Source organism: Porphyromonas sp. COT-052 OH4946 (assembly GCF_000765965.1).
GTDB classification, from domain to species: Bacteria; Bacteroidota; Bacteroidia; order Bacteroidales; family Porphyromonadaceae; genus Porphyromonas; species Porphyromonas gulae.
In genome coordinates, this window is sequence record NZ_JQZY01000009.1 from 288,358 (window position 1) to 346,028 (window position 57,671).

The 57,671-nt window shown below is 48.0% G+C and carries 48 protein-coding genes, 2 tRNA genes and 1 pseudogene (2 of these 51 only partly in view); 19 read left to right on the top strand and 32 right to left on the bottom strand.

Annotation, left to right across the window (positions count from 1 at the left end):
• Nucleotides 1–1,600, top strand: partial view of an ABC transporter ATP-binding protein gene (locus tag HQ50_RS03565; protein ID WP_039428302.1) — the 3' portion only. 107 nt of this gene lie to the left of the window's left edge; the window shows 1,600 of its 1,707 coding nt (coding positions 108–1,707); its start codon lies beyond the left edge, outside the window; its stop codon occupies nt 1,598–1,600.
• 40 nt (nt 1,601–1,640) lie between these two features.
• On the opposite strand, the gene HQ50_RS03570 is transcribed toward HQ50_RS03565, so the two are convergent.
• The 5 genes from HQ50_RS03570 to HQ50_RS03590 all read right to left on the bottom strand — a co-directional run bounded on the left by HQ50_RS03570 (nt 1,641) and on the right by HQ50_RS03590 (nt 6,015).
• Nucleotides 1,641–2,279: a LysE family translocator gene (locus HQ50_RS03570; protein WP_018965376.1), complete on the bottom strand. Its 639-nt coding sequence runs from the start codon at nt 2,277–2,279 to the stop codon at nt 1,641–1,643.
• A 202-nt stretch (nt 2,280–2,481) separates the two neighbouring features.
• Nucleotides 2,482–3,531, bottom strand: a complete 1,050-nt coding sequence (locus tag HQ50_RS03575; RefSeq protein ID WP_039421041.1) for a porin — start codon at nt 3,529–3,531, stop codon at nt 2,482–2,484.
• Nucleotides 3,532–3,581: 50 nt separating this feature from the next.
• A complete protein-coding gene (locus tag HQ50_RS03580; protein ID WP_039421043.1) occupies nt 3,582–4,331 on the bottom strand; it encodes an ABC transporter permease in 750 nt (249 codons plus the stop codon).
• Nucleotides 4,328–5,026, bottom strand: a complete 699-nt coding sequence (locus HQ50_RS03585) for an ABC transporter ATP-binding protein (RefSeq protein WP_039421045.1) — start codon at nt 5,024–5,026, stop codon at nt 4,328–4,330. Before HQ50_RS03585 ends, HQ50_RS03580 begins: the two co-directional genes overlap by 4 nt.
• A gap of 50 nt (nt 5,027–5,076) precedes the next feature.
• Nucleotides 5,077–6,015: an ABC transporter substrate-binding protein gene (locus HQ50_RS03590; protein WP_039419112.1), complete on the bottom strand. Its 939-nt coding sequence runs from the start codon at nt 6,013–6,015 to the stop codon at nt 5,077–5,079.
• A 125-nt stretch (nt 6,016–6,140) separates the two neighbouring features.
• Here HQ50_RS03590 and mutY point away from each other — a divergent pair, with 125 nt between their 5' ends.
• The 4 genes from mutY (at nt 6,141) to HQ50_RS03615 (ending at nt 11,279) form a co-directional block, all read left to right on the top strand.
• Nucleotides 6,141–7,292: an A/G-specific adenine glycosylase gene (gene mutY / locus HQ50_RS03595; RefSeq protein WP_081960039.1), complete on the top strand. Its 1,152-nt coding sequence runs from the start codon at nt 6,141–6,143 to the stop codon at nt 7,290–7,292.
• Between the two features lie 1,180 nt (nt 7,293–8,472).
• Nucleotides 8,473–9,759, top strand: coding sequence for a T9SS type A sorting domain-containing protein (locus HQ50_RS03600; RefSeq protein WP_039423866.1), 1,287 nt, complete (start codon nt 8,473–8,475; stop codon nt 9,757–9,759).
• A 375-nt stretch (nt 9,760–10,134) separates the two neighbouring features.
• Nucleotides 10,135–10,713, top strand: a complete 579-nt coding sequence (locus HQ50_RS03605; protein ID WP_039420417.1) for a 30S ribosomal protein S16 — start codon at nt 10,135–10,137, stop codon at nt 10,711–10,713.
• A 495-nt stretch (nt 10,714–11,208) separates the two neighbouring features.
• Nucleotides 11,209–11,279, top strand: a tRNA-Gln gene (locus HQ50_RS03615).
• Nucleotides 11,280–11,526: 247 nt separating this feature from the next.
• Here HQ50_RS03615 and trxA read toward each other — a convergent pair.
• Nucleotides 11,527–11,841: a thioredoxin gene (gene trxA / locus HQ50_RS03620; RefSeq protein ID WP_004583434.1), complete on the bottom strand. Its 315-nt coding sequence runs from the start codon at nt 11,839–11,841 to the stop codon at nt 11,527–11,529.
• A 49-nt stretch (nt 11,842–11,890) separates the two neighbouring features.
• A complete protein-coding gene (dnaE, locus tag HQ50_RS03625) occupies nt 11,891–15,577 on the bottom strand; it encodes a DNA polymerase III subunit alpha (RefSeq protein WP_039428306.1) in 3,687 nt (1,228 codons plus the stop codon).
• Nucleotides 15,578–15,614: 37 nt separating this feature from the next.
• Here dnaE and HQ50_RS12365 point away from each other — a divergent pair, with 37 nt between their 5' ends.
• Nucleotides 15,615–15,749: a hypothetical protein gene (locus tag HQ50_RS12365; RefSeq protein ID WP_018965386.1), complete on the top strand. Its 135-nt coding sequence runs from the start codon at nt 15,615–15,617 to the stop codon at nt 15,747–15,749.
• Here HQ50_RS12365 and xpt read toward each other — a convergent pair whose 3' ends face one another.
• Both xpt and HQ50_RS03635 read right to left on the bottom strand, forming a co-directional pair.
• Nucleotides 15,750–16,325, bottom strand: coding sequence for a xanthine phosphoribosyltransferase (gene xpt / locus HQ50_RS03630; RefSeq protein ID WP_018965387.1), 576 nt, complete (start codon nt 16,323–16,325; stop codon nt 15,750–15,752). It abuts the gene before it with no gap.
• A gap of 36 nt (nt 16,326–16,361) precedes the next feature.
• A complete protein-coding gene (locus HQ50_RS03635) occupies nt 16,362–17,699 on the bottom strand; it encodes a nucleobase:cation symporter-2 family protein (protein ID WP_039420414.1) in 1,338 nt (445 codons plus the stop codon).
• A gap of 309 nt (nt 17,700–18,008) precedes the next feature.
• Between HQ50_RS03635 and HQ50_RS10635 the strand changes: the two genes are divergently transcribed.
• The 8 genes from HQ50_RS10635 (at nt 18,009) to HQ50_RS03670 (ending at nt 29,592) form a co-directional block, all read left to right on the top strand.
• Entirely contained in the window at nt 18,009–18,206 is a 198-nt protein-coding gene (locus HQ50_RS10635) for a DUF1661 domain-containing protein (protein ID WP_230587865.1), read from the top strand.
• Nucleotides 18,207–18,349: 143 nt separating this feature from the next.
• A complete protein-coding gene (locus HQ50_RS03640; protein WP_039428639.1) occupies nt 18,350–19,690 on the top strand; it encodes a T9SS type A sorting domain-containing protein in 1,341 nt (446 codons plus the stop codon).
• 244 nt (nt 19,691–19,934) lie between these two features.
• Nucleotides 19,935–20,681, top strand: coding sequence for an ABC transporter permease (locus HQ50_RS03645; RefSeq protein WP_018965389.1), 747 nt, complete (start codon nt 19,935–19,937; stop codon nt 20,679–20,681).
• An 18-nt stretch (nt 20,682–20,699) separates the two neighbouring features.
• Nucleotides 20,700–21,434, top strand: a complete 735-nt coding sequence (locus tag HQ50_RS03650; RefSeq protein WP_018965390.1) for an ABC transporter ATP-binding protein — start codon at nt 20,700–20,702, stop codon at nt 21,432–21,434.
• Between the two features lie 108 nt (nt 21,435–21,542).
• The gene (locus tag HQ50_RS03655) at nt 21,543–22,916 is read left to right on the top strand and encodes a gliding motility-associated C-terminal domain-containing protein (protein WP_039428308.1); all 1,374 of its coding nucleotides are present in this window, start codon (nt 21,543–21,545) and stop codon (nt 22,914–22,916) included.
• A 70-nt stretch (nt 22,917–22,986) separates the two neighbouring features.
• Nucleotides 22,987–25,890 carry an excinuclease ABC subunit UvrA gene (gene uvrA, locus HQ50_RS03660; RefSeq protein ID WP_039428311.1) on the top strand — a complete coding sequence of 968 codons (2,904 nt, stop codon included), beginning with the start codon at nt 22,987–22,989 and terminating at the stop codon, nt 25,888–25,890.
• 25 nt (nt 25,891–25,915) lie between these two features.
• Nucleotides 25,916–27,295 carry an SWIM zinc finger family protein gene (locus HQ50_RS03665; RefSeq protein ID WP_018965393.1) on the top strand — a complete coding sequence of 460 codons (1,380 nt, stop codon included), beginning with the start codon at nt 25,916–25,918 and terminating at the stop codon, nt 27,293–27,295.
• Nucleotides 27,295–29,592, top strand: coding sequence for an ATP-dependent helicase (locus tag HQ50_RS03670; protein ID WP_039428314.1), 2,298 nt, complete (start codon nt 27,295–27,297; stop codon nt 29,590–29,592). The genes HQ50_RS03665 and HQ50_RS03670 overlap by 1 nt, the downstream gene beginning before the upstream one ends.
• 740 nt (nt 29,593–30,332) lie before the next feature.
• Here the strand turns inward: HQ50_RS03670 and HQ50_RS12515 are convergent.
• From HQ50_RS12515 to lepA, 11 genes and pseudogenes are all read right to left on the bottom strand, one after another.
• Nucleotides 30,333–31,811, bottom strand: coding sequence for an MBL fold metallo-hydrolase (locus HQ50_RS12515; RefSeq protein WP_039428316.1), 1,479 nt, complete (start codon nt 31,809–31,811; stop codon nt 30,333–30,335).
• A 27-nt stretch (nt 31,812–31,838) separates the two neighbouring features.
• The gene (gene murB / locus HQ50_RS03680) at nt 31,839–32,855 is read right to left on the bottom strand and encodes a UDP-N-acetylmuramate dehydrogenase (RefSeq protein ID WP_018965396.1); all 1,017 of its coding nucleotides are present in this window, start codon (nt 32,853–32,855) and stop codon (nt 31,839–31,841) included.
• A complete protein-coding gene (locus HQ50_RS03685; protein WP_026292259.1) occupies nt 32,855–33,325 on the bottom strand; it encodes an SPOR domain-containing protein in 471 nt (156 codons plus the stop codon). Before HQ50_RS03685 ends, murB begins: the two co-directional genes overlap by 1 nt.
• Before the next feature lie 152 nt (nt 33,326–33,477).
• Nucleotides 33,478–33,777 carry a hypothetical protein gene (locus tag HQ50_RS03690; RefSeq protein WP_039428318.1) on the bottom strand — a complete coding sequence of 100 codons (300 nt, stop codon included), beginning with the start codon at nt 33,775–33,777 and terminating at the stop codon, nt 33,478–33,480.
• Between the two features lie 32 nt (nt 33,778–33,809).
• A pseudogene (locus tag HQ50_RS03695) lies at nt 33,810–34,026 on the bottom strand (helix-turn-helix domain-containing protein).
• Between the two features lie 120 nt (nt 34,027–34,146).
• Nucleotides 34,147–34,866 carry a hypothetical protein gene (locus HQ50_RS03700; RefSeq protein WP_039428322.1) on the bottom strand — a complete coding sequence of 240 codons (720 nt, stop codon included), beginning with the start codon at nt 34,864–34,866 and terminating at the stop codon, nt 34,147–34,149.
• A 137-nt stretch (nt 34,867–35,003) separates the two neighbouring features.
• A complete protein-coding gene (locus tag HQ50_RS03705) occupies nt 35,004–36,017 on the bottom strand; it encodes an IS5 family transposase (protein WP_152566859.1) in 1,014 nt (337 codons plus the stop codon).
• 390 nt (nt 36,018–36,407) lie between these two features.
• Entirely contained in the window at nt 36,408–38,327 is a 1,920-nt protein-coding gene (gene dnaK, locus HQ50_RS03710; RefSeq protein ID WP_026292344.1) for a molecular chaperone DnaK, read from the bottom strand.
• A 620-nt stretch (nt 38,328–38,947) separates the two neighbouring features.
• Nucleotides 38,948–40,828, bottom strand: a complete 1,881-nt coding sequence (locus tag HQ50_RS03715; protein ID WP_039428325.1) for a DUF349 domain-containing protein — start codon at nt 40,826–40,828, stop codon at nt 38,948–38,950.
• A gap of 1,072 nt (nt 40,829–41,900) precedes the next feature.
• Nucleotides 41,901–43,487 (bottom strand): replicative DNA helicase, encoded by a 1,587-nt coding sequence (gene dnaB / locus HQ50_RS03720; RefSeq protein WP_018965890.1) that lies wholly within the window; start codon nt 43,485–43,487, stop codon nt 41,901–41,903.
• A gap of 33 nt (nt 43,488–43,520) precedes the next feature.
• A complete protein-coding gene (gene lepA, locus HQ50_RS03725; protein WP_039428328.1) occupies nt 43,521–45,308 on the bottom strand; it encodes a translation elongation factor 4 in 1,788 nt (595 codons plus the stop codon).
• 280 nt (nt 45,309–45,588) lie between these two features.
• Here lepA and HQ50_RS03730 point away from each other — a divergent pair.
• The 4 genes from HQ50_RS03730 (at nt 45,589) to HQ50_RS03745 (ending at nt 48,073) form a co-directional block, all read left to right on the top strand.
• A tRNA-Gln gene (locus HQ50_RS03730) sits at nt 45,589–45,659 on the top strand.
• Between the two features lie 218 nt (nt 45,660–45,877).
• Nucleotides 45,878–46,513: a TetR/AcrR family transcriptional regulator gene (locus tag HQ50_RS03735; protein WP_018965888.1), complete on the top strand. Its 636-nt coding sequence runs from the start codon at nt 45,878–45,880 to the stop codon at nt 46,511–46,513.
• Between the two features lie 83 nt (nt 46,514–46,596).
• Nucleotides 46,597–47,343 carry a 3-oxoacyl-[acyl-carrier-protein] reductase gene (gene fabG, locus HQ50_RS03740; RefSeq protein ID WP_039428330.1) on the top strand — a complete coding sequence of 249 codons (747 nt, stop codon included), beginning with the start codon at nt 46,597–46,599 and terminating at the stop codon, nt 47,341–47,343.
• Between the two features lie 43 nt (nt 47,344–47,386).
• Nucleotides 47,387–48,073, top strand: a complete 687-nt coding sequence (locus HQ50_RS03745) for an RluA family pseudouridine synthase (protein WP_039428334.1) — start codon at nt 47,387–47,389, stop codon at nt 48,071–48,073.
• A 17-nt stretch (nt 48,074–48,090) separates the two neighbouring features.
• Here the strand turns inward: HQ50_RS03745 and HQ50_RS03750 are convergent, their stop codons facing one another.
• Both HQ50_RS03750 and HQ50_RS03755 read right to left on the bottom strand, forming a co-directional pair.
• Nucleotides 48,091–48,690, bottom strand: coding sequence for a response regulator transcription factor (locus tag HQ50_RS03750; protein WP_039428336.1), 600 nt, complete (start codon nt 48,688–48,690; stop codon nt 48,091–48,093).
• The gene (locus tag HQ50_RS03755; RefSeq protein WP_018965884.1) at nt 48,687–49,397 is read right to left on the bottom strand and encodes a hemerythrin domain-containing protein; all 711 of its coding nucleotides are present in this window, start codon (nt 49,395–49,397) and stop codon (nt 48,687–48,689) included. The genes HQ50_RS03750 and HQ50_RS03755 overlap by 4 nt, the downstream gene beginning before the upstream one ends.
• A gap of 315 nt (nt 49,398–49,712) precedes the next feature.
• On the opposite strand from HQ50_RS03755, the gene HQ50_RS03760 reads away from it, so the two are divergent.
• On the top strand, nt 49,713–50,669 hold the full coding sequence (locus HQ50_RS03760; RefSeq protein ID WP_039428339.1) for an NAD-dependent epimerase/dehydratase family protein: 957 nt from the start codon (nt 49,713–49,715) through the stop codon (nt 50,667–50,669).
• Between the two features lie 190 nt (nt 50,670–50,859).
• Here the strand turns inward: HQ50_RS03760 and HQ50_RS03765 are convergent, their stop codons facing one another.
• From HQ50_RS03765 to HQ50_RS03810, 10 genes are all read right to left on the bottom strand, one after another.
• Nucleotides 50,860–51,429: a C40 family peptidase gene (locus HQ50_RS03765; protein WP_039428341.1), complete on the bottom strand. Its 570-nt coding sequence runs from the start codon at nt 51,427–51,429 to the stop codon at nt 50,860–50,862.
• Nucleotides 51,404–52,318, bottom strand: coding sequence for a ribonuclease Z (locus tag HQ50_RS03770; RefSeq protein ID WP_039428344.1), 915 nt, complete (start codon nt 52,316–52,318; stop codon nt 51,404–51,406). The genes HQ50_RS03765 and HQ50_RS03770 overlap by 26 nt, the downstream gene beginning before the upstream one ends.
• A gap of 32 nt (nt 52,319–52,350) precedes the next feature.
• Nucleotides 52,351–52,803: a nucleoside deaminase gene (locus HQ50_RS03775; protein ID WP_018965879.1), complete on the bottom strand. Its 453-nt coding sequence runs from the start codon at nt 52,801–52,803 to the stop codon at nt 52,351–52,353.
• A complete protein-coding gene (locus HQ50_RS03780; RefSeq protein ID WP_018965878.1) occupies nt 52,800–53,027 on the bottom strand; it encodes a hypothetical protein in 228 nt (75 codons plus the stop codon). The genes HQ50_RS03775 and HQ50_RS03780 overlap by 4 nt, the downstream gene beginning before the upstream one ends.
• Before the next feature lie 25 nt (nt 53,028–53,052).
• Nucleotides 53,053–53,658 carry a ribonuclease HII gene (locus HQ50_RS03785; RefSeq protein ID WP_039428346.1) on the bottom strand — a complete coding sequence of 202 codons (606 nt, stop codon included), beginning with the start codon at nt 53,656–53,658 and terminating at the stop codon, nt 53,053–53,055.
• 10 nt (nt 53,659–53,668) lie between these two features.
• The gene (locus HQ50_RS03790; protein ID WP_039428348.1) at nt 53,669–54,883 is read right to left on the bottom strand and encodes an aminotransferase class V-fold PLP-dependent enzyme; all 1,215 of its coding nucleotides are present in this window, start codon (nt 54,881–54,883) and stop codon (nt 53,669–53,671) included.
• Nucleotides 54,884–54,942: 59 nt separating this feature from the next.
• On the bottom strand, nt 54,943–55,494 hold the full coding sequence (locus HQ50_RS03795; protein WP_039428351.1) for a nitroreductase family protein: 552 nt from the start codon (nt 55,492–55,494) through the stop codon (nt 54,943–54,945).
• Nucleotides 55,491–56,093, bottom strand: coding sequence for a riboflavin synthase (locus HQ50_RS03800; RefSeq protein ID WP_039417789.1), 603 nt, complete (start codon nt 56,091–56,093; stop codon nt 55,491–55,493). The genes HQ50_RS03795 and HQ50_RS03800 overlap by 4 nt, the downstream gene beginning before the upstream one ends.
• A 306-nt stretch (nt 56,094–56,399) precedes the next feature.
• Nucleotides 56,400–56,864 carry a transcriptional regulator gene (locus tag HQ50_RS03805; protein WP_018964926.1) on the bottom strand — a complete coding sequence of 155 codons (465 nt, stop codon included), beginning with the start codon at nt 56,862–56,864 and terminating at the stop codon, nt 56,400–56,402.
• A gap of 20 nt (nt 56,865–56,884) precedes the next feature.
• Nucleotides 56,885–57,671, bottom strand: partial view of a calcium/sodium antiporter gene (locus HQ50_RS03810; protein ID WP_039428354.1) — the 3' portion only. It continues 167 nt past the right edge of the window; 787 of the gene's 954 nt are visible here — the last part of the coding sequence; its start codon lies beyond the right edge, outside the window; the stop codon is at nt 56,885–56,887.

Consider the following 57,671-nt stretch of genomic DNA (forward strand, 5'->3'; position numbering starts at 1 on the left):
TGCCATATTCACTTTTCTTTTCCTCGAAGACTATCTGCAAGGATCCACCAGACATGGCATTGGGTATTATATAGCCATGGGAGCGGCTTTTATGGCGGTGCTCTTCGTCATAGCTCTCTTCCAATACACGAGCCTGTATACTAAGATATATGCCGAGAGTGCGAACCGCCGTATCACCTTGGCTGAAAAGCTACGCAAACTGCCGCTGGCTTTCTTCGGAGAGAAGAATCTTTCCGACCTGACTTCCACCATGATGGAGGATAGTACAGTGATGGAGACGGTATTCTCTCACAGCATCCCTCAGCTCTTTGCATCGTTGGTCAGTCTCTTTTTGATCGGTATTGGACTCTTTTGCTATAATTGGCAGCTGTCACTGGCTCTCTTTTGGGTTGTGCCTTTAGCGGCCTTGGCTATTATCTGTTCCAAAAAGATGCTGGACCAATCATTCCGCTCGAACTACCATATCAAACGAGAGGTCACCGAGCACATACAGGAAGGGATCGAGCACATACAGGAGATAAAATCATACAATGGCGAAGAAGAGTTTGCCCAGCGTTTCGATGCCAAGCTCCATGCCTATGAGAAGAGCCTGATTCGAGGTGAACTTGTCGTAGGTACCTTCCTTAATGCTTCCCATATTATCCTCAAGCTGGGACTGGCCTCTGTGATTATAGCAGGAGCTTATCTCTTGTCGGAGGGGGCTATCGATCTCTTTACCTATTTGGTCTTTCTGCTTATCGGATCGAGCATATATAATCCTATTGGTGAAGTGTTCAGCAATTTGCTTCTCTTACAATACCTCGACGTACGCATTGATCGGATAAGAGAAATGAATGCTATGCCGATGCAGGAGGGCAAAACGGATTGTGCGGTACAAAACTTCGATATCATATTCCAAAATGTAGACTTCTCTTATGAAGAAGGGAAGCAAGTATTGCGCAATGTATCGTTTACAGCCAAACAGGGCGAAGTGACAGCCCTCGTAGGCCCTTCGGGCGGAGGAAAGAGCACTTCGGCCAAGTTGGCAGCACGCTTTTGGGATATAGACGGGGGAAAGATCTTTTTGGGTGGGGAAGACATTTCACAAATCGAACCCGAAACCCTGCTACGTCATTATGCCATCGTCTTCCAAGATGTACTGCTCTTCAATGCATCGGTGGCCGATAATATCCGTATAGGTAAGCCCGATGCCACGGATGAAGAGCTGAAACGCGTAGCTCGGCTGGCAAGATGCGACGAATTTGTAGATCGTCTGCCGAATGGATACGACACTTTGATCGGTGAAAATGGTGAGAACCTTTCAGGAGGCGAACGTCAGCGCATCTCTATTGCCAGAGCCTTGCTCAAGGATGCTCCGATTGTGCTCCTTGACGAAGCCACGGCAAGTCTGGATGTCGAAAATGAAACCAAGATACAGGCCGGTATATCCGAGCTGATCAAGAACAAGACAGTCCTCATTATCGCTCATCGTATGCGCACTGTAGCCAATGCGCACAAGATCGTTGTCCTCAAAGATGGCACAGTGGCCGAATGTGGCAGTCCGACCGAATTGATGGTGATGAACGGTGAGTTTGCCCGAATGGTAGCGGCTCAAAAGTAAGAAACGGAAAGAGAGCTTTAGCCCCGTAGGGGCGAGTGTGCTAATTCAAGATGTCGGACAAACCGGCAAACAATCCGAAAACGGATATAACCATAAAAATGACGGCTACGATGCGGTTGAACCACCGTATGCCAACGACATTGATCCGATTGCGTAGCAGGCTGAAGAGATAAGTGATAAGAGACCACCAGCCGATCGCCCCCAAAGCGATACCCAACATGCCGGAGGTGTAACCGACTAACATCTTCCCGGGAATATCGGTGACGAAGTTGAAACGGGAATAAAGGGCGATAAAAAAGAAGATGATGAAAGGGTTGGATAGCGTAAGACCGAAAGAGCTTAGTACGGTATGCCATACGGAAAAGTTGTTGTCCTTGTCGTCCACCTTGAAAGAAGGGGCTGTCCGATACAGATATATGCCGAATAGAAACATGACCACACTGCCGAGAAGCTGTAGCCAAGCTTCATTGCTGTCGATGAAGTTCATTACCAAACCTATCCCCAGATAGGTGGCAGTGGCATAGAAGAGATCGCTAAGCATGGCACCGATACCGGTGTAGAACCCATCGCGTCGTCCTCGGTGCAGAGTCCTTCGGATACAGAGAACCCCGATCGGCCCCATAGGAGCCGACACGAGAATGCCGATGAGAATACCGTATAGAATTGAAGAGGCAACCATGCCGTAGAAAGGGAAAAAAACTCCTTATTGTCCCGCTATGTGGGATTGCAAAGATAAACATTCTACCCCGTTATATCCTAATCCGTTTTTTGCCGGTTTTCTTGAAAAGAAAAAGTCCGGAACGAGGAGGCAACCTCCTGATCCGGACTTTCGCATCAAAAAACAGCTTGATAATCGGCTTTCCTATTGCTCCGATCTACTGTCAGAACGCTACCTGCACCTGTGTTAGCAGGGCGTGTGTGCTGTTGTGCTCACCTTTCGGATTACTCAATACATACTGTGCCTGCAAGCGACACTTCGGGAAGAACCAGTACTGAAGGCCGGCTGTAATATTATGAACGTGTTGTCTTGCGTACAGATTCATAAAGTCATACGAGCCGATGATATCGAGGTTTTTGAACAGTCGGCCTACTCCGGTGGTGTAAAATCCTTTGGTAATCAAGTCATTGTCCTTTCCTTCAAGATATTCGGTACGCAGGTCGAAGTACTTCGAGCGAAACATTCCTCCTACACTCCAGCGAGATCTGTCGTATAAATCTCCGTCCATAATTTGCATGCCATCGATTGGGGCCGGAAGTTTTCCCAAAGCCACAGTCTTACCGCTTATGAAGCTGCCGGTAAAGGAAAGACATTCGAGTGGTCGGAGCGTAAGGCTGCCCTCCACGGTTTTATGCTTGGATCCATCGAGCGTATTCATGCCTTGGCCGTTGAGTACTCCAAGGCGATAGCCGAGCATGTCGTTGAAGAGATCGCCATAGATTTCCAAACCGATGTCGCGTCCGCTTTGAGCACCCATAAGAGGATCGGAACCATTTCCTGCTGCGAGGAAGTTGGAAATCATCGATCCGCATGAGATAGTTTCGATAATAGATGGAGATAGTTGGTTTTCGATCGAAAAAGCTGTTTTGAACTGTCCCAATCGTATTCCGAAACCCGAACAGGCGCGAAAAGATGTGTAAAGTTCCAAATTGGTGTATCCTTTCGCGAAATCAGGAATGAAGGTTACAGACCATTTGTTCGTGATGGCAATATCGGCACGAAGGGCGATGCGTTTCACGTCGAACGTGTTGTAGTTCTCCTCATCGGAATCCATCGCAGGGAGCCACAAGGAGGAAAATCCTGCCTGTGCATAACCGGCGAGGCTAACCCGTTCTTTGATTGCATTGAAAATACTGTTTGCGGGCTTTTGGGCGCAAATACTCCCTGCCCCCAGCATCACCAAGGATGCAGCTAATAGATGTTTTACTTTCATTTCTTGAGCGTTATTGTTTTGTTGAATGATAATTTTCTTTGTTTATGTGGCTAACTGTTCCTCCATCTGCACAGTGCGGTCTCAAGACCATCCACAAGCAAAAAAAGGAAAAAACCTGCCATCCCTAAAACCACGATGCCTACGTACATCTCCGTATAGCTGATACGCATCCATGCATCGACAATGAAGAATCCCATGCCCTTGTTCGTCCCGTATGTCTCTGTCACGAAGAGTACCGATATGGCTGTCCCGATGGCTACTCGTAGTGTAGAGAGTGCTTCGGGAGTAATGGCCGGCAGGATCAGATGGCGCATGAGCTGAGCATGAGTGGCACCCAATGAGGTAAGGACAAGGAAGCTCTCTTGGGGAATGTTGCGAAGACTGTCGCGCAGATTGACGATGATTTGGAAGATGATGATCAGTACGATCATAATTATTTTGGTCACATCGCCCAGTCCTGCCAAGAGCATGATGATCGGTAGGAGTGCTAATTTGGGGATAGGATAGCAGAAATAGACGAACGAATCCATCACACGGCCGAAGCTCTTGTAACGGAACATGGAGAGCGCGACAATGAGTCCCAAGACGAGGGCTATCGAAATGCCGATGACGATTCGTCGCAAGCTCGCCAACAGATGTGCGGACATGGACTGCTGCCATACCGTTCCTATTTTGGAGTAAACAGTAAGGGGATCCACCAGCACAGGGGTATTGAGGAGCAGTGCAGCCAGATGCCACAGGAGATTGAGCAGTAGAGCACCCACGAGCACTCGCCCCAGAAATCCTTTTGTCTTTCTCATACTTCGATCCGGTTCAGCATTCTACGGATGGTATCGGTATCCGGACGTTCGCACAAGCCTCTGATTCGTCCGGGCATGCCCCCTATGACGGCTACCCGGCTACTCATTGCTACGGCTTCTTCCACATTATGCGTTACCATAACGGTGGTGACCCGATGTTTATCCCAAAGTCCAAGGAAGAGTTGCCTGCTTTTCTCGGCTGTGAGCATATCGAGAGCTGCGAATGCTTCGTCAAGCAGGAGCAACTGTGGACGTTGGAGAAAGACTCGTGCCAGTGCCACGCGCTGACGTTGTCCTCCGCTTAGTTCCCTCGGATACCGATGCAATATGTCCGACAAGCCGAGGATGCGTACAATGCTCTCAAACTCCGGCATCTCTATGGCTTCCTTTCGCAGGGTATATGGAAGTACGATATTCTCACGTACTCGTTTCCATGGCAGAAGTCCATATTGCTGGGGAACTATCCCTATGGAAAATGATTTCGGATTCAGAGGTTTCCCATCGAATAGCACTTCTCCCTCATACTCTGTCAGCACGCCTGCCAAAACGTGCAGGAATGTCGATTTGCCACAGCCCGAAGGTCCCGTTACGGCAAAAATCTCTCCTTCGGGAATATTCAGTGAAAGACCGTCCAATGCTTTCACTTCCGTACTCCTGTGGCGATATGTAACGGCCAGATTGCGAATAGAGATCATTTGCCTAATGGAAGAATCTGCGTTTCGTCTGTCTCTTGATTATACCGGATTTAGCGGATCAGATCCTTGCCGGTATAGTCGCTCGGTACCAATTTCTTGGCGTGTAGCCAGTCGATAGTTTGTTGCAGATCTTCCATCGTGGGCTTCTGTCCATGTGTATAATCGGGCAGAATCACATCGTCTACCAAGGGTTCGGGTACACCGACATCTTCGATCAGGATATTTCGGATGGCATTTCTATCGTGTGAATGGATGTAGTCCACGGCCAGATCGTATCCTCGAAGCAGTATATCGATGGCTTCTTGCTTCTCTCTGATGACACTGCCGGCAAACATCGCTCCGGTTACGAATATGCCCAGATCCTGTGTGGAGACAAAGGACATCATTCCATCTGCCATCGCAATGGTAATGAATGGATCCGGTAGGACGGCTGCATCGATCTGTCCGCTGCGAAGCATTTCCAAGCGCAAAGGGATCTTATTGACCTCGGTCTTGGTTATGTCGCTTTCGGCCAGTCCTGCGGTATTGATGATTCGGTCGGTGGTGTACTCAATGACCGTATTGCGCGATATACCCAGATTCTTTCCTTTGAGGGTTTCCAAGCTCTCACCCGTATAATCTTTGGACATTACCAGCCGGAAGTATCCGTCGAGACGCATCACCAGTTGCAGATCGATGCCTCCGGCTTGCTGCATGGCTGCTCCCGTATAGTCGATGACAGTACCCTCCACATTGCCCGAATGGAAAGCCGCATCACGTTCATTGGGTGAATAAAACTTGACAATCTCCAGTTTCAGCCCGAGTGAATCGTAAATGCCGGTTTTCTGTGCTACAACGAAAGGCAGATAGTCCATGGAAGGCATGGCTCCGAGAGAGAGGGTATAAGGCTCTTTTTGTTTGTCTGCAGAGCTTTTCCTATTACCACATGAAGAGAGGGTGATGCTCAAAACAGCCAGAGCAAGGAGGGTAAAAAAAGAAAAATTTTTCATCGCGTTCTCTGATTGTGAAAGACTATGGTCGCATTCCAAGTATCGAAATGAGTTACAAAGATGCAAAGAATTACATACATCAGTTTATATCTTTGCACAAACAACATTTCCTATTCCAATCCTGCATGACAAATTCCTCTTCCCGAACGAGAAGTCTACCGTCGGAAAGCAAGATCGATCCTCTTCCTTATTTCCCTGAATTGCGAAGGCTACTGGCCGAATGGTACGATGCCAATAAGCGGGATTTGCCGTGGAGGCAAACGGACGATCCCTATTGTATCTGGATATCCGAGATTATACTGCAGCAGACGCGAGTGGAGCAGGGGAGGGACTATTATCATCGCTTTATCGAACGCTTCCCCGATGTCCGCTCCTTGTCTCTTGCATCTGAAGATGAGGTGCTGAAGCAGTGGGAGGGCTTGGGCTATTACTCCCGGGCGCGCAATCTGCATCGGGCAGCCCGTATGATAGTCTCTGACTTCGGAGGTAGCATACCTCGTACGAGGCAGGAGATACTGCGACTACCGGGTGTCGGGGATTATACGGCTGCAGCTGTTCTCTCCTTTGCCTATGATCTGCCTTTTGCGGCAGTGGACGGAAATATCTTTCGTGTCATCAGCCGACTGATGAATCTTGATACGCCGATAGATACCCCTGCCGGCAAGAAGCTTTTTTCTTCCTGGGCCGATGCTTTGCTCGACAGGGAAGCTCCGGCAAGGCACAATCAGGCCATTATGGAGTTTGGGGCACTTCATTGTACACCCACGTCTCCTTCTTGCCTGCTATGCCCGGTACGCCATTTTTGCATGGCCGATACAGCCGGTTGTGTCGATGCTTTGCCGGTCAAGAAAGGTGGACTTAGGATTACGAATCGCTATCTCTATTTCATTTATATACGGGTTATCACCCCCACCGGCGTCTACACTTATATTCGAAGGCGTCCGAGTGGAGATATATGGCAGGGTTTGTACGAGTTTCCCTGTGTCGAGCTATCCGATCATGCAGTTTTAGAGACCTTATTGCTGTCTCCCGAATTGGGTGGTTTGCTACGATCCGTTTCCGGTAGTATGGATAGCTTACCATTCAAAACATTCAAGCACCAGCTTACGCATCGCAACTTGTGGATTCATGGCTATAGGCTTACAGCCCGTCTCGATGAAGCTCCCGAACTGGATGGCTACCGCTGCATCCGAGAGGAACAGCTTGACGATTTTGCCTTTCCCCGTGCCCTCAATTTGCTGCTTGAGGCACTGCCTCTTTCTGATAATGATAGATGAATAGTGCATGTCTAAGTGAAAAATTTTTCTATCTCGAACATTGACAATATCGACGAATATTTGTTCGGAAACTATGAATTTTATACTCAAGTCTTTTTGTTATATTTGCAGCTGATAAAACACTTTTGTTCGATATTAATGATCGCTATTGAAAGTGCTTTTCGATTGAATAGAATTGCTTGCTAAATGACTGAATGATAAAAATATGCGCACTGAATTTCTCCACTTCTATAGCCGTTTTGGCTTATCCGTTTTTGTGTATTTATATACTTCTTGTCCCAAGGAGTCGATAGATTTCCATCGTGATTATGAGGTGTAAACCGGAATAACTCTCACTGATAGTGCAAACATAGATAAGGCACGCAACAAATTCGCTGAAGAATTTGTTGCGTGCCTCTTTTATATCACCTTCTTAAAAGGCTTTTTATGTCATGCATTTTATATATAAATAGAATTCGATTTATATATTTATCGGGATCAATTTATATATAAATCGAAAACGATCTATATACAAATCGAAAATGATTTATATACAAATCGTTTTCTTGTCTCCCCAAAGTCATGTTTCGATCTGAAAAAGTCCATTCTCCGAACTTTCAAACTTCAAAATTCGCTTCTTCTTAACCTCTTATTTGGAATCATTCCAAACTCGTCTTCGTTGTTGAAAACTTTTTTGGCACGTGTTTTTTCCCTACAAGATGATACAAAACAGGGAAGCCTCTTTTCCTTTTACGTGAGGCTCCCTTATTGTTTGGACGAGTGAGACTTCATGGAGATAACAGACAGTATGCGAATGGCTTCTGCCGCCATACGGCTTTCGAGATTGGAATCTTTCGAGCCGAAAAAATGCTCTCACAAGCGGAATTTTCGACATTTGCTTACGTCGAATCCAGGTCAGGCCGGTAGTGCCGGAATGTGCAACAGCTGACAAATTGCTTCCGGATATTTAGCATTAATCGGAGGAATACTATATTTGCGACCGAAAACAAGAGATCGCTCACAAAACGACTACTCTATCCGCCGATCAGGATTGCTAATCTTGCAATTGTCGATATTCTTTGTGCCGATGGAGTCGATCGACATTCTGTATTAGAAAGATTTCGCATTCGTTTTGCCGGTTCTCTTGAAGCTGTTAGAATCGAATCCGTGGTAAGACCACAAATAGAAAACCAATACTAATATGAAATTTTCATCCAAGAAAATCTTCGCAATCTTTGCATTGCTGATGATGGGGCATACTGTGCAGGCACAGTTTGTTCCGGCTCCGACCACAGGAGTACGTATGTCCGTAACGACGAACAAGGCAGTAGGGGAAAAGATCCGATTGCTGGTTCATTCCGTAGAGAAGAAAGGGATATGGATAGATCTCAATGGAGATGCTACCTATCAAAGCGGAGAGGAAATAACCCTTTTCGATGAGGAATACCACGAATATACACTGGGGGCGCAGACCATAACCGTATATGGCAATACGACCAGATTGGGGTGTAAAGAAACAGGTGCAACGGCTGTCGACGTAACGAAAAACCCGAACTTGACCTATCTGTCATGTACCAACAACAAACTGAAATCGCTGGACTTGACCCAAAACAAAAAGCTGTTGCGGGTCTGGTGTGATTCCAACGAAATAGAGAGTTTGGACCTGAGTGGCAATCCGGCTTTGATCATCCTCGGCTGTGACAGGAATAAGCTGACTGAGCTGAAGACCGACAAAAACCCCAAGTTGGCTAATCTATGGTGTTCCGATAATGAGCTGAAAGAACTGAATCTGACGGCCAATCCCCGACTCAATGACCTTTGGTGCTTTGGCAACCGGATCACGAAACTTGATCTGAGTGCCAATCCTCTACTGATAACACTTTGGTGTAGCGACAATGAGCTTTCGACCTTGGATCTTTCCAAGAATCCGGATGTTGCTTACGTTTGGTGCTCATCGAACAAACTTACATCCTTGAATCTGTCGGGGGTGAGGGGGCTGAGCGTTTTGGATTGTCATTCCAATCTGATCGCAGGTGAAGAAATGACAAAGGTAGTAGATGCTCTGCCCACACTCTCTCCCGGTGTGGGTGCTCAGAGCAAGTTCGTCGTTGTAGACCTCAAAGACACTGATGAGAAGAATATCTGTACCGTAAAGGATGTGGAAAAGGCTAAAAGTAAGAACTGGCGGGTATTCGACTTCAATGGTGATGCTGACAATATGCTTCCATACGAAGGAAGTCCGACATCGAGCTTGGCAGTAGATGCTCCCTCTATCAGGATATATCCCAATCCGGTAAGAGGATATGCGCTCGTCGAGATCCCCGAATTTCTTTTGGGGCAGGAAGCTGCTTTATACGATATAAATGGGGTAAAAGTCTATAGTTTCGCAGTAGAGACTCTCCGTCAGAACATTGACCTGACGCATCTTCCTGACGGCACTTATTTCTTCCGTCTCGATAACTATACCACTAAGCTCATCAAACAGTAAGCGAATCCTGCCATAGGCAACGAATAAGAGTAAGAGGGTATCTCTTGATAAATTGGAACTGCCAATTGACAAGAGATACCCTCTTTTTTTAAGATTTTACCTCGTTAAAGTCCGGCTTGCTTGCCTGTCCATGCCTATAAATCCGCTTGTGTATGTTTTAGGATGCAGACAAAAATGGTAGCATATAGTTAGTTCAACCATGATCAATCCGATCAAACTCCCCCCCCCTCAGAAAAATATCTTACGTGTAAACTATGCATGAGAATCGAATGTGTAATGCCCCCAAAGCAAAAAATCACTTTGTATGTTCCATTTTAATAGTCTATCTTTGCGGCTGCTAATACAATAGCGAACGCAAATAATAAATTCAAAAGAATGGCAACAAAAATCAGATTGCAACGACACGGTCGCAAAGGTTATGCCTTTTACAAGATCGTTGTCGCAGACAGCAGGGCGCCACGAGATGGCAAGTTTATTGAAAGGATCGGTTCATACAATCCGAACACGAATCCTGCTACAATAGATTTGAATTTCGAGCGCGCTTTGTATTGGATCGGTGTAGGTGCACAGCCTACCGACACGGCACGTAATATCTTGTCACGTGAGGGTGTACTCATGATGAAGCATCTCCTCGGTGGTGTTAAGAAGGGTGCTTTTGATCAAGCTGCAGCAGAAAGCAAGTTCGAAGCTTGGTTGAAGGGTAAAAAAGACGCCCTTAACAACATGAAGATTAAGGTGAAAGAAGCTGCCGTAGCAGACAACAAGGTTAAGCTCGAAGCAGAGAAGGCCGTAAACAAGGCTCGCGCAGAAGCTGTGGCAGAGAAGAAAGCTGCTGAGGCCAAAGCTAAGGCTGAAGCAGAAGCCGCTGCCGCTGCCGAAGAGACTGCCCAGACGGAAGAGGCTCCGGTAGAAGCCGCTGCTGAAGAAGCTCCTGCGGCTGAGAGCGCAGAATAATTACCGACGAATTTTTCCAAATGACAGAGGGTGTTTCGCTTGCGATACACCCTCTGCTGTTTTTATACGACAGACTTTTTCCTTTTACCATTGCAATCAAAGATCAAGCAACGGAACGGCGAGATTATTTTCAGAGAGTGATAGAGAAAATAGAGGCTGTCTTTTCAAGGTGGGACAAATCCCCTTCGGGAGCAAAGCCAACTTGGCTATTATGATCGAAGAACAAAGGGAGGCCGCCAAGGACAAATCGTTCAACGGTACGGGTATCGACCTCGAAAAATCCTTCGCTCAAACGGGGAAGAGACGGCAGCGTATCTCTTGGGATTCGACGGACTCGATGTGTGAAACATGGAGGCATTGGCCTGATTTCTCGTATCTGATAAGAGCCTCTGAAGAATATTTTCTGTCAGATAACAGGAAAACAGTTGTGTATTTGCCGAAAATACATATCTTTGCAGCGCAATTGAGAGGAATCTTCTCCGTTGCTATGAGGATTGTCTCATGGTGTAATGGTAGCACAACAGGTTTTGGTTCTGTTTGTCAAGGTTCGAATCCTTGTGAGACAACGATAGAGAAAGGGTTGCATCGGATAAGCGTAAACTTCCGGACTGCAACCCTTTCTCTTTGTTGGTGTCGCCTCTTAAATCACCGTATTTGCCTCCCAAGTGTTCAGCAGCCATGAACTTCTGCAACGACGCTTACTAAATGCTCTCCCGCTCTGCCCTGAGAACGAAAAACAAAAAGTCCTGTCTGACGATGCAAAAGATAGCATGTCAGACAGGACTTTTCTTTGGAATGCCAATACCGACTTAATTAAAACAAGGCATCCAATTCTTTCTTGAATACGTCTTTGGACTGAGCGCCCACAAGCTTCTTTACCACTTCGCCGTTCTTGATGAACAGGATGGTAGGGATATTACGTACGCCGTACTTCATGGGCAATTCCGTATTTGCATCCACATCCACCTTTCCTATGATAGCTCGTCCTTCATATTCCGCTGCCAGTTCGTCGATGATCGGACCTACCATGCGGCAAGGACCGCACCATGTAGCCCAGAAATCCACTACCATCGGCTTGCCTTCTGCTACCAAGCCGTCAAATGTTGCATCTGTAATTTGCAGTGCCATAACTTTGTTCGTTTTTAATTGGTTATTATTCTTGTTTATAATGATTGGTCTATTCAAGTGCAAAATTAATCTCGCAAGCCTTCAATCGATTCACCAGTTCGGGGGATACTTTGATCAGCGATTTATGTTGTGCCAGCTCGACGTCGAAAGTTTCCGTATGGTCGTACACTTTGATAAATAACATCGTTTTTCCCGAATTGTTTGTCAATTCGTCCGATAGCGTTTCGATCAGTTCATTGTCGATCTTCGATGCCGGCAGCAAGATGGTCATCTTTTTGATCAAAGTATCGGCCACTTGCGGAAGCAGTTCTATCGTGTTTACAGTCAATTCCAACTCACCTTGTTTCCACTTATGAGGCTGGACGGATGCCCGAATGAGGAGATAGAGGCCTTCCTTGCAATAATTGCCGAAATTCACATGCGACTGTCCGAAAAGAGGTATTTCGCCGGTACCGGACAAATCCTCCAGCGTAATCTTCGAATATGGATTGTTCGAGCGGGATATGCCCTGAAATGCCTTGGTTACGATACCGGCCATAATCAGATTTTTCCCTACCAGGGACTCCAGATCGGCCAAGTCTGTTGCATGCGTATTGCAATAGTGGTCGAGGATCACTTGATACTGAGCCATAGGATTGGAGCTAAGGTAGAGCCCCACAAGTTCACGTTCTTTATTGAGTCTCTCCAAGTCGTTCCACGGTTCTGTGGGAGACGGTTGTGGACGAGGGATCATCATATCTTCTTCCTCTCCAAAGAGAGAATTACTCTGGCTGTGCTTTTCCTCCTGCACCACGGAGCCATAGCGCATCAGTGCTTGTATGTACGACTCCTCCTTACCCGTCAGAGGAGGAGCCATATATTCCTCTCGCGACAGACCGAAGCTGTCGAAAGCACCAGCCAACGCCAAGCTCTCCATCGTCTTACGGTTGCAAGCGGAGAGATTGATCCGCTCCACAAAATCGAAGATATCCTTATAAAATCCGTTGGCTTCACGCTCGGCAATGATCTGCTCCACGGCTCCTGATCCTACACCTTTCACAGCACTGAGACCGAATCGGATGTCTCCATCGGCATTCACCGAGAATTTCATTTCGGACTCGTTCACGTCAGGCACCAATACGCCGATCTTCATGGATTTGCACTCATCCATGAGTTTAGTGATTTCTGTGATGTTGTTCAAGTTGCGACTCAAGGCCCCGGCCATGTATTCAGCCGGATAGTTCGCTTTCAGATAGGCCGTTTGATAGGCTACCCAACTGTAGCAGGTGGCATGACTCTTGTTGAAAGCGTAGCTGGCAAACTTCTCCCAGTCCGCCCAAATCTTCTCCAGCACATCTTTGGGATGTCCATTTCGGGCTCCCCCTTCGAGGAACTTCACCTTGAGGACGTTCATCTTCTCGATGAGCTTTTTACCCATAGCCTTTCGAAGCTCATCGCTCTGGCCTCGGGTAAAATCGGCGAGCTTACGACTCAGAAGCATGACCTGCTCCTGGTACACCGTCACGCCGTATGTCTCTTTGAGATACTGCTCCATCTCCGGCAGGTCGTAATAGATAGGTTCACGCCCATGCTTACGCGCGATAAACGATGGGATATAGTCCATCGGTCCGGGACGATAGAGCGCGTTCATCGCTATCAAGTCCTCGAATGCAGAGGGCTGCAGCTCCCGAAGATACTTTTGCATCCCACCGGATTCGAATTGGAAAGTACCTATGGTACGTCCATCGCTGTATAGCTTATACGTAAGGGGATCGTCGAGCGGGATCGTGTCTATATTCAAGTTGATGCCATGGCGTCGCTTGATGTTGGCCAGAGCTTCCTTGATGATGGAGAGCGTTTTCAGCCCTAGGAAGTCCATTTTGATCAGCCCCGTCTGCTCGATGACAGAACCTTCGTATTGGGTGACCAGCAGTTCCTCCTTCGTGTCTTTGTCCGGAGCCGTACTGACCGGAACGATATCGCTGATGTCTGTTTTCCCGATGATGATGCCGCAGGCATGCACACCCGTATTGCGCACATTTCCTTCCAGCATTTGGGCGTATTTCAGGGTGTCGCGCATTACCTTGTCGGAGCTTAGCGATGCTTGCTTGAGTTCGGGAACAAATTCTATTGCTTTTTTCAGATTGACTTTCTTCTCTCCGGGAATCTTGTCCGGTACGAGCTTAGCCAAACGATTGCTTTCGGGCAAGGGCAACCTCTGTACGCGAGCCACATCCTTAATGGAACTCTTTGTGGCCATTGTACCATAGGTGATGATATGGGCCACACGTTCTTTGCCGTATTTTTCCGTCACCCAACGAAGTATTTCGGCACGCCCGTCATCATCGAAGTCGACATCGATATCAGGCATGGAGATACGATCGGGATTGAGGAAACGCTCGAAAAGCAGATGGTATTTGATCGGATCAATGTCCGTGATGCCCAGACAGTAGGCTACAGCCGATCCCGCAGCTGATCCTCGGCCGGGTCCGACAGAGACGCCCATACCGCGCGCGGCAGCGATGAAATCCTGTACGATGAGGAAATAGCCGGGGAACCCCATTCCTTTGATCGTTTCCAACTCAAAGTCGATACGCTCTTTTATCTCGTTGGAAAGATCCTCTCCATACTTGCGTCTGGCTCCCTCGTAGGTAAGGAAGCGCAGGTAGTCGTCATCATCCTTAAACTCGGGCGGAATCGGAAAGTCCGGCATCAGGGCCTTGTTGTCAATGCTGTAGAACTCTACCTTGTCAAGAATTTCCAACGTATTGGACAGCGTCTCCGGCAGATCCTCGAAAATGGTATTCATTTCTGCCGTTGTCTTCATCCATTCCTGCTTGGTATAACGCATCCTGTTCGGATCGTCCAGATCCTTACCCGTACTCAGGCAGATCAGACGATCGTGCGCCTCAGCATCTTCTTCATTGCAGAAATGGACATCGTTAGTGGCAATTACCTTGACGCCCAACTTCTTGGCAAGCTCGAGTATCACGCGGTTTACGCGCTGCTGCTGGGGGAAAACATCCTGATTGCCGAGCGGATTGTGCGTCTCGTGCCGCTGAATCTCCAAGTAGTAATCATCCCCAAAAATCTCCTTGAACCAAAGAATAGACTCCTCGGCTTTGCCGATCTCTCCGGCCATGATATGTTGCGGGATCTCTCCGCCCAGACAGGCCGAAGACACGATGATACCTTCATGGTACTTCTGCAACAACTCCTTGTCGATACGCGGACGATAATACTGCCCTTCGGTCCATGAATAGCTGACCATTTTGATCAGATTCTTATACCCCTGCAAGTTCTTCGCCAGCAGGATCAAGTGCCAACCGCTGGCATCGATGGAACGTCTGGGATGGTACGGGTCAGGAATTTGGCTGTCCTTGTCGAAGCGTGTACGTCGAGCGCAATAAGCCTCACAGCCGAGTATGGGTTTGAAGAGGAGCCTTTTCGTCTCCTCTATTTTCTGTTGTAGCTTGACGATGCGATCGCGCTCTTCGTCGGTCAGCAGATCTGCACTCTTCGAGTCGTTCAACTGATCCAGTTCACGCCTGCAGTCCTTCAGCGTAGCATTGTGCCCGCTATTCTTCTTCTCCACATAGTTGTAAAACTCCTTGATGCCGAACATGGCTCCATGATCGGTCAGAGCAATACCGGGCATACCGTCAGCAATGGCTTTGTCCACCAAGTCATTGATAGCGGCCTGTCCGTCAAGCAGAGAGAATTGGGAGTGTACGTGCAGATGTACGAAGGGTTCCATCCTTGTAGTTTGTCTTTCGGGCAAAAGTACTCATAATATGCCTACAAAAGATGAGATTTCCGACCGAGAAATGGAAAACGGCACGCCTTTTATCGGGAGAAAAGAGAAGGGAAAAGCAACATCCCACCCGCTGAGTGCCGGCAGACGGGATGTGTATGGGATTGACGTGTAGTTAGTCTTCGTTTGCGATGGTTATACAGCAGTTGTCGAGGCTTTGGATGATCGCGAGCGACTCCACTCTTATGCCTCTTTCTTGCAGGGCTGCTCTCCCATTCTGAAAGGCTTTTTCTATGATAAAGCCCATACCGACAATCTTAGCACTTGTCTGTTCGGCCAAGTCGATGATCCCTTGAGCTGCATTGCCATAGGCAAGAAAGTCGTCAATGAACAGAATGCGATCGTCGGCAGTCAGAAAGTCGTGACTGATACAAACGGTGTAGTCCCGACTTTTGGTAAAGGAATGCACCGTAGTAGTCAGCATATTGTCCATCGTCTTGGGCTGTTTTTTCTTCACGAAGACCACGGGCAGATTCATAATATAACCTACCATGATAGCCGGGGCTATACCGCTGGCTTCGATGGTAACGATCTTGTTGACTCCGCTGTCGGCAAATAGTCGTGCAAACTCTTCGGCCACCTGGTACATCAGCTTCGAGTCCATCTGGTGATTGATGAAGCTATCGACTTTCAATATACCGCCCGGATAGCACTTGCCATCCTGCAAAATCCTCTGTTTGAGCAATTCCATAAGACAATGATTGGGTTTTCTACCTGTCCGCCCATTTTATTTGCCGCGGATAAGTATATTAGAGATAATAGCTGCAAGACCACCGGTGGTGATTCCCGAAGAGAAGATCCCTCTCAGATCAGGAGATATGTTGCGCAAGATGTCCGGCATCAACTCGACACCTAAGCCCAGCGACAGACTAATGGCCAAGACCATCGTGGCTTTGCGGTCTATCTCCTGAGCTGCAATGATGCGTATCCCCGCTGCTGCTACCGTCCCGAACATCAAGAGCGTGGCTCCTCCCAATACGGGATCGGGCATCAGAGAAAAGATAAGACCGATACCCGGAAACAAGCCAAGCACGATGAGCATAGCGGCAATGTAATAGCCCACGCGACGACTGGCCACGCCCGTGAGCTGAATCAACCCGTTGTTTTGGGCGAAAATAGAATTGGGAAAAGAATTGAATACACCGGCAAGGAGGGAATTGAACCCATCGGCCAATACCCCACCCGATACACGTTTGATGTATTTATCGCCCTCCACCGGTTCGCCCGAAATCATCGAATTGGCAGTAATATCCCCCGTCGCTTCGATGGCTGTAATAAGATAGATGAGCCCTATGGCGATAAAGGACGAGATGTTCAGGCTAAGGCCGTATTTGAATGGGACAGGGATATTCAACAGCGCAATCTTCGTCGTCTCCATACCGGAGAGATCCACACGACCGAGGATGTAAGCTAAAGCATAACCGACGAGCAGACCGAGAACGATAGAACTCATACGAATGTATTTGTTCTTGCTCTTATTGAAGAAGAGGACGCTCACCAGGACGAGAGCAGCGATACTGAGATTTTGCCAGTTGCCGAAAGTCCCATCGCTCATAGCCGCATTGCCACCTCCACATGAGATAATCCCCACTTTGATCAGACTCAGACCGATCAGCAAGACTACGATTCCTGAAACGAGGGGCGTAATGATCCGCTTGAGATAACGGAAGCTGCGGCTGACGATCATCTCCACCGGAGCTGCTGCTATCGTACAGCCGAATATAAGCGGCAGACCGCCGGCCAAGCCGGCACTGATAATAGGGCCGATAAAAGAAAAACTCGTACCCTGCACGCACAGCAGTCCGGCACCCAAAGGCCCCACCCTTCGACATTGGATAAAGGTGGATACCCCCGAAGCGAACAGAGCCATGGAGACGAGGAAAGAAGTAGTCTCCAAATCCAGATTAAGTGCTCCTGCAATGATAAGCGGGGGGGTAATGATAGCCACAAAGATGGCAAGGAGGTGTTGGAAAGCTGCAAAGACAGCATCTTTGAAAGAAGGCTTGTCTTCGATCTTGTAGATCAGATCTATCTGAGGGGTAGCTTGATTCGGTGCGATGGCCATAGTACAATGAGTGTTTGTCCGATATTCCTTATTCTTCATCGTGAAGAGAGGCACAAAAATAATAATCAAAACGTACCCGATCACTTTACTGAACAAGAAATACGCATTTGCACATTGCCTTCTCATCGGTGCAGCCCTCTGATCATGAAGGAACAGCCTACGGCATCGCAACTTTCACAGCATACCTAACTAAAACATAAAACGCAGGCAAAACCTCGCGGAGAGTGAATTTTATTTCAGCACACGTCACACAACCGAAAAAACGGTGATTTGCCACCCCCAAAAACGTGGCGCGTAAAAGTTTTTCTTTTGGCTCGGGAAAAGAAAAAATCTCGAGCCAAAACGAAAAAAATCTCACTCCACTTTTCTCGAAAATACGAGCCACAATCGCAGCATTTGAGGTGCGGAAATATTTCTACCACGTTCAGACAGCTGGCGGATGATATCCGACCCCGGTTGTATTGTTCCCGTCTTATTTCTTTTGTGATTTTGTTGTTTTTGATATAATTATTACCTTTCGGCATGTGTCATATGATGATGTATTTCAGAGATTTGTTCTGTGTATTCATGGATTGTAAATGGAAAGGAAATCTGTAGCCGAAAGATGCGGATGAAATAAAATGATAAATAAACTAATAATCGAAAAGGAAATGAAAACAACAGTTCAACAAATTATTCTGTGTCTGGCTTTAATGATGTTAGGAGTATTGGGTGGAAATGCACAGAGCTTTTGGGAAGAAATAGTTCCTCCTTTTATCAGTAATGAGCCTAACGTTAAGTATATAATTCCCAGTATGGGGATTGATTCAAAGGGAACAGTCTATGTAACCGTGACAAAAAGGACTCAGCAGGGAGCAAATTATACTTCTGAGCAATTAGGTATATACTATCGTCCATTAGGAGATAATGCACAATGGTGGGAACATGATCCGTATTTTGATGACAAGTTAGTTACGGATATTCAGACAGATGCATACGGCAGAGTTTATGTATGTACGACTTCTTCTCGGGATCAAGAGTATCAACTGTATATAAACGAGCAGAACGAATGGAGATGTATATTCAAAACACCCGTGGCTACAGATGAACATGGTATGACCGTCTTCCGCTCTTCGACAGGGGTGACTTATATAGGTACTACACATCACATCTTTGCATCAGGTGTAAATGATTTCGAGTTCAACTCTATCTATGAAGACTCTACTCCTATGAGCTGTCGCTTTGCAGAGGCTACGAATAGTGGCACCATCTATCTGGCATTGATGCATGAAACCACAATGTCTACGACTATCTTTACTTATCAGAACGGTGAGTTCGTCGATATATCGGAAAGTGAATTGAGTAACTCGATTATTGCATCCATGTGCTCGAATAAAGAAGGTGATATAATAGCTCTTGTTACTTCATATACAGAACTTATGAGTGGAACCCTTGCGATCAGAAAAGCAGCTGAAGGAAAATGGCAACCTGTTGGCGGAGATATACAGAATGCGATCGTTCAAAATATATGCATGATGGACGATAACAAGATTGCTTGTGAAGTCTTTGGGTCTCCTATTGGGGTAGATGGTCGGACAAGAGTCTGTGTCTCTGATGCATCTGTCTTTGACTTTGAGTGGTATGAAGATGAAATATACGGAGGCCTGATATTTGACACTTTCTTCTATAGCCCTTGGGACAAACTTCTTTATGCGAAAGTTGGTGGAATAATGCTCAGGAGCAAAGAATCTCTTATAACCTCTTTCATTTCTCCGACAGTTGTACAGGGAGTGGATGTCTATACTTTGGCCGGGAAGATAAGGATCGAAAGTGAAACTCCGGTGTCTGAGGTATTGCTTTTCGACTTGGCTGGCAGGATGGTACTTCGGCAAACCGTTGATAATAAAATCTATTCGGATATAAATATTAACGGACTAAAGCGAAATGGTATTTATATAGTCTCGGTGCGACTCTCTTCCGGACAGGTATTCAGTCATAAGGTGCAGATATAGCCGATCTGTTGTAGCGTGATCACTTGACCTTGTCTCTAAAAAGCCTCTTGGGATATGTCTTTTGACCTCTTTACCAAGGGGCTTGTTCTATTTTACATGAATGCAGCTGTCAGCAGAAAGATACATGGTTAAGGGGTTGTCTTTCATGCTTGATAGATGGTAATTGTCATGTGGCTGACTTTGCTTTCGGAGTGTTTTGTCCGAAACCTCGTATATTTGTCAGGACTAATCCAAAGCAAAGCGAATGAACAATAAAACTCTGCAACAGATAGGAGAGTATACAAAATTGATGCAGCGGACATTTTCTCTGCCTAACAGGTGGAGGATGTCATTCAGGGAATTGATTAAGGAGATAGATAAGCTCGGAGTCGATTCGGTATGGATCGTAATTATCATTTCGTTCTTCATCGGAGCCGTTATCACCATCCAGCTTTCTCTGAATATGACCTCTCCACTCATTCCGCGCTTTACGATCGGTTATTCTACACGTGAGATCATTCTGTTGGAGTTTTCTTCCACGGTTATGTGTCTCATTTTGGCCGGTAAGGTGGGATCAAGTATTGCCTCCGAATTGGGAACCATGCGTGTGACAGAGCAGATCGATGCTATGGAAGTGATGGGTGTGAACTCGGCCAATTATCTGATCCTGCCTAAAATCATCGGATTCATGCTCTTCGTTCCGGTTCTAAGTATAATCAGTATGGCCACGGGTATTGTCGGTGGTTATCTGGCCTGTTCGCTGGTGCCGAATCTGCCTCGGAGCGACTTTGAGTATGGTTTGCAGCTTTTCTTTTCCCCTTACAATGTGTTTTACTCCATTATCAAGTCGGTGGCTTATGCTTTCATCATATCGAGCGTGGCCGGTTACTACGGTTATACAGTGAAGGGTGGAGCATTGCAGGTGGGGAAAGCAAGTACCAATGCCGTGGTTCAGTGCAGTATATTGGTGCTTGTGGCGGATTTGCTCCTCACTAATTTATTGCTTGCGTAAATGTTATACTAACGTATTATGATCGAAGTCAGAGAAGTCAGTAAGCAGTTCGAAGATAAGAAAGTACTCAACAATATCTCGGCGACATTCGAGACGGGCAAAACCAATCTGATCATCGGACGCAGTGGAGCGGGTAAGACCGTCCTGCTGAAGTGTATCATTGGGCTTATCGCTCCCACATCGGGAGAGGTATTGTATGATGGTCGAGATATTACGGTTATGAGTGAGAGTGAGCTGAAAATCCTGCGTCGTGAGGTCGGTATGCTCTTTCAGGGCTCTGCGCTCTTCGACAGTATGACGGTCATGGAGAACGTTATGTTTCCGATGAATATGTTTTCGAGCGATAAGCCGGCAGTCCGTCGCGAGAGGGCTAAGCACCTACTGCATCGGGTGGGGCTCTCCGATGCCAGACATAAGTATCCCAGCGAAATTAGTGGCGGTATGATGAAACGGGCTGCCATCGCCCGTGCGATTGCTTTGGGGCCGAAGTATCTCTTTTGTGACGAGCCTAACTCCGGTTTGGATCCGAAGACTTCGCTCGTCATAGACGATCTTATACATACTCTTACACAAGAGCATGGTATTACCACAGTAGTCAATACTCATGATATGAACTCCGTGAAGACAATCGGAGACAAGATTATCTACATCCGTCATGGCAGTAAGGAGTGGGAAGGATCGAGTGCAACGCTGAACTCTTCGGATTGTACGTCGCTCAAGAACTTTGTCTTTGCCAAGACAATGGAATACTGATGCTCTGTCAGCCGAGTATCTCTCGTCCTTTTCCTTCTTTCCATTCGCTCTCACGAAGCAAAATCGTTGACGAAAATTATTGACCGGATAAAAAAGAAAAACAATCGGATGAAAGGAAATAATCAGTTGTGCACACTCCTAAAGCTGTGTTTGCTCTCCATGTTGGCTTTCGGCACAGCAAAGGCACAGATACAGATAGTCGGTGCACCGAGTATGAAAGCTCTGGACGATTCTCCCAATCGCTTGCAGGTTTTTATGCTGCATACACTGAATCCCGCATCTGTCACCCTGCGTTTTGCCGGAACGAGTACAGGAAAGTTGTATCGCTATACGACCAAAGCCATCGAAGCGGAAGAGGTGACTACAGCTACCTATTCGGATGGTATGTGGACGCTTACGGCTCCTCAACTCAACTGTGGTTATTTCATCTCCGGTGATGGGAGACTGCCTCAGTACTATTGGATAAGCAACTATGCAGACTATTCTCTGACCGTTTCTGCTGTTACGGGGAAACCTTCTGAGACGTCTCCCTGTATCTCGATGGACTTAGCTGTGGATGCAGCCATCCCGCCTATTCCTTATAATCAGCCTAACGGTGTGCCCCGCCGCTTGGATCGGGGGGTGCGGATTTCTTATTCGGATATGGAATGGGATGCCGAAGCTCGTTTGTTTCGGCCTTCCATGAAGGAAGTTGAGGTTGAAGCATCGGATGACGAACGAACTCTTGTGGTGTCGGCATCGTTGGCAGACGCTGTCTATACGATTCATGGCGATCGCTTTACCAAGGAGCTGTCGCTGCCTTTCACTGCTATTGCCACGGATGAACTTCTGACACCGAAAGTGGAGGTGTATGCTTTCGTGGACAAGCTGGAGGATGGGAGCGCAATAGGAGATAATACGCCCGAAGAGGGAGATGCTTCTCTCGTGTCCGCTCCTTTCTCTGTAACGCTTGCTGCATACGGCAACGAGCCTTCGGCCGCAAACTTTGTCTGGCGTATCTATCGGACAGAGGAAGGGGCAGAAAACAGCATTCTTGTTTATAATGGAACCACTACGGACTTTACATTCCGCCAGGCCGGCGTGTATAGTATCCTCTTACAGGCGACGAATCGGACGGGAACTTGTACCGATGAGGTTTTGTTGGAAAACTATTACAAAGTAGCAGAGTCCAGTCTGACTATACCTAACGCTTTCAGCCCATACGGTAGTCCGGGTGTGAACGATGTATTCAGGGTAAAGCATTCTTCACTCGTTCGTTTTGACGGACGCATATTCGATAGTTGGGGAAAACAGATTTTTCGCTGGACCAATCCTGATGAAGGTTGGGACGGTAAATATAGAGGTAAGATGATGCCTACGGGCGTATACTATTACGTAATTGAAGCGGAAGGGGCTGACGGAATCAAATACAAACGAAAAGGGGATATCAATATCCTCCGACCTGCACACGAAACACCCTTGGAGGGAAACCTTCCACGATAGCAAAAAACGAATCGACCTTTCCAATTGTTCTAATACCATGAGCAATGTATGAGGAAGTGGTCGGAAATATATGCGCGATACAGTTATAAACGTAAAAGACAAGATAGCTCTACACGATGCTGTGGAAGTCTATGGAGCACGGGTGCACAACCTGAAGAATATCGATGTGTGCATTCCGCGTCATAGCCTTACTGTCATCACGGGAATGAGCGGCAGTGGAAAATCTTCACTGGCTTTCGATACGCTTTTTGCCGAAGGACAGCGACGGTACATAGAAACTTTTTCGGCTTATGCCCGGAATTTCCTCGGTGGTGGCATGGAACGCCCCGATGTGGATGAGATAAAGGGGCTGAGTCCGGTCATTTCCATAGAACAGAAGACGACCAATCGGAATCCGAGGTCGACCGTTGGTACCGTTACGGAGGTGTACGACTTCTTTCGTTTGCTTTTTGCCCGTGCTGCGGAGGCTTATTCTTATGCCGGAGGTAAGAAGATGGTGAAGTACACCGAAGAGCAAATCTTCCACCTCATTTTGGAAAAGTACGATGGGCGAAAGATAGCTTTGTTAGCTCCGGTGGTTCGCTCGCGTAAGGGGCATTATAAGGAGCTGTTCGAAAGGCTTCGTAAGAAAGGCTATCTCCATGTACGCGTGGATGGTGAGATTCGTGAGATTTTGCACGGGATGAAGCTTGATCGTTATAAGATGCATGATGTCGAAGTGCAGATCGACAAGCTGCGCGTGGCACCGGATCAGAGCAAACGTATAGCGGAGAGCTTGGCACTGGCTATGCGTGAGGGCGAGGGGCTTCTGATGGTGTTGGATTCGGAAAAAAACGAAGTGGGACATTTTAGTCGGATGATGATGTGTCCTGATACGGGAATTTCGTATAGCGATCCGGCTCCGCACAATTTCAGTTTCAATTCCCCTCATGGCTATTGCCCGCGCTGCAAGGGCTTGGGTGAAGTGAATCTGCCGGATATGGACAAGATCATTCCATTTCGTGAGAAGAGTATATACGAAGGTGGCATCGAGCCATTGGGTAAATACAAGAACAATCTTTTCTTTTGGCAAATAGAGGCATTGTGCGAAAAGTACGACGTGACGATCAAAACACCTTTGCGCGATTTGCCGGAAGAGCTGATCGAAGATATTCTATATGGTACGGATGAGTTGCTAACGATCAACAACAAGGCACTGGGACAGTCGAGATATGCTCTTACTTTCGACGGTGTGGCTAAGTATATACTGATGCAGGCAGAAGAATCCGATGCCTCGGCGACTGCACAGAAATGGGCAGATCAGTTTCTCAAGACTACGACTTGTCCTGACTGTGCCGGCAAGCGTCTGAACAAAGAAGCTCTGTCCTATCGTTTGGCCGGCAAGGACATTGCAGAAGTGAATGCAATGGACATCAAGACTCTTATAGAATGGGTAGATTCTTTGGATGAACATCTCTCGGATACGCAGCGAGCTATTTCTATAGAGATACTGAAAGAGATACGGACACGCTTAGGATTTCTTAAAGATGTGGGGCTGGAGTACTTGACGATGAATCGAGCCGCAGCATCCTTATCCGGAGGAGAAAGTCAGCGGATTCGTTTGGCTACCCAGATAGGAAGCAAGCTGGTCGAGGTCTTGTACATATTGGATGAACCGAGTATCGGTCTTCACCAAAGGGACAATCTTCGGTTGATTCATTCGCTTCAGGATTTGCGTGATATAGGCAATACAGTGGTAGTGGTGGAGCATGATCAGGATATGATGATGCATGCCGACTATGTAATAGACTTAGGACCACGAGCCGGTAGACATGGTGGTGAAGTGGTGTTTGCCGGCAGTCCCGAAGAGATGGTGCAGGCTGATACGCTGACTGCCGATTATATAAGTGGACGAAAGCGTATAGAAAAGTCGATCGGCAGGAGAGACGGCAACGGGAAAACGATAAAATTATTTGGAGCCAAAGGCAATAACCTGCAGAATATAGACGTTATCTTTCCGCTGGGGGTATTTATATGTGTTACCGGGGTCTCCGGTAGTGGGAAAAGTACATTGATCAATAAGACTCTATTCCCTGCTATCAGCCAAAAACTGTACCGCTCTTTGCAGGATCCGATGCCCTACGACCGCATAGAGGGGTTAGAGCATATAGATAAGATAATAGCCGTGGACCAAAGTCCTATCGGGCGGACGCTTAGAAGCAATGCAGCCACATATACGGGATTGTTTACCGATATTCGTGCTCTTTTTGTCGGTCTGCCCGAGAGTAAAGCTCGTGGATATAAGCCGGGGCGTTTTTCTTTCAATGTCAAAGGCGGACGCTGTGAGGTTTGCAAAGGTAATGGATACAAGACGATCGAAATGAATTTTTTGCCTGATGTATTTGCTCCGTGTGAGGGATGCCGGGGGAAGCGATACAATAGGGAGACACTCGAAGTCCGTTACAAAGGAAAGTCCATTGCGGATGTTTTGGATATGACTATCAATAAGGCTGTCGAATTTTTCGAACATGTACCTCATATTTTATCCAAGCTTTCCGTTTTACAGGAGGTCGGTTTGGGCTATATCAAATTGGGACAGCCATCTTCGACTTTATCGGGAGGAGAGTGCCAGCGAGTCAAATTAGCTGCCGAGCTGAGTAAACGCGACACGGGAAATACACTCTATGTATTAGATGAACCGACTACGGGTTTACATTTCGAAGATGTACGAGTCTTGTTGGGGATCCTTAATCGCCTGATAGAGAGAGGGAATACGGTGATAGTGATCGAACATAATTTGGATGTGATCCGCTGTGCGGATTATTTGATTGATATAGGACCGGAGGGAGGAGCAGGCGGTGGCTGGTTGCTTTACCAAGGGAAAATGGAGGATATAATAGAATGCAGGAATAGTTATACAGCTCAATTTGTAAAAGCCGAACTCGAAAGAGGCCGGATGGGTGCTGTACACATGAATTCTGCAGACAATATATAATGTAAAGTAAAGGAAGGTTTATTCAATGAAAGAACAGAAATTGTCTAATCGGTTTTGTCCCGAAGGCATGACCGTAGAAGAGTGGCAAGTAGGATTAAGAAGAGAATTTGCTGAACAGAATCCTTTCGAGGTTGAACATTTGGATGATAATCGGATATGGGGTGATTATTTGGTGGCAAACGGCCGCAACCGATACCGAGTTGCATTCCGTGGTGTTCGGAGCGAACGGAATTATTGTTCTTGCCTGGATTTTAGAACGAATGGGCTTGGAACATGCAAGCATATCGAGGCCGTAACGCTCTTTCTTCAAGATCAGGTACCCGGTTACCCTTGGGGCGAATTTGACTATACACCCGAGTATAGTTCCATCTACGTGAGCTATAAAGGCGGCCGGAGCATCAAGATGCGTGTTGGACGCGAAGAGACGGCACGCTTCGAGGCCTTGCGTGCTCGCTTTTTCGATGAGTCAGGCACTTTGCCTCCTGAGAATTACAGCTTCTTACCGCAGATTTGTGATGAGGCCAAGGATATTGCCGCTTCATTCCGTTGCTATGAGGATGTGTTCGATCTGACTCAGGAACATTGCCGTAGGACGGAGTGGCAGGATTATTTGCGCGAGACCAATCCGGACAAGCGAGTCGATAATGAGTATACAGCCGATATGCCGGAAGAGATGCGTAGGCATGTATATGATTTGGCTTATGAGGGACATGGCGTGATGGTCGGTGTTCCTTCCGATGTAATCGTTCGCGAAGTCGTTGCCCTTGCCGATGTATATCTGCGCGATCAGCCCGGAGCTACGGGATATGTGATTATCAATGATCCGCAGCGTTTCATCCTTTGGCGAAATGCCTTTGCAAATCCTGTGCTTCGCCGCTTGCCCATCGAGGTGATGCATGCTTCGGCTTTTGTTAAGAAGGTGGCTAATAATGTCCCCCCTTGTACATTCATGTTTGTGGAGCAGGCTGCTCGTTTGAAGGAGTGGCGAGATCCTGTTTCGGTGGCTATCAAGAGGATGCAGATCGACCATCTTTATATGAATCTGGAGACCATCGAAGATCTCACCCCCGTTCAGTTCTCCTCTGTGGTACAGCATATAGATCCGTTCATCTTAGGTCCGTTCTATCGCTTTATCCGAGACTATCGTCCTATCTTCCCGCTTAGAAATGATGGCTCCAATCTGCCTGAGGATGTGCGTGATTTTATGTTCCTGTACACATCCGATTCGATTAGAGAAATGAACGAAATGCTTCCTCCTATCCGTACGGCAGAAATCTTGTTGCATGGTACTGATGCGGAAGAAGAGATAGACAAACTCCTGCGTCATCTCAATCGTGTTCTCTCGAATGATACGCTGCGAGAAGTGTTTCTTAAAAGAATCAGTATGATTGTCGGGGCATCGTAATGTCCGAAGATTATCTCTCATCATTGAACGACAGCCAAAAGGCTGCCGTTCTTTATAATGACGGGCCTGCCTTGGTGATAGCCGGGGCAGGCTCCGGCAAAACACGGGTACTCGTTTATAAGTTGCTGCACCTGATTCGCTCCGGCTACGATCCCGCAAGGTTGATGGCACTGACCTTTACGAACAAAGCTGCCAGAGAGATGAAGGAGCGTGTGGCAAGCGAGATCGGGCCTGCTGCTTACAGGATACAGATGGGTACATTCCATTCCGTTTTCTCTCGTATCCTTAGAGAGAATGCCGCACACCTCGGATATACTCGTGACTTCAGCATTTACGATACGAACGATACCAAGAGCTTGCTCCGTCATGTGATGAAGCGCATGAATATCGATGATAAGGTATATCGTATCAACGCGGTACAGCATCGTATATCGATGGCCAAGAATCAGCTGATCTCTCCCGAGTCGTATGCTGCCAATAAGGATCTTGCTCGATATGACATAGACTGTCGAATGCCTCGGATGGCAGAGATTTATTCTCTTTATACCATGCTGTGCAAGCAGAATAATGCCATGGATTTCGATGATCTGCTTTTCAAAATCAATGTCCTTTTTCGTGATTTCCCTGATGTCTTGCAGACCTACCGTGACCGCATCGATTATTTGTTGATCGATGAGTACCAGGATACCAACTTTGCACAGTATTTGATCGCTCGGCAGTTGATGGGAGAGAAAGGTAAGGTATTTGTTGTGGGGGATGATGCTCAGAGTATATACAGCTTTCGTGGTGCCAAGGTGGAAAACATTCTGGGCTTTTCAAAGTCGTTCCCCGGGAGCAAGCTTTTCAAACTTGAGGAGAACTATCGGAGTACGCAGAGCATCGTCAATGCAGCCAATAGCTTGATTGCTCACAATGAGGGGCGAATCCCTAAGCAAGTTTTTTCGAACAAACAGGTAGGCGAGCGTATTCGCCTGACGGGCTGCCTATCGGGGTATTTGGAGGCTTATACGGTAGCGGACTCGATCGTCGAGCGACGCTTGCAAGAGCATTGCCCTTATTCCGATTTCGCCATTCTGTACCGCACTAATGCGCAGAGCCGAGTTTTCGAAGAGGCGCTCCGCAAACACAATATTCCTTTCCGTATATATGGTGGGCTTTCGTTCTATTCGCGAAAAGAGATCAAGGACGTTCTGGCCTATTTCCGTCTGATCGTAAATCCCGATGATGACGAAGCACTCAGGCGTGTAATCAACTATCCCAAGCGAGGAATAGGGGATACCACTCTGTCTCGTCTTAACGAGATAGCCGCGGCTTCTTCACGTTCGTTGTGGGATGTGCTGTCCGAATCGCAGGAAGGCCTTCCTGATCTTAGTGCTACAGCCCGACGCCGTCTTAGTGAGTTCGTCTCTCTCATCCGTGAACTTCAGGAGTCCGAATACGAATCTCTGTATGAGCAAGCAGCCGATGTGGTCAAACGGAGTGGGATCTCGGCCGAAATTTTTTCGGACAAAAGTATCGAGGGAATAAGTCGGCAGGAAAACCTCAAAGAATTACTCAACGGCATCGAGGAATACAGCACTTCTTACGCCGAAGAAAGGGGAGAGAACCCCTCCTTGGGAACGTTCCTCAACGAGGTCGTACTCCTGACAGACCAAGATACAGAGGGAGTAGCCGGAGATTATGTCACCCTGATGACGGTACATGCCGCAAAGGGACTTGAGTTCAGGCATATTTTTATCGTTGGTATGGAAGAAAACCTTTTCCCTTCGATGATGAATGCTACCGAACAAGGTCTTGAGGAGGAGCGTCGTCTCTTCTATGTGGCTATCACTCGTGCCAAAGAATCCTGTCATATCAGCTTTGCTGCGGAACGCTCCCGAAACGGGCGAACAGAACGTTCGCGTCCGAGTCGCTTCCTGCAAGAACTTGATGATGCGTACGTTGAGCGACGTGTACCGCAAGAAATGTTAGGGGGACACTGCCAAGGTGACGAACTCCCCATCCATTTTTCTCGGAGCGATGCTTTCGAAAGATTGCCTCAGCCGGAGCCGATTCGCAGACGGCTGGTACGCATCGGCTCCTCCCCTGTTCATGAGGAGCGGATGGTTCATCAGCAGATAGGAGATTTGCGTGTGGGCGACACGGTGGCACATGCACGCTTCGGAATCGGAATCATCGAATCCCTCGAAGGCGAAGGCGACAATGCTAAGGCAGAAGTCTCGTTTCAGCAGGTGGGACGCAAACGCTTATTGCTTCGGTTTGCCAAGCTGTCCAAAGTAGAAAAAGATTCGATCTGAACTACAGGATACCATTGATGAAACTTTTCACCCCTGTGTAATACATCAGTTCAAGCAAATGTACAGAGAGGTATCCTGTTTCTGCTTGGATCGAGCCGATGTTGAAGCTCGGAAATCGGTCAATTGACAATGAAATCTCCAAGAAAATGCCGTGCGACAATCTCATCTATCGGTTTAACAGCTCGCACGGAATCTCCCACTCCCCGAACCTGCCATCCGACACAGAGCAGATAGCATCTTCCATCAATAGACTATAGTATCCTCTCGTGTGAGACCATAGTATCCTCTCGTATGAGACCATAGTATCCTCTCGTATGAGACCATAGTATCCTCTCATGTTAGTTCTGTATCTTAGGCAAAGATCGAAGAGCAGATGTATGGTTGCCAAGTAAACAGAGATTTCCCCAAGTTTCCTTCAGGTATATACTTGAGGTTCGCAGAGACCCACATGAAGCTCTCCTCTCTTCATCAAATCAATGCTTGTGTCCGTCTTGATCAATATGAGGGGGGTGGAAGGGTTATTGCGCAAAGGTCTCTATAGGGCGTAGCTCGCCCCCCTCCGGCATGTGTTCCCAAAGGCTATAAAACAGTGCGGATTCGATCCGAGGGAAACATGCAATGTGCTGTTTATCAGCGTATTGCATTCTTAGTGGGGAGATTTTCGTTTATTCACGTGTATTTATGACTGGAAAATACATTTCCAATCAAAAAGGAGTGTTTGTGTGAAGAGAAGAGAAAAGCTATAAAGCACCGAAATTGCGTCGGAAAATAGCTTCGAGTTGTTGTTTGACGAGGATGAAATCCTGCTCGCGTCCGAGTTCACGACCGATGGAAGTCACCCCTCTATCCGAGAATCCACAGGGATTGATCAGTTTGAAGTAATCGAGATCCGTATTGACATTGAGGGCGAAGCCGTGCATCGTTATGTGGCGACTGCTTTTCACCCCTATTGCGCAGATTTTGCGAGCACGCCCCGGTATATCAGGATCCAGCCATACACCGGATGCTCCGGCCGAACGTTCGCCTTTCAGACCGAATATGGCAATGAGATCGATGATACACTGCTCAAGCATTTCGATATAGGTGCGTAAGCCGATACCGTATTGTTCGAGATCGAATATGGGGTACCCCGTGATTTGTCCCGGCCCGTGGTAGGTGATGTCCCCTCCTCGTTCTATATGAAATAGTCGGATGCCGCGACTTTTCAGTTCGGATTCGGACAGCAGCAGATTTTCTTCATGACCCTGTTTGCCTAAGGTTAGGACCGGTTCATGTTCACAGAAGAGTAGTGTGTTTTGCGGTTTCCTGTTTTCCAATTTGTCTGCTACAGCATCATGGAAGAGCTTGCGTTGCAGGGTCAGTGCCGATTCGTAATCGATGCGTCCGCAGTCTTGATAATGGTACTCCGAACGGGACACATGCGACTCGAAGTCCTTAATTCTTATCCTCTTCTCGTCGATTATGGCTTCCAGCCCGTCGTATCCCGAATGGATATGTGGAGGAAGAATCTCCAAATGCTCCTGATGCAGAGGTGCATGGTGGGAGAGGTGGATCAGGACACTTTTCGGATTGCCGATTTGTCCTATTGTGTCAATAGCTTGCTCTATGGTCTGGTGCGAAGGGTGTTCCTTTCGGTAGCGAAGGCCGTTGATAAAAAGAAGTCGGCAGCCTTTCAGACACTCGATTTCTTCTGCTGCTATATCCTTCATATCGGTAAGGAAAGCCATCTCTCCTATCTTATATCCGAGTATCGGCAGCCTGCCATGCATGATGCGAAGAGGCTCTACTATCAGGTCTGCTACTTGAAACGGCATGCCGGGTTTTACTTCGCACAGTTTCAGTAGAGGAGTACCCGGATAAGGATTTTTGCGGAATACATAGTGCAGTCTGTCGCGTATGGAGTCCAGTACGTTCTGTTCGGCATAGACGGCAAGCTCACGATGCCAACAGATGGTGCGCAGATCGTCGAGTCCACCGACGTGGTCGAAATGTTCGTGAGTCAGCAAAATGGCATCGAGCGAATCGATGCCGGCAAACAGAGCTTGTTGGCGAAAGTCCGGGCTGCAGTCGATGAGGATTCGTTTCCCTGCATCCGTGATTATAAGAAGAGAAGTACGGGTGCGCTTGTCATGCCTGTCTTCGCTACGACATACCCTACAATGACAGCCGACTTCGGGGACGCCGGTACTGGTGCCTGAGCCTAATAATATGCAACGCATGGGGCAAAAGGCTTGCTACTTGATATATTATAAAATGTATTTGACCTCCGGATGGAGAGTGATTCCGAATTTCTGTCGGACACTGCCTATGATCTCTTCTGCCAAAGCACCCACCTGAGTGCCCGTAGCTCCGCCATAGTTCACCAAGACCAAAGCCTGATGTTCATAGACGCCTACTGCACCGGAGCGATGCCCTTTGTATCCGCATTGCTCGATCAGCCATCCGGCCGGCACTTTCACGCTGCCGTCCGGTTGGGGATAGCTTGGTATGGAGGGGTATTCGGTTTGCAGGGTATTGAATTTCTCGGCAGATACCACCGGATTCACGAAGAAGCTGCCCGCATTACCTATTGTGGTCGGATCGGGCAACTTGGAATTGCGGATGCGTATGACCGTATCTCGAATCGATCGTAGGGTAGGGGTGATTCGTTCTTCTTCCAGGACCTTGGCCAAGGCTTTGTATTCAAGTGAGAAAGAGGGCTTCAGGCGCAGACGATAGTCCACATACATAATAGCCCATTCGGCATAGTTCGGTTCTTTGAAGATACTGTATCTGTATGCGTATCGGCAGTCTTCGTTGCGAAACACACGAGATTCTCCTGTTCGGTAATGACGAGCATGAACCGCCTCGATCAGCTGAGATACTTCTACTCCATAGGCTCCGATGTTTTGGACTGCCGAGGCCCCCACCTGGCCCGGTATGAGGGAGAGATTCTCTATGCCATAATAGTTGTTCTCTACGGCATAGGCGACGAAGTCATCCCATACCATACCCGATCCTACACGCAAGAGAATACTGTCCTGATCCTTGTGCAGTTCGGTGATACCCTTTACTTCGGAATGAAGCAGTATACCATGAAAATTAGCGAGGAAGAGCAGATTGCTCCCCTCGCCAATCGTTTGTACGCGACATTCTTGAAAAAATTCGTCTTTCACAAGCCGATCGATATCGGCGTCGCATGTGTAGTCGATCCACCAATCCGTCCGGGCTGCAATACCGAATGTGTTGCGTTTGGAGAGTGGATAGTCTTGTCTGATGTCCATTAGTTAGCACGCTCAAGCAGCCATGCATCCTGAAAATTCGGGGCATAGCGTTCCTTGATGGCCTCACGGGCAGCGATGGCCTCTTCGCGTGAAGGGAAGCTGGCTACGATTACGCGTAGCATCCCCTGTTCGTTTTCTGCCAAAATAGGGGTATAACCTTCAGATTCCAAGCGTTCTTTCAGAGAACGAGCATTCGTTGCATTGCGGAAGCTGCCTACCACTACGCTGAACCGATCCAATCGAGAAGCATCTTCTCCACTGTAAGCAGAGAGCTTTTCCTGACGGATCTGTACATTGATAGCCGGTTTAGAAACTATCGGACGAGTTTCCGTATCCTTGTCTTCAGCTTGGGCAATCTCACGTTCTTTGGCCTGCTCGTAAGCTTGGCGGTAGGCACTTTGCTTGGATTTGCATGAGCCGAATGCAACCGTCATAGCTATGGCGGCTGCCAAAACAACCATCTTATTCATCTTTTTTTCTGTTTGAGTTATTAATACTCCCATCGGCAAAGATAGAGTTTTCGATGAAAACAGCCATACTTGCAACAGGGGTGCACATTCCCCCTCCGCATGCCACACTTTTTAGCGAGCGAACAAAGCTTAGAGCGTCTTCTAGGTTATTTTTATCCTTGCCCGTTGAGTTCGAGTTCCTTTATCAATCTATCAAAAACACTTGGGGTATTAGGAAGTTTAGATTGTAGTTGGGATGAGACATACTCGGATAATTGTTTCATATCAGGAATGAGAGGCCATTCTCCCTCTGGCATTGGCACAGATAATGGACAACCTGCAGAAATAAAGAACCCAATAGGTTTTTTATCCTGAGAGAGAGTTTGACGAAGAGCCCTAAGATGCCTTGTTAAATCATGCGTTAGTGTAGTCATCGTATTTTCTTTTATGTTTTCAACTTTTTTTGATGTCATTTTTACACATACACCATCCTTTGAGGCAAATTTTAAAAATCCGTACTTTTTGCATAAATGATTAACCCTTTCACATCCACCCCCAATATCTTCGCAATCTGGAAGAGGGTTTTCGAGGCTTGGTTGACGGCGGTTGCAGACATAGGCATTGACAATGCTAAAGCTCTTGCCGAGTTTTTCGGCAAGCCATGTTTGCTTAATACCTTTCTCTTCAAGCACTTCTTTGATTCGATTCATAGGTTTATCCATCTCTTTCAATATTCTTTGTTTAATAGCGCAAGGATGTGAAATGAAATAGCATAGAAAAAGGGAATGAGGATTTATTTTCTCATTCCCTTAAATCTTTTAATGGGTGTAGAAGAGAAGCATTTATTTCCGTTGTTTTATGGATTCTGCTTGCTTATGAAGTTCGTTTGCCTGCGATGTATTCAGGTGGGCTCGCTCTGTCTTTTCTACTTGCTCTTTGACTAATCGTTCGTAAGTTTCCAATTGTTCTCGGATAAGTGCAATCTGCTCTTCGTCTCTCTGATAAGTAAAAACCGTTTCCAAGTCCATTAGTTTTTCCTGATTGGCTTCTCCATACATTTTGATGTAGCGATACTTCAAATCATTATCCGATAGTTGGCTGTTTTGTCGTATCTGCCAGAAGTTTCCAATCAATGAAAACAAAATAACAAGCCCCATACAGCAAAGAGTGATAACCGTTTTACTATTCTTAAAGTCAAGACTAAAGACATGTTCTTTACGGATAACAGTACGACTCTCTTTGCCCATCTCATCAATTTTCGCAATGGCTTGTAGAGTCTCTCTTTTCTCTGCATTCCATCCATCCAGCTTCTCAAAGACTGTTTCTAGTCCTGCCACTACACTCTTGGTAAGTATTTCTTCCAAGACTCTGATTTGTTCGGGAGAAAACACCTCTTGCTTTGAAAGTGTATTCATCTTCCAAAGAAGCTCTTCGATTTTACTCAAGTCGATTGTTTGTTGTTCAGATCTTCCTTCTAAGGAGAAAGCCATTTCCGTAAGACTTTGCTTCAATTCCTCAAATAGACCATATACGGCCGAAGTATCCATTCTATCTGATTCCATTGCACAATGCAAGGATTATATGACTATGTTCTTTCAAGTCATTTTTGCCTATTGAGGCAGTGTTTCTCAGCGGTGGTATTCTTCCCCCTTACCCCGACCTTGTGGGTTATTTCCCACAGGATCGGGGATTTTTTTGCTTATTTGGCTCCTTGAAGCACAAGCAGCCCCAGAATACGCTTGAGATTGTAGGCCATAGCTTCAAGGATATTCTGTGTATGTGTTTTGGCTAACCCTCGGTAGCGACATCGTCCGCTCAAGAACCACCGACGAATACTACCGAAGGTGCGTTCTATGAAGCACCTTGTCTTACTTATCATACGATTGAATAACTTCTGACTCTCGCTAAGGACTTGCCTCCGACTAGACTTGAGCATGATGCCATCAACCAAGCCCCGACGAGCCAAGTACTCCGAATTCTTTTTGCTACAGTAGCCCTTGTCTGCTAATACACTTACCCCTAACGACAACTCTGACTTCTCTACCAATTCGGGCAAAACAAGCGCGTCTGCACAATTAGCCGGGGTCGTGATGAGCGCCTCTACCAAACCTTGCGCATCCGTAAGGACATGTTTCTTATACCCATATCGATAATGCTTGCCTTTGCGTACCCAACGAACCTCTGAGTCAACGCCCGGCTTACCTCTTTTGAGCTCATAGTGATAAGCCGCCTCTTGATCCAACGCATCCTGTGAACGTGCATCAGCTCTATCTTCTGCCACTTCTATGACCACCCGACCATCAGGCGAATAAGGGCTGTCTACAATGCTTGCATCAACGATGGCTCCTTGGTCAATACGGCTAATGCCATGTTTCTTGAACTGCTTATTCAGCTCACCAAGCAGCCTATCCATAATCCCCAGATGGGTTAGTTCCGTGCGAAAGCCACTGATGGTGCTATGATCAGGAGAGGGGAAGCCAAGGTCTAAGCCAAGGAATTCACTGAAAAGCAGAGAGTCATTGATACGCTCCTCAACCTCATAATCGCTCAAACCATACCAAGTCTCTAGCAAAAGAATCTTGAACATCAGCAAGGCATCGTAGGCAGGGTTACCTACGGCATTCTGAGTCTTGGTGTACTTCTTGTTCAGCAGGGTGCGGATACCTCGCCAATCAACACAAGCATTGATTTGGCGGAGAAAGGAGTGCTTCATCCGGTCGCGACACCAACCTGAGTATATACTTGTAGAAAGCCGGGAGCCGGTTCGGTTGGTTTAGTTGCCATATTGATACAGTTAATTATGTGTAAATATGCTATTTATCAGTGATATATACAACAACCACAACCCCCAAAAGACGCAAAGTGCCGTGCAATGGTCTCATAAATATNACAGTTAATTATGTGTAAATATGCTATTTATCAGTGATATATACAACAACCACAACCCCCAAAAGACGCAAAGTGCCGTGCAATGGTCTCATAAATATACGACTAAAATCGATAGAAAACGAAGAAATACGAGAAACTATCAAAAACAAAAATCGCAGTAAGTAATTAACTTACTGCGATTTACTATTTGTTTGGTACTCGTTTGTGAGCGGAATTACTTCACTTCTTCGAAGTCTACATCTGTGACGTTCTTGTCGTCAGAAGGCTGATCGCCGGCAGATGGACCTTGAGCACCACCGAAGTCCGGACCGGGTTGTGCACCGCCTTGAGCTCCGGCATTCTTATAAAGCTCTTCTCCTGCTGCGGAAAGAGCAGCTTGCAGTTCGGCCATGGCCGTATCAATAGCAGCTACATCCTGTGATTTATGCGCTTCTTTCAGCTTGTCGAGAGCAGCATCGATCGGAGCTTTCTTATCGGCAGGGAATTTGTCTCCCAACTCCTTCAACTGCTTTTCGGTCTGGAAGATCATGCTGTCAGCTTGATTGATCTTGTCGATACGTTCTTTCTCCTTCTTATCGGCTTCGGCATTGGCCTGCGCTTCTTCCTTCATACGCTTGATCTCATCGTCGGACAAACCGCTGGAGGCTTCGATGCGGATATTCTGCTTCTTGCCAGTAGCTTTGTCATGAGCCGTTACGTTGAGGATACCATTGGCATCGATGTCAAATGTTACTTCGATCTGCGGTGTCTGACGGGGTGCAGGAGCGATACCGTCCAAGTTGAAACGGCCGATGCTCTTATTGTCCTTAGCCAAAGAGCGCTCACCCTGAAGCACATGAATCTCTACCGAAGGCTGATTGTCCACTGCTGTAGTGAAGATTTCGCTCTTCTTCGTCGGGATAGTCGTATTGGCATCGATCAAGCGAGTCATCACGCCACCCATAGTCTCGATACCGAGCGAAAGCGGTGTAACGTCCAACAGCAAGACATCCTTTACTTCACCGGTCAGAACACCACCTTGAATAGCGGCACCCACAGCTACCACTTCGTCGGGATTCACACCCTTGGACGGAGCCTTACCGAAGATCTTCTCCACAATCTCCTGAATAGCAGGAATACGTGTAGAACCTCCTACAAGGATGACTTCGTCGATATCGCCACGCGACATGCCGGCATCTCTCAGGGCCGTTTCGCAGGGAGCCACACATGCCTGAATCAGACGATCGGCCAACTGTTCGAACTTAGCCCTTGTAAGCGTCATCACCAAGTGCTTGGGGATGCCATTCACCGGCATGATATAGGGGAGGTTGATCTCCGTAGATGAAGTGCTGGACAGCTCTATCTTGGCTTTTTCGGCAGCTTCTTTCAGACGCTGCATAGCCATAGGATCCTGACGAAGATCCACTCCTTCCTGAGACTTGAACTCTTCTGCCAACCAGTCGATGATCACGTGGTCGAAGTCGTCTCCTCCGAGGTGCGTATCACCGTTGGTCGATTTCACTTCGAAAACGCCGTCGCCCAATTCCAAAATAGAGATATCGAAGGTACCGCCACCTAAGTCGAAGACAGCGATCTTCATATCCTTATTGGACTTGTCCAAACCGTAAGCCAAAGAAGCTGCCGTAGGCTCGTTCACAATACGACGAACTTTCAGTCCGGCGATCTCTCCAGCTTCTTTCGTTGCCTGACGTTGAGCGTCGTTGAAGTATGCAGGCACAGTGATCACGGCTTCTGTCACTTCCTGACCGAGATAGTCTTCGGCCGTCTTCTTCATCTTCTGAAGGATCATGGCCGAAATTTCCTGCGGCGTATAGAGGCGACTGTCTATATCTACGCGCGGAGTATTATTGTCCCCACGTACTACCTTGAATGGCACTCTGTCCACTTCTCTGGAAACCTGATCGTAGGTTTCGCCCATGAAGCGCTTGATAGAGTATATCGTTTTGGTCGGATTGGTGATGGCCTGACGCTTGGCCGGATCGCCTACCTTACGCTCGCCACCATCCACAAAAGCCACCACCGAGGGCGTTGTGCGCTTGCCCTCACTGTTCGCGATAACGATAGGTTCGTTACCTTCCAATACAGAGACACATGAATTCGTTGTGCCTAAGTCAATTCCAATGATTTTTCCCATAATTCTATATTCGTTTTTTGTTGTTGTCTGATTTTCTTTCGTTGTCTATGTAACGACGAAAGGGTGATACGCTGTAACATGAACAATTTGCGTGCCAAAAAGCAAAGTACGCCTGATACTGCCAAAAGGTGACAGAATGTCACAATATGAAGCCGCACTGTGACTCGAAAACCTGACGAATGCGACTCCACGCCCTGCTGTAGCTTCAGCTCTGACTATATAAATTACTATAGGAACTAATTCGGTATATAGCTTCCCTCAATGTCGTGTGGCAATCTTATATGATAAGAACACTCAGTCTCTCGTAGAAACGCCAATTCGACAGCTTTCCCGAAGTATCCCCATGCAAAGGATAGGGATGAATCCCGATGGATTTATGTTCTCTGCTTTTACGAACCGGTTTACGACAAAAATAGAGCCTAAAGCGTGAAAAAGCGGAACCACTCTTTTCCCTTCTGGCGCGAGAAATTTTTTCTTCTCTGCACCTGTTTCTATGAAGAAAGCCGATAAAAAGAAGCGAGCCACGAAAGTCCGATTACAAACTTCGTGGCTCACTCCTATTCTTGAATGCTGTCGTCTCCTCGGGGGGGGTATTTGGCCGATGGAGTGGGGGAAGAGTCTTATTCTTTAGCGTTCAGCTCTTCCATCTTCTTATCGATCAGCTTGATCTTCTCGATCATCAGACGGATGTCTTCTTCCAGTTTTTCCTTCTTGCGCTCCATTTCTCGCATCAGGCTATTCCCACTTTTACTGGATATGCTGAGGAAACCCAGATTGTTCGTATAGGTCTGCAATTCGTTGCGCATGCGATCGAGGATACGTGTCATACGATCACGCTCATCGTAGAGCTGACCTTTGCCACCGCCTTCCAGTTGTTCTAAGGAGGCATTGTACCCTTCGAGGCGACGATTGCTGCGTTCGATATTGAGCTTGTCGTACAGGCCATCGATCAATTTTCTGTAAGTCTTATTGATAGCATCTTTTTCCCTGAACGGTACAAAACCTATGGCATTCCAGCGTCCGGCCAGAGCATTGAGTCTGTCGATGATACCTTCGCCGGCCTCTTCCGAATCCAAAGCCTCCAGCTCAGCTATGATCGCTTTCTTGCTCTTGAGGTTTTCGCGTTCTTCGGAGCGCATATCACCCTGTTCGGCTTTTTTGCGTTTGAAGAATGCATCGCATGCAGTTGTAAAGCGCTTCCAGATCTCATCACTATACCGATGAGGAACGGCTCCGATGCTTTTCCAATTTTTTTGGAGTTCGGTCAAGCGAGCAGAGGTTTCTTTCCAGTCGGAACTCTCCTGGAGGCTTTCTGCCTCTTCCACCATGGCCAGTTTCTTCTTGTAGTTATTGGTCAGCTCTTCGCGCTTGCCTTTGAAGAAAGCCGTTTTTTTATTGAAATAATCATCGCATGCCGCACGGAAACGCTCGTAGATCTTCTCGTTGTCGCTTCTGCGGGCATAGCCTATGGTCTTCCACTTGGCCTGAATCTCGAGTACGGCCTTTGTCTGTTCGTCCCATTTGGCCAGCGAGTTCAGTCCGGAGGTGTCTATCGCCTCCATCTCTTCGCAAAGCAATGTTTTCGCGGCCAGATTTTCCTGCTCGCGTATCTTTTGCTTTTCGAAGTGTTCTTGATACTTCTTATTGATCGTGGTAGACGCAGCTTTGAATCTTGCCCACACCTCTTCGCGGAGTTCGCGGGCTACCGGCCCCAGTTCGCGCCATTGATGGTGCAGCTCTTGCAGTACTCTGAATGAGTGGATGACGTCGGCATTCTCCGTGAGGGCTTCGGCCTGATGGATCAATTCTTCCTTAGCCTCCAGATTCTTTTTGAAATCGTAGGCGCGGAATTCATCGTTGATCTGCTTCAGATCATAGAACTGTTCTACCAGACTATTGTATTCTTTGGTTATATCCGTAGCATTTGCTTCCGGCACGGGACCGGTCTCCTTCCAGGACTTGCGAATCTCATGAAAAACAGGGCTGATCTTGCCGAACTCTTCGTTGCTGCCGAGAAGATCTCTCAGCCGTTGCAAGAGGGCCTCCTTCTGAGCCAAATTGCTCTCACGCTCCTTTTGCATCGACTCTATCCGCGATTGGTTCAGTTCGCGGAAGCGCTGTAGCAAGTCTTTCAGACGTTCCTCGTTCAAGTCCGCCTCGGCCATAGACGAAGTCGTACTGTCGGCCAATTCTCCTGCACGAGCCTGCTTCTTCTTATAGAAAGCACTCTTGTAGGCCTCTACTTCCTGTCGGCGAGGTAGCTCTTCTCCTTGGAGTAATGTGGCCAAGCTATCAAGTAGCTCAAGCTCGGTCATGTCCGCCAAACGGGCGTTTACGCTTGTTTTACTTTCTTCGGCTGATTTGGATTCGTTTTCCAAAGGAGTCGGATCTGCCACTTCCAGGCTTTGAACCTCCGGCAACCGGTCTGTTGTCGTAGGTTTCAATTCTTCGGATTCGGGCTGTGCCATTGAATCCGTGAGAGGGTTCGTAGGGTTTTCCATACGTTACTGCTTTAATGTTCACATCCACCGAAAACCTCCTGTCCGGAGAGATACAATTCGGCGCTTTTCCAATACAACGGAAGGTAATTATCAGATAACGATTCCGTCTTCAAAAGACCAAATTAAAGAAAAAATATTGACAGACCATAATTTGGAGAGTGTTTGCCCCAAAGTGCTCATTCCAGAAGTAAGAGCAACACTCTGGTAAATCGGTCTATCGATCCCTCAGCGTCAGGATGGCTTCGTTTGGGTCGACCCGATGATCAGTAGGCTTCAAAGTCTTCTACACGCTCTGAGCATCGATAGAGCCCGAGTCTGTCAAGTGTACTGCGATGAGTCTTTTTACATGTTACAGGCACCGATGGCCTGTACTCGCTCTAATGCCTTTTAGGGGATTGAGCTTTTTCCTTACATTTGTCCGCGATGAAGCCCTCTATGAGGAGTTGGATGTCACTGTCCTGAGAGGCTTTCATCCGAATGAAATTATATAGATAAACGATTAAATGATAGTTAGATATGTGCTTCGAATATCCTCATGCTCCTAATCTTTTCGGCCGATTGAGCCGGCCGATATTATATGTATGCCATGTTGGCATACGGATGAATAGTATAATCCCCATGATCCATAAGCAGCAATAAGGTCTCTTACAGTCCCTTCAAAAGAATAAGGCACCCACATGATTCAGCTCGAATCATGTGGGTGCCTCTGTTTTATAGCCTCTCGAAGTGGCCTTTTTAGGCTTGCGATTTATATAGAAATGACTTTCAATCTATATATAAATTGAAAACGATTTATATACAAATCGAAAACGATCTATATATTTATCGTAAACGGTTTGTATATAGATCGTTATCTTCTCTCCCAAAAGTCATATTTCGACTTGAAAAAGTCCGTGTCCTCAACTTTTCGACTTCAATATCTACTTCTTTTTACCTGCTTATTTGGAATCATTCCAAACTCCTCTTCGTTGTTGAAAACTTTTTTGGCGCGTGTTTTTAAGAGGAGAGGGCACGTTGTATTGGAGCCAATGTGTATTGGCTCGTAATTGTGCAATATCGTTTCCTGATAATGTCAGAAGGGGTTGTCGATTCCTGATGCTTCGGCGAGGAAATCGGCCTCGGATGTGCCCGAGGAATAGGGGCCTGAAAGGAGAGGATTGTCCTCCGGAGGAGGTAGGGGTGGGGCGAATGATCCGTTGCCGACACCCATTTCCACGGGAGAACCTCCGATACGGGAGTGGCGTTTGACCATGCTTTCAGCCTCAAGAGGGAGGAACTTGGCAAACTCGCTGCGGAAACGCAAACGCACATCATCCACAGGCCCGTTACGATGCTTGGCGATGATAAATTCGCCTATGCCCAAAAGGGAGTTACCCTGCTGGTCTTCCGTGATCTTGTAGTATTCGGGGCGATGGATGAAGCATACCATATCGGCATCCTGTTCGATGGCTCCGGACTCGCGCAAGTCGGATAGCTGCGGACGTTTGCTGTTGATGTCGCCCTGACGGGTCTCGACACTTCGGTTGAGCTGGGAGAGGGCGATGATGGGTATCTTCAGCTCCTTGGCCAAAACCTTGAGAGAGCGTGAGATAGTACTGACTTCCTGTTCACGATTGCCGAATGACATTCCGCTGGCGTTCATGAGCTGAAGATAGTCGATGATGATCACTTTCACGCCGTACTCGCGCACCAGACGGCGCGATTTGGTGCGCAGTTCGAAGACGGAAAGAGAGGGCGTATCGTCTATATAGAGAGGTTTGTTTTCGAAGTCTTTCAGTTTGGTGTCGAGTTGTACCCATTCGTGTGATTCGAGTCGGCCGGTCTTCAACTTCTCACCCGGAATCTCACAGACATTGGACATCAGACGCTTGACCAGCTGCACACTGCTCATTTCCAAATTGAATATGGCTACGGGTATATTATAGTCGATAGCCATATTTTTCGCCATGGAAAGCACGAATGCGGTCTTTCCCATAGCAGGACGGGCAGCAATGATGATCAGATCGGAAGCTTGCCAACCGGCCGTGAGCTTGTCGATAGCGGGGAAACCGGATGGCTGACCGCTGAGTCCTTCCTTACGGTTGGCTGCAATTTGGATTTCGCCCAAGGCCTCTTTGATAATCGGGTCGATAGGCTGGACGTCCTGCTTCATGTTGTGCTGGGAGATCTCGAACAATCGTCCCTCGGCCTGCTGCAACTGATCCTCTATGTCCTCCGTATCATCGTAAGCCTTCTTCAGGACTTCACTGGAAAAGCCGATTACCTCACGGCTCAAAGCTTTCTGCGCCAATATCTTGGCATGGTATTCCAAGTTGGCCGAGCTTGCCACTTTGAGCGTCAGACCGGCTATATAAGAGGGGCCGCCGACGGCATCGAGATTGCCGTTCTTCTTGAGCTGCTCCGTCACCGTGAGCATATCCACCGGCTTCTGATTGAGTGCCAGTTGGGTAATGGCTTCGTAAATCAGCTCATGGGCCTTGAGATAGAAAGTCCTGGGGCGCAACATTTCGCCTACTTGCATATAGGCATCTTTTTCCAGCAGGATAGCTCCCAAAACAGCCTCCTCCAATTCGGGAGCCTGTGGCGGAACACGTCCCTCCAACGGAGCTGTAATGCTCTCCGGAGCAGGATGTTTGGTGCGAGACTTGGTAGCGGCCATAGTGATGGGACTGGATTGTGAAAAGGCTTCGGATCAGTCCAGTTTGAGGACAGCGAGGAAAGCTTTCTGAGGTACTTCGACCGTACCTATCTGCTTCATGCGTTTCTTTCCTTCTTTCTGCTTTTCGAGTAGTTTACGCTTACGGGAAATATCACCACCATAACACTTAGCCGTCACATCCTTGCGGACGGGCTTGATCGTTTCGCGAGCGATGATCTTGGCCCCGATAGCTGCTTGGATGGCTATTTCGAATTGCTGACGCGGGATCAGTTCTTTGAGCTTTTCGCACATGCGCCGGCCGAATGTGACACTGTTGTCCACGTGTGTGAGTGTCGAAAGGGCATCGACGGGTTCGCCATTGAGCAGAATATCGAGTTTCACCAGCTTGCTCTCTCTGAAGTCATGCAGGTGATAGTCGAACGAGGCATATCCTTTGGAGATACTCTTGAGCTTGTCGTAGAAGTCGATGACGATTTCGCCCAATGGGAGGTCGTAGAAGATCTCTACACGACCGCCCGATATATATTCTTGCTTCACCAACACCCCTCTTTTGCCCAAGCAAAGTGTCATGATAGGGCCGATATAGGCCGTATTGGTGATGACCGAAGCTCTGATAAAAGGCTCTTCGATATGATCGATAAGCGTGGGTTCGGGCAGTCCCGATGGGTTGTGGACCTCCTTACAGCCGCCTTTCTTGTCATAGACTTTGTAAGAAACGTTGGGAACTGTCGTGATCACATTCATATTGAACTCCCGATCCAATCGCTCCTGCACGATCTCCATGTGGAGCAAACCGAGAAATCCACAACGAAATCCGAATCCGAGAGCCACGGAGCTTTCGGGCTGGAACGTCAGCGATGCATCGTTGAGCTGAAGCTTTTCCAAAGAAGCGCGCAGGTTCTCGAAGTCTTCGGCTTCGATAGGATATACACCAGCGAAAACCATGGGTTTTACCTCTTCGAATCCTGCTATGGCCTCTTTGGCAGGCTTCGCCACATGGGTGATCGTATCGCCTACCTTGACCTCGCGGCTTGTTTTGATACCGCTGATGATATAGCCTACATCGCCGGTCTTGACCTCCGAGCGCGGCTCCATATCGAGCCTGAGTACTCCTACTTCATCGGCATCGTATTCTTTCTCGGTGGCAATAAACTTGACATGATCTCCTTTGCGAATACTGCCATTCACCACCTTAAAATAGGCAATGATACCACGGAACGGATTGAAGACCGAGTCAAAGATGAGGCATTGGAGTGGAGCATCGGGATCTCCGGCAGGGGCCGGTACTTGTTCGACGATAGCGCGAAGGATCTGATCTACTCCCTGACCGGTCTTACCACTGGCACGGATAACCTCCGAACGATCACAGCCCAAAAGCTCGATGATCTGGTCTTCCACCTCTTCGGGCATGGCACTGGGTAGATCCACTTTGTTCACAATGGGGATGATGGTCAGGTCGTTTTCGATCGCCATATAGAGATTGGATATGGTCTGTGCCTGTATCCCTTGGGCAGCATCGACGATAAGCAATGCCCCTTCGCAAGCGGCGATGGAGCGAGAGACTTCGTAGGAAAAGTCCACGTGCCCCGGAGTATCGATCAGGTTGAGCACATACTTTTCTCCATCTAACTGATAGTCCATCTGAATGGCATGGCTCTTGATCGTTATACCTCTCTCTCGTTCCAAGTCCATATTGTCCAAGACCTGATCTTGCAGGTCTTTGCCGGAGACGGTGTTGGTATATTCGAGCAACCGATCGGCCAAGGTACTCTTGCCGTGGTCGATATGTGCAATAATGCAGAAGTTGCGGATATTCTTCATCGATGTTTGTTGAAATGGAACTCTTTGATGCTGATGTATGACCTTTTTTCGGTCTTTACGCTCGCAAAAATACAAAAACAGACAGAAAAAGTGACCAAAATATCTCGACCGTGTTTCCGGTTTACGAACCTAAAATTGAGATTTCCAACCCATCTTTGCAAAGTCGGATACGATGGAGGAAGATACGGAGATGCCAATTAAGATTTAAATGTTGTCTTTTATTGTTCGTTTCACAAAAAGGTGTACATTTGCAGCACCGGAAGCGATAATGCTTCGCCACTGTCTCATGGTGTAATGGTAGCACAACAGATTCTGGTCCTGTTTGTCAAGGTTCGAATCCTTGTGAGACAACAAGAATATTGATAAGCTGTCCCCTTTCAAAGGAGACAGCTTTTTTATTTGCTTGGAGCAAACTCTTCTCGGACAATATCGTCAAACTCTTATATGCACAAAAGCGGCTGTTCTTTTTGCTCAATTCTGAAACAAACGTGCAAAATCAACGCCAAAAACCTTATATTTGTTTCCGAAACAAGATACCGTTAGAATTTTAGGGTAATCGAAAATACTTAATGAGTGTGGCGAAAACAAGAGAACTGATGATCGATGTAGCACGTCAGCTCTTTGCCAAAATCGGCGTGGAAAAGACCACGATGAACGATATCGCCGATGCGGCAAACAAGGGACGACGCACGCTATATACCTACTTCAAAAGCAAAAAAGATATCTATTTTGCAGTTGTCCATAAAGAGCTGGACGAACTTTACAGCTCCTTGGAGACGGCTGCAATCGTGTCTATGCCGCCGGCTAAGAAGCTGATGCACTTCATCTATACTCATTTGGAAGCAATCAAAGAGATCGTCGTCCGTAATGGTACGCTTCGTGCCGATTTTTTCCGAGATATATGGAAGGTGGAGACTGCCCGTAAGGAGTTCGACCTCAAGGAAGAACATCTGATCTGTTCCATTTTGGACGAAGGAGTTCGGCTCAATGCTTTTTCTATACCCGATACCCATATTACCGCCAAGATCTTGCTCCATTCAATCAAGGGGCTGGAAGTGCCCTATATCAGCGGACATCTTAGGCATGCCGGAACGATCGCATTCGAGCGAATCAGTGAGAATGTGGAGCATCTGATCTTCCACGGTATCTGTCTATCTCCGGCAGTAAACACCGGTGAAGAAGAGACTGGCAGAGAAAGTATTTAAGAATTTAACGATCAATAAATCAACTTCGCGGACATACAGATCGTATCGGTCAGTATTTGTCCACGACAAATAAAAATCAAAGTATGAAATTATTGGAGAACAAGGTAGCTCTCATTACGGGAGCCGGACGCGGTATCGGCCGTGCCATAGCTTATAAGTATGCAACGGAAGGTGCCGATGTGGCCATTACGGATCTGAATATCGATGAGGGCGTACAAGCTTTCGTAGAAGAACTCAAACGGCTGGGAGTACGTGCTGCGGCATACGCTTCCAATGCGGCTGACTTCGATGCCGCGCATACAGTGGTGGAACAGATCAAGGCTGACTTCGGCCGGATCGATATTTTGGTGAACAATGCCGGTATCACTCGCGATGGCCTTATGATGCGTATGACCGAGCAACAATGGGATGCCGTGATCAATGTTAATCTGAAGTCAGCGTTCAACATGATTCATGCTGTGACTCCCATCATGATGGGACAGCGTACCGGCAGTATCATCAATATGGCTTCTGTGGTAGGTGTATCGGGCAATGCAGGACAATCCAACTACTCAGCCTCTAAGGCCGGTATGATCGGTTTGGCCAAGAGTGTTGCCAAAGAACTGGGCTCACGCGGCGTGCGTGCCAATGCAATTGCACCGGGCTTTATCATTACCGATATGACTGCCGTGCTTAGCGAAGAAGTGAAGAAGCAATGGGCTGCACAGATACCTCTGCGTCGTGGTGGTACGCCTGAAGATGTGGCTAACGTGGCTACTTTCCTTGGCAGTGATCTCTCTACCTATGTGACGGGACAGGTAGTCCACGTTTGCGGTGGTATGAATATGTAATATAGGATCAGAATCAACCTGTTCGGTTCATAGGGCTGTCGTTATGGAAATCGTTTACGAAGACAATCATCTGATCATAGTCAATAAGGCTGTTGGAGAGATTGTTCAAGGCGATAAGACCGGCGACAGCCCTCTGTCCGAAACGGTCAAGCAGTGGATCAAAGAGAAGTATGCCAAGCCGGGCAATGTCTTCCTCGGTGTAGCCCATCGTTTGGATCGTCCCGTAGCAGGACTGGTCGTTTTCGCCAAAACGAGTAAGGCTTTGGCACGACTCAATAATATGTTTCGAGATGGGGAGGTGCAAAAGGTATATCGTGCCATAGTCAAACAAAGACCTCTCAAGGACAGAGATACACTCGTTCATTATATCAGTCGAAACGAAAAACTGAACAAAAGTTTTACTTCGGTACGTGAAGTGCCGAACAGCAAGAAAGCATCTCTTTCTTACCGCTTATTAGCTTCGTCCGACAACTACCATCTTTTGGAAATAGAGTTGCATACGGGCCGGCATCATCAGATTCGTTGCCAGCTCGCAGCTATAGGTTGTCCTATTAAAGGTGATTTGAAATACGGATTTGGGCGCAGTAATCCGGATGGAGGAATCAGTCTGCTGGCCCATCGAATTCGTTTCACTCATCCCGTCAGCGGTGTCCTCATCGATCTCACTGCTCCTCTTCCACCCAATGATAAACTTTGGTCTTTGCTTACTTCTAAAGCAGGCGATCAGTGAATAGAAAATCTATTCGCTTAGTGAGTAATCTCGTCGAGATTGACGAGTTTGTTCATGATGGCGTAGATCGTCAAACCACTGGGGCTGTGGATCTGTAGTTTCTTTGCTATGTTGCGTCGGTGGGTTATAACGGTATGTGTAGATAAGAAAAGCTCTTCCGCAATCTCTTTGTTGGTCATACCTTTCACCACGCCTACGACGATCTCTTTCTCCCGATTGGTGAGCGTCTGTTGTTCTTCTCCGCTCTCTTCGGGTTCCAAGGTCTTTTGATAAAGTCTTTCCAATAGCTGTCTTAATTCCTCTACTGTGGCGTGGACGGACAGTGTATCGTCATAGTTGTGTAGCATATTGCTGTCGATCGGCGTAGTGAGCAAACCCACATAGCGCGACTGTGGACATGCCTTGTCTGATTCGTTTCGGGTCAGTCCCGATACGAGTGGATTCATGAAAACGATATCGGGACAATAAAAGGAGATTACATCTACCCAACCATTATCGGCCGGCGCATCTATGAATTGTATCTTGTAGCCGGTGATTTTCTTTAGTAGAGCTTCCAGCCCTGCACGAATCATAGGTAGCGGTTCTACGATCGCTACCTTGAGTGAGATGATGTTCATAATCCGCTTTCCTTTTCTATTTTACGAATCAAAGGCACGAAAAGGTGGTCTTCGACAAAGTTGTGTGCAGACAGATCGTCTTCCGAAGAGAATATGTCGTGCAGTACGCTGTTGAGTTCGTAGCCGCTTGATGTCGGGTAGTATTTGATCAGCAGGTTCTTAAGTTCGGAAATTTTCAGCTCTATCTGATCGTGGCGTTTGCTGAATATATCGATCCTGTAGTGCGAACGTTCGTCCAACTTTCCGGCTAAAAGCTTTTCCACATAGGGGAAAACTGTTTTCTCTTCGTAGCTCATGTGCTTGCGTACTTCCTCCACGTATTCATCATAGAATTGACGAATGACGAACACCACCTCGGATGGGCAGTTGGACAGTGCGGCTAAAAGATCTTGACGGAGCGAAGGCAGACGGAATTCGAGAAAATAATTGTGCGACTTGCGCAGATAGTTGATCAGGGAGGGAGCTGACAGATCCGACAAGATTGCCTCGGAAGGGTGCTCGGGACGGTTGATAAGTGCGTTGATGACAGCCATGAGGGTATTGGTGTTTACCTTATTGTCCTCACAGACTTCTCGTATGCTCTTTTCTCCGAAACCAAGTGAAATACCAAAGCGCGTAATGACCAGCAGCAAGTCGTAATTCTCGCATATTAAGTCACTTAGCTTTGTATTGGGTGAATATGATTTCTTTATGTGATGCGTTGTCATACGAAAAAATATTGTTTTGTTTCGAACAAAAGTATAGTTATTCCACCTAATCGACAATCCCCACATATAGGTATCTGCCTGAAATCAAATGATTTCGCACTTGATCGTTCTCTTTTCTTATACCGGTTCGGCTCAAACCTCTTCAAGACGGGATGGCATCTATTTCGTCAGACTCCTATAGAGAGGTCTTTGTCTTTCTTTTCGTCTTCATCGATTTTGTGCTGCTTTTTAGTCGCATATTTATGAGAATAATCCATACTTTTGCAGCGAATTTTAATGAACCCAACTAACTTAAAGCAATACGGAGGTAGTAGAATGAAGAACATCCTGATTATCGGCTCTACCGGCCAGATCGGATCGGAGCTGACTATGGAGTTGAGAAAGCGTTATCCTCAGGGAAACGTTGTAGCGGGTTATATCCCCGGTGCAGAGCCTAAGGGCGAACTACTCGAAAGCGGTCCTGCCGAAATAGCAGACATCACCAATGCCAAACAAATAGCAGAAGTGGTGGATAAGTATAAAGTAGATACGATTTACAATTTGGCAGCCCTTCTCAGTGCCGTAGCAGAAGCCAAACCTCAGTTAGCATGGCATATTGGTCTGGGAGGACTTTTCAATACACTGGAAGTAGCTCGTGAAAAGAATTGTGCAGTGTTTACACCCAGCTCTATCGGTGCTTTCGGCAATGATACTCCTAAGGACAAGACCCCCCAGGATACTATTCAGCGTCCCAAGACCATGTACGGAGTAACGAAGGTCAGTGGCGAGCTTTTGAGCGACTACTACCACAAGCGTTTCGGTGTAGATACACGTTCGGTTCGTTTCCCCGGTTTGATCTCCAACGTCACCCTCCCCGGTGGCGGAACGACAGACTATGCCGTGGATATTTATTATGCAGCTGTCAAAGAAGGATGCTTCACCTGTCCCATTAAAGAAGGTACTTATATGGATATGATGTATATGCCCGATGCTCTTCGCGCATGCGTGGAGCTGATGGAAGCTGATCCTGCCCGTCTGGTACATCGCAATTCGTTCAATATCACTGCCATGAGTTTCGAACCCTCGCAGATAGCGGCAGCCGTGAAGAAGTTGGTACCTGATTTCGTTATGAATTACGAAGTCGATCCTCTCCGTCAAGGTATTGCCGAGTCATGGCCAAACTCATTGGATGATTCTTGTGCTCGTAGCGAATGGGATTGGAAGCCGGAGTACGATCTCGACTCCATGTCTGCTGATATGATCCAGATACTGAAAGCTCGCTACGGCAAGTAAAAAGTCTTTTTAGCTGCCGATACCGATTGGCAAAATACCTATAATTGCCCCACATGCGGATCTCTGTATGTGGGGCAATTTTTATTGTGCCGATCTCCTTAAAAATGTAGTCCACAGCATCGACACCATTCAAGTTTTTGCCGGTGAAAAGGTGGAATCGGATTTTTGTAGAAGGGGAACTTGGCGAGGATCAGTCCATGAGGGCTTGAATCTCAGGTAAACGGCCGGCACGGACATAACGCTTGCTGAAGTACGAACTTCGTTGCAGCGATTCGATGATGATACCTCTACTATTGGTGTTGTGCAGCATGATCAGTTCGTCACCGCGAACTTCGATCAGCAGTGCCACATGGCCGATAACCCCTTTGCGGTTCTTACTGCCACGGAAGAAAAGCAGGTCGCCCGGTAGAGGATGGCGTACGGGAATGGTATAGTTGTATAGTGCCGATGAAGAGCGTGGAATATGAATATCGTAGCAGGAGTAGAGGTAGGCCACGTAGCCGGAGCAATCCATCGGCCAAGACGATGGCCCCCGATACCTGTAGGGTTTGCCTATCAGCTTCTTGCCTCGGGCTATCAGGTCGGTAACGATGTCCTCCGCCGTTCGGAGCGAATGGCTGGTGGCAGTTGTATGGTGAGGTTTACCGGATATGCTTGTCGCTTTCTTGCTCGTTCCGCAGGAATACAGCAGACCGGTAAGGGCGAGGAGCAAACAAGACTGCCGGAAAAGGCATTTACAGATCGATATGCATTCTTTCATTGGCGGCAATAGTCGGCTTGAATACGCTTTGAGCTTCTTCCAGCAAGCCTTGGACATCCTTGTATCTGCCGGAGTAATGCCCGATTAGGAGGCGTTTGGCTCCTGCAAGTCGTGCTATTTCGGCCGCTTCTTTGGCCGTACTGTGGAAAGTCTCTTTGGCTCTTGCCCGATCCTCCTCCATAAAAGTGGCCTCATGGTAGAGCAAATCCACACCTTGAATAATAGGGACGATGGAGGGATAAAACTCCGTATCCGAGCAGTAAGCATATCGTCTGGGCGGTGTGCCCGGGGTCGTGAGGTGTCGGTTGGGGATGATCCGCCCATCCGGTGTCGTGTAGTCGGATCCTTCTATGATGAGGGGATATTCGGCAAGCGGAATATTGTAGAACTCGGCAGCCGCTCTGTTCAGATGCCTTGCACGGCATTTTTCTTCGAAGAGGTAGCCCGCTGCAGGGATGCGGTGGCTGAGCGGTATGCTATAGACTTTGACGGATTTGTCCTCATGCACAAGCGCATGTCGGGAGGCATCGATCGTATGTATCTCCACCTGATAGGGCATTCGGTGACAGAACTGCTCCAATATGGGGCTGAGAAAACGCTCTATTCCCTCCGGCCCATGTACATGCAGGGTGCCGGTACGTCCCAACAGACCAAGTGTGGAGATAAATCCGGGCAGGCCGAAACAGTGATCGCCATGCAGATGGCTGATGAAAATATGGATGAGACGCCCGAAATGGAGCTTTTCGAGTCTGAATTGTCGCTGGACACCTTCTCCGCAATCGATCATGTAAAGTTTGTCGCGTAGGTCGATTACTTGCGAAGAGGGATGGTGGTGTGTGGTCGGCAGGGCAGATCCGCAGCCCAATATATGTACACTGAATGCTGCCATATTGCGCAAAGATATATAAATGTATCGCTCGGCTACCGCCGTTCGGCAAAGAAACTACGCATCAGATCCTCTGATTCGTCCGCCAATATACCGCCTTCTACGCGGCATTTGGGGTGGAGTGCATGATCGGTGAACAGCCTGTAGCCCACTTTGGGTTCGGAAGCTCCGTACACTACTCGTGGTATTTGCGTCCAGCGAAGTGCGCCGGCACACATCAGGCAGGGTTCGACAGTCACGTACAGTGTGCAGTCGCGGAGGTATTTCCCCCCTATGGCATCCACAGCCATCGTGATGGCAAGCATTTCGGCATGAGCCGTAGGGTCGTTCAGGCTTTCCACTCTGTTGTGAGCACGCGCAACGATCTGCCCCTTGCAAACGATCACGGCTCCGATAGGAACCTCTCCTTCGTCAGCGGCCGCTCGCGCCTCTTCAAGTGCAAGCCTCATATAGCGGATGTCATCTGTGGCAAGGGTAGGGGCTGTCATCGCATTTCCTCCTCTCGGAAAAGCAAAGGAGTATCACTTTCTAATCGGTGTATTACCTCTTTCATCAGCGTTTCGCGGATCCAGCGAGAGCGGTTCTCCACCTTGAAACGGCTGCAATAGGTTTCGACGGCCTTGTGCTCCGCCTCGTTCAGTCGGATCTGGATGGTTTTCTTTCGGAGCATCGTGGCTCGCGGGAGTACATTGTGCCGGTTTTTCCTGCTCATATTCAGTGGTGCAAATATAGTCCCTTTATTCTGCTGCCGGCCGGTCTGCGTCCGCTACTCCGCGGAAAGTAAGGCGGTGATGCGGCGAAACTCCGAAGCGACGAATAGCAGATTTGTGTGCCGGCGAAGGATAGCCTTTGTTGCACTCCCATCCGTACATCGGGAAGTCCTTATTCAGAAGGAGCATCGCGTCGTCCCGATAAGTTTTGGCCAAAATGGAAGCTGCTGCGATGGAGCGATAGCGGGCATCGCCTCCCACGATGCAGTGGTGGGGGATTTGTTCGAAAGGATCGAACCGATTGCCGTCGATCAGCAGCCTTTCGGGGCGAAAAGGCAACTGCTCTATGGCGCGATGCATGGCGAGAAATGAAGCTCTGAGGATATTGATCTCGTCTATTTCCTGTACACTTACGATACCTATCCCCCATGCGATAGCCTCGGATTCTATGACAGGGCGAAGGGTGTAGCGTTGCTTTTCGCTCAGTTGCTTCGAATCATTCAGCAGGGGATGAGAGAAGTCGGCCGGCAGGATCACAGCCGCTGCATAGACGGGACCGGCCAGACAGCCGCGACCGGCTTCGTCGCAACCGCATTCACGCAAGTCATCGTCTATATAGCGAGAGAGAAGCATGGGGAAGAAATTAGAACATGCTTACTACGCGCTTCAAGGCTTGGAGGAATTGCTCCACTTCCTCCTCGGTGTTGTATAGGGCAAAGGAGGCGCGAGCCGTGGCATTGAGTCCCATGCTTTCGAGCAGCGGTTCGGCACAGTGGTGTCCGGTGCGGATGGCTATACCAAGCCGATCGAGCAGCATGCCGAGGTCATAGGGATGAATGTCCCCTATGAGGAAAGAGAGCACACCGCTCTTGTGTTCGGCTTCTCCGATGATACGGGCATTGGAGAAAGCTCTCACGCCTTCGGTGGCCATGCGCAGGAGTTTGTCTTCATGTGCGGCTATGGCTTCTAAGCCCAATCCTTCGATGTAGTCGAGAGCTGTGGCCAAAGCCGTGGAACCGACATAGTTCGGTGTGCCGGCTTCGAACTTATAGGGCAATTCGTTGTAGGTGGTCTTTTCGAATGTCACCTTGGCGATCATCTCTCCACCGCCGTGGTAAGGGGGCATCTTCTCCAGCCACTCTGCTTTGCCATACAATACGCCTATTCCTGTAGGTGCGTACACTTTATGGCCGGAGAAAGCGTAGAAATCCGCTCCCAACTCCCGCACATCTACCCGGCAGTGGGCGATGGCCTGTGCTCCATCGACCAGAACGGGTACTCCGGCGGCATGAGCCAAATCCGTTATCCGGCGTATGGGATTGATGGTGCCGAGCACATTGCTGATGTGGGCTATCGAAACGATTTTGGTGCGTTCGTTGAGTAGAGACCGGAAATGCTCCACATCCAGTTCGCCCGATTCAGTCAGCCGGATCACTCTGAGCCGAGCACCGGTACGCTCGGCCAAAAGTTGCCACGGGACGATGTTCGAATGGTGTTCGAGGGTGCTGATGATAATCTCATCGCCGGAACGGACGAAAGCTTGGCCGAACGAAGAGGCCACCAGATTGATCGCCTCGGTAGTGCCACGCGTAAAGAGCAGCTCTTTCGGGTCTTCTGCTCCGATGTAGCAGGCTATCCGCTTGCGAGCATTCTCGTGCTGCTCCGTAGCCACCTGACTCAGATGGTGTACGCCGCGGTGGATGTTGGCGTTGAATGTGCGGTAGGCTCGTTCGATTTGGTCTAATACCGCTATGGGTTTTTGCGTCGTGGCGGCATTGTCCAGATAGATGAGGGGTTTACCGTGTACCCGGGTATGGAGGATGGGGAAGTCTTCCCTGATTTTTTGAATGTCGTACATAATGAGCTATACTATATACTATGTATGTAACCTCTTCGGGGGGAGGGAGGAGAGAGAACCTACCACTTCTCGCGGTGAAGAATCTCCGAGGTTTCTTTGCGCTTCTTGGCCCTGTGCGGATCGGCGGAATAGCCGAGCATGATGTTCATGACTACGCGACGTCCGGAGGGGATACCCAGTATTTCGCGAATCTTGGCTTCGTTTACCCAACCTATGATGCAGCTACCGAGACCTTCAGCCGTGGCAGCAAGCGTGATGTGTGCGGCAGCTATGCCGAGATCGATATTGGCATAGTGGATTTTTTTCATTTTTCCGCCGATAGTAGCCGTGAAGTTGGCTTTCTCCTCTACTACTACGATGTGTACGGGAGCCTGACGTGTGAAATGATTCATACCCAATAGCCGGGACGATGAGGCTTCCGCCAACTGTTTGCGAGTATCGGGATCGGTGACGACTACAAAGCTCCAAGGCTGCGAATTGCAGGCTGAGGGGGAGAGACGCCCCGCTTCGATGATGCGCTCAAGCACGTCTTCGGGTACGGGGCGGTCGGGATCGAACTTGCGATCGCTCTGCCGCTGTTCGATCAGGGAGTAAAAGTCGTTTGGGTTCATTGGTATTGGAGCATCTTGCTGAGGTATTTCCCCACGATGTCGAATTCCAGATTGACCACGCTACCTGGGACAATGCGGCAGAAATTCGTATGGTCCCGAGTATAGGGGATGATGGCCACACGGAAGCTGTTCATGCCGGAGTCGCATACGGTCAGGCTCACGCCATTGACGCATACGGATCCTTTCTCCACGGTCATATAGCCTTGGCGAGCCATCTCCTTGTCGAGCTTGTATTCGAACGAATAGTAGTGGCTGCCGCCGGCTTCTTCCACTGCGGTACATACAGCCGTCTGATCTACGTGTCCCTGCACGATGTGCCCATCGAGTCGGCCGCCCATCATCATGCTTCGTTCCAGATTGACGAGATCGCCTATTTGGAGGAGTCCGAGGTTGGAGCGTTCGAGGGTTTCGCGTATGGCGGTCACGGTATAGGTGGTGTCCGTCTTGCTGACTACGGTGAGGCATACGCCGTTGTGTGCGATGCTTTGGTCTATCTTGAGTTCATTGACGAAAGAGCACGTCATCGTGATGTGCAGATTGTCATTTTCGCGATGGAGATCTGTCACTTGGGCATATTCTTCTACGATTCCGGAAAACATAATTGTCGTTGTTTTTAATTGATGAAGCGGTACAAAACTACAGAAAATATAGTGATGGTAAGGGAAATACCTATCGATAGGAGAGCAAACGCATGCCAAACAGCTATCTCATGGAAATGTCGTTTTTATGGTGTAATTCATTGTAGAGCAGTCATTTGTGGGTATCATCGTAGGGTGTTTCTTGCTCCATGCAGCGGTGCAGGAAGCAAGAAACGGCCTACAATCGTGTCCTGCATCAGTGTAAAGAGCAAGAAACGGCCTACAATCGTTTTTGGGTGGGTTTGCCGAGAGGAGGCGTGTCGGTTCTCAGCGGAGGACTTCGGGAACGGCCGGAGCAATGGCGCAGAGCAAAGCCTGACGCGTGGTTCCTTTCTGTCCGATGACAACGATGTGTGTTGGGCCGAAGAATACATTCGCCACTTCGGGCGCAGACAGCTCCTCTATTTCCGATGCGATGCGGGTTGCATGGCCTTCGACCGTATTGAGCAGGAGCGTCTCTCCTGCATTGGCCAGTCCGATAAACCCTTCGGTGCGTCCGATGCGAAGTTCACCGCGAGGGGAGGGTGGACGACTGTCTTGGGGCAGACTGTACACTTTTCCCCCCGAAGGCGAAGTCGATTTTTCTATGCCGAGGAGCTCCAGATCACGCGAAAGTGTGCCCTGCGATACGGAAATGCCTTCGGACAGTAAGGCTGTTTGCAACTTCTCTTGAGTGGAGATTTCCCCTCGCAGGATATGCCGACGGATGGCATCGAGCCTTTTCTTTCGCATTTTTCCCCGTATAGTTTTCTTTAGGCGGTCATAACCAGATAGACCGTATAGCAGACGAAGAGCGATAGGAGGATGCTGCCTTCGAAGCGTTTGATCGTTTTGTCGCCGAAGAAAAGACCGAAAATATAGAGCAGGATTGTCGCAAGGATGAAGATCCCGTAGTCCACGACCGTAATGCCTTGGATCCTTATGGGGCTGATGGACGCACTGACTCCGAGGATGAGCAGGATGTTGAAGAGGTTGCTACCGACGATATTGCCGATGGCCATGCCCGGACGCTTCTTGATGGCAGCCACCACGCTGGTGACCAATTCGGGCAGGGAAGTTCCTCCCGCTACTATGGTGATGGCGACAACCGATTCGCTTATGCCCATCCGTGCAGCAAGCATGGCTGCATTGTCCACGAACAGATCGCCCCCGAAGACGAGAGCTGCCAGACCGCCTATTACCATTATTATGGATAGGGGCAGGCCAAACAGCCTTACCTGTCCGGGGGATTCTTCCCCTTTGGACATATTGAAGGTGTAGAATAGAAATATCAGGAAGAAAGCCAGCAGCACGAAGCCTTCGGTACGGGTGATCACATTCTCTCCGGCCATGTCGAAGAGACGGTCGTTGGCCATGAAAAACAAGACCGCGGAGGAGAGGATGGTCAGGGGGATTTCGATACGGATCGTACTGTTCGACATGGCCAGCGGTATGATCAGGGCCGTAACTCCCACGATAGCCAGAATGTTGAAGATATTGCTCCCGATGACGTTGCCGATGGCTATATCGGCACTTCCTTTCAGAGCTGCCATCAGACTG

What these genes read in the sequence shown, in the direction of transcription:
- HQ50_RS03570 (WP_018965376.1), bottom strand. Translation starts at nt 2,279, where the DNA reads ATGGTTGCCTCTTCAATTCTATACGGTATTCTCATCGGCATTCTCGTG.
- HQ50_RS03575 (WP_039421041.1), bottom strand. Translation starts at nt 3,531, where the DNA reads ATGAAAGTAAAACATCTATTAGCTGCATCCTTGGTGATGCTGGGGGCA.
- HQ50_RS03580 (WP_039421043.1), bottom strand. Translation starts at nt 4,331, where the DNA reads ATGAGAAAGACAAAAGGATTTCTGGGGCGAGTGCTCGTGGGTGCTCTA.
- HQ50_RS03585 (WP_039421045.1), bottom strand. Translation starts at nt 5,026, where the DNA reads ATGATCTCTATTCGCAATCTGGCCGTTACATATCGCCACAGGAGTACG.
- HQ50_RS03590 (WP_039419112.1), bottom strand. Translation starts at nt 6,015, where the DNA reads ATGAAAAATTTTTCTTTTTTTACCCTCCTTGCTCTGGCTGTTTTGAGC.
- mutY (WP_081960039.1), top strand. Translation starts at nt 6,141, where the DNA reads ATGACAAATTCCTCTTCCCGAACGAGAAGTCTACCGTCGGAAAGCAAG.
- HQ50_RS03600 (WP_039423866.1), top strand. Translation starts at nt 8,473, where the DNA reads ATGAAATTTTCATCCAAGAAAATCTTCGCAATCTTTGCATTGCTGATG.
- HQ50_RS03605 (WP_039420417.1), top strand. Translation starts at nt 10,135, where the DNA reads ATGGCAACAAAAATCAGATTGCAACGACACGGTCGCAAAGGTTATGCC.
- trxA (WP_004583434.1), bottom strand. Translation starts at nt 11,841, where the DNA reads ATGGCACTGCAAATTACAGATGCAACATTTGACGGCTTGGTAGCAGAA.
- dnaE (WP_039428306.1), bottom strand. Translation starts at nt 15,577, where the DNA reads ATGGAACCCTTCGTACATCTGCACGTACACTCCCAATTCTCTCTGCTT.
- HQ50_RS12365 (WP_018965386.1), top strand. Translation starts at nt 15,615, where the DNA reads ATGCCTACAAAAGATGAGATTTCCGACCGAGAAATGGAAAACGGCACG.
- xpt (WP_018965387.1), bottom strand. Translation starts at nt 16,325, where the DNA reads ATGGAATTGCTCAAACAGAGGATTTTGCAGGATGGCAAGTGCTATCCG.
- HQ50_RS03635 (WP_039420414.1), bottom strand. Translation starts at nt 17,699, where the DNA reads ATGGCCATCGCACCGAATCAAGCTACCCCTCAGATAGATCTGATCTAC.
- HQ50_RS03640 (WP_039428639.1), top strand. Translation starts at nt 18,350, where the DNA reads ATGAAAACAACAGTTCAACAAATTATTCTGTGTCTGGCTTTAATGATG.
- HQ50_RS03645 (WP_018965389.1), top strand. Translation starts at nt 19,935, where the DNA reads ATGAACAATAAAACTCTGCAACAGATAGGAGAGTATACAAAATTGATG.
- HQ50_RS03650 (WP_018965390.1), top strand. Translation starts at nt 20,700, where the DNA reads ATGATCGAAGTCAGAGAAGTCAGTAAGCAGTTCGAAGATAAGAAAGTA.
- HQ50_RS03655 (WP_039428308.1), top strand. Translation starts at nt 21,543, where the DNA reads ATGAAAGGAAATAATCAGTTGTGCACACTCCTAAAGCTGTGTTTGCTC.
- uvrA (WP_039428311.1), top strand. Translation starts at nt 22,987, where the DNA reads ATGCGCGATACAGTTATAAACGTAAAAGACAAGATAGCTCTACACGAT.
- HQ50_RS03665 (WP_018965393.1), top strand. Translation starts at nt 25,916, where the DNA reads ATGAAAGAACAGAAATTGTCTAATCGGTTTTGTCCCGAAGGCATGACC.
- HQ50_RS03670 (WP_039428314.1), top strand. Translation starts at nt 27,295, where the DNA reads ATGTCCGAAGATTATCTCTCATCATTGAACGACAGCCAAAAGGCTGCC.
- HQ50_RS12515 (WP_039428316.1), bottom strand. Translation starts at nt 31,811, where the DNA reads ATGCGTTGCATATTATTAGGCTCAGGCACCAGTACCGGCGTCCCCGAA.
- murB (WP_018965396.1), bottom strand. Translation starts at nt 32,855, where the DNA reads ATGGACATCAGACAAGACTATCCACTCTCCAAACGCAACACATTCGGT.
- HQ50_RS03685 (WP_026292259.1), bottom strand. Translation starts at nt 33,325, where the DNA reads ATGAATAAGATGGTTGTTTTGGCAGCCGCCATAGCTATGACGGTTGCA.
- HQ50_RS03690 (WP_039428318.1), bottom strand. Translation starts at nt 33,777, where the DNA reads ATGACATCAAAAAAAGTTGAAAACATAAAAGAAAATACGATGACTACA.
- HQ50_RS03700 (WP_039428322.1), bottom strand. Translation starts at nt 34,866, where the DNA reads ATGGAATCAGATAGAATGGATACTTCGGCCGTATATGGTCTATTTGAG.
- HQ50_RS03705 (WP_152566859.1), bottom strand. Translation starts at nt 36,017, where the DNA reads ATGAAGCACTCCTTTCTCCGCCAAATCAATGCTTGTGTTGATTGGCGA.
- dnaK (WP_026292344.1), bottom strand. Translation starts at nt 38,327, where the DNA reads ATGGGAAAAATCATTGGAATTGACTTAGGCACAACGAATTCATGTGTC.
- HQ50_RS03715 (WP_039428325.1), bottom strand. Translation starts at nt 40,828, where the DNA reads ATGGAAAACCCTACGAACCCTCTCACGGATTCAATGGCACAGCCCGAA.
- dnaB (WP_018965890.1), bottom strand. Translation starts at nt 43,487, where the DNA reads ATGGCCGCTACCAAGTCTCGCACCAAACATCCTGCTCCGGAGAGCATT.
- lepA (WP_039428328.1), bottom strand. Translation starts at nt 45,308, where the DNA reads ATGAAGAATATCCGCAACTTCTGCATTATTGCACATATCGACCACGGC.
- HQ50_RS03735 (WP_018965888.1), top strand. Translation starts at nt 45,878, where the DNA reads ATGAGTGTGGCGAAAACAAGAGAACTGATGATCGATGTAGCACGTCAG.
- fabG (WP_039428330.1), top strand. Translation starts at nt 46,597, where the DNA reads ATGAAATTATTGGAGAACAAGGTAGCTCTCATTACGGGAGCCGGACGC.
- HQ50_RS03745 (WP_039428334.1), top strand. Translation starts at nt 47,387, where the DNA reads ATGGAAATCGTTTACGAAGACAATCATCTGATCATAGTCAATAAGGCT.
- HQ50_RS03750 (WP_039428336.1), bottom strand. Translation starts at nt 48,690, where the DNA reads ATGAACATCATCTCACTCAAGGTAGCGATCGTAGAACCGCTACCTATG.
- HQ50_RS03755 (WP_018965884.1), bottom strand. Translation starts at nt 49,397, where the DNA reads ATGACAACGCATCACATAAAGAAATCATATTCACCCAATACAAAGCTA.
- HQ50_RS03760 (WP_039428339.1), top strand. Translation starts at nt 49,713, where the DNA reads ATGAAGAACATCCTGATTATCGGCTCTACCGGCCAGATCGGATCGGAG.
- HQ50_RS03765 (WP_039428341.1), bottom strand. Translation starts at nt 51,429, where the DNA reads ATGAAAGAATGCATATCGATCTGTAAATGCCTTTTCCGGCAGTCTTGT.
- HQ50_RS03770 (WP_039428344.1), bottom strand. Translation starts at nt 52,318, where the DNA reads ATGGCAGCATTCAGTGTACATATATTGGGCTGCGGATCTGCCCTGCCG.
- HQ50_RS03775 (WP_018965879.1), bottom strand. Translation starts at nt 52,803, where the DNA reads ATGACAGCCCCTACCCTTGCCACAGATGACATCCGCTATATGAGGCTT.
- HQ50_RS03780 (WP_018965878.1), bottom strand. Translation starts at nt 53,027, where the DNA reads ATGAGCAGGAAAAACCGGCACAATGTACTCCCGCGAGCCACGATGCTC.
- HQ50_RS03785 (WP_039428346.1), bottom strand. Translation starts at nt 53,658, where the DNA reads ATGCTTCTCTCTCGCTATATAGACGATGACTTGCGTGAATGCGGTTGC.
- HQ50_RS03790 (WP_039428348.1), bottom strand. Translation starts at nt 54,883, where the DNA reads ATGTACGACATTCAAAAAATCAGGGAAGACTTCCCCATCCTCCATACC.
- HQ50_RS03795 (WP_039428351.1), bottom strand. Translation starts at nt 55,494, where the DNA reads ATGAACCCAAACGACTTTTACTCCCTGATCGAACAGCGGCAGAGCGAT.
- HQ50_RS03800 (WP_039417789.1), bottom strand. Translation starts at nt 56,093, where the DNA reads ATGTTTTCCGGAATCGTAGAAGAATATGCCCAAGTGACAGATCTCCAT.
- HQ50_RS03805 (WP_018964926.1), bottom strand. Translation starts at nt 56,864, where the DNA reads ATGCGAAAGAAAAGGCTCGATGCCATCCGTCGGCATATCCTGCGAGGG.